Source organism: Parasedimentitalea huanghaiensis (assembly GCF_009753675.1).
GTDB classification, from domain to species: Bacteria; Pseudomonadota; Alphaproteobacteria; order Rhodobacterales; family Rhodobacteraceae; genus Parasedimentitalea; species Parasedimentitalea huanghaiensis.
The window spans coordinates 1-57,671 of sequence record NZ_WQLV01000015.1 but is presented as its reverse complement, the minus strand read 5'-3'; the positions used below and the strand labels follow the sequence as shown (position 1 = coordinate 57,671).

At 54.7% G+C, this 57,671-nt stretch carries 52 protein-coding genes and 1 pseudogene (1 of these 53 running past the window's edge); 26 read left to right on the top strand and 27 right to left on the bottom strand.

Going from position 1 to position 57,671, the window contains the following annotated elements; translation table 11 throughout:
• Positions 1-1,471, bottom strand: partial view of a xanthine dehydrogenase family protein molybdopterin-binding subunit gene (locus GO984_RS19250; RefSeq protein WP_157024209.1) — the 5' portion only. The gene continues 758 nt to the left of window position 1, outside the view; only the first 1,471 of its 2,229 coding nucleotides appear in the window; it begins with the start codon at positions 1,469-1,471; its stop codon lies beyond the left edge, outside the window.
• Positions 1,472-1,473: 2 nt separating this feature from the next.
• Positions 1,474-1,938 (bottom strand): (2Fe-2S)-binding protein, encoded by a 465-nt coding sequence (locus tag GO984_RS19245; protein ID WP_157024208.1) that lies wholly within the window; start codon positions 1,936-1,938, stop codon positions 1,474-1,476.
• 264 nt (positions 1,939-2,202) lie between these two features.
• On the opposite strand from GO984_RS19245, the gene htpG reads away from it, so the two are divergent.
• Positions 2,203-4,068 (top strand): molecular chaperone HtpG, encoded by a 1,866-nt coding sequence (htpG, locus tag GO984_RS19240; RefSeq protein ID WP_167740427.1) that lies wholly within the window; start codon positions 2,203-2,205, stop codon positions 4,066-4,068.
• Positions 4,069-4,242: 174 nt separating this feature from the next.
• Here the strand turns inward: htpG and GO984_RS19235 are convergent, their stop codons facing one another.
• The 4 genes from GO984_RS19235 to GO984_RS19220 all read right to left on the bottom strand — a co-directional run bounded on the left by GO984_RS19235 (position 4,243) and on the right by GO984_RS19220 (position 9,610).
• The gene (locus GO984_RS19235) at positions 4,243-4,980 is read right to left on the bottom strand and encodes an aspartate/glutamate racemase family protein (protein WP_167740426.1); all 738 of its coding nucleotides are present in this window, start codon (positions 4,978-4,980) and stop codon (positions 4,243-4,245) included.
• A gap of 12 nt (positions 4,981-4,992) precedes the next feature.
• The gene (locus GO984_RS19230) at positions 4,993-6,249 is read right to left on the bottom strand and encodes an NAD(P)/FAD-dependent oxidoreductase (protein ID WP_157024207.1); all 1,257 of its coding nucleotides are present in this window, start codon (positions 6,247-6,249) and stop codon (positions 4,993-4,995) included.
• Positions 6,246-8,465, bottom strand: a complete 2,220-nt coding sequence (locus tag GO984_RS19225; RefSeq protein ID WP_157024206.1) for a TRAP transporter permease — start codon at positions 8,463-8,465, stop codon at positions 6,246-6,248. The genes GO984_RS19230 and GO984_RS19225 overlap by 4 nt, the downstream gene beginning before the upstream one ends.
• Positions 8,466-8,599: 134 nt before the next feature.
• Positions 8,600-9,610: a TAXI family TRAP transporter solute-binding subunit gene (locus GO984_RS19220; protein ID WP_157024205.1), complete on the bottom strand. Its 1,011-nt coding sequence runs from the start codon at positions 9,608-9,610 to the stop codon at positions 8,600-8,602.
• Between the two features lie 152 nt (positions 9,611-9,762).
• On the opposite strand from GO984_RS19220, the gene GO984_RS19215 reads away from it, so the two are divergent.
• Entirely contained in the window at positions 9,763-10,701 is a 939-nt protein-coding gene (locus GO984_RS19215) for a LysR family transcriptional regulator (RefSeq protein ID WP_157024204.1), read from the top strand.
• Between the two features lie 180 nt (positions 10,702-10,881).
• Here the strand turns inward: GO984_RS19215 and GO984_RS19210 are convergent, their stop codons facing one another.
• From GO984_RS19210 to GO984_RS19155, 12 genes are all read right to left on the bottom strand, one after another.
• Entirely contained in the window at positions 10,882-11,652 is a 771-nt protein-coding gene (locus GO984_RS19210) for an SDR family oxidoreductase (protein WP_157024203.1), read from the bottom strand.
• Entirely contained in the window at positions 11,652-12,575 is a 924-nt protein-coding gene (locus GO984_RS19205) for a dihydrodipicolinate synthase family protein (protein WP_157024202.1), read from the bottom strand. Before GO984_RS19205 ends, GO984_RS19210 begins: the two co-directional genes overlap by 1 nt.
• A gap of 8 nt (positions 12,576-12,583) precedes the next feature.
• Positions 12,584-13,243 carry an aspartate/glutamate racemase family protein gene (locus GO984_RS19200; RefSeq protein WP_157024201.1) on the bottom strand — a complete coding sequence of 220 codons (660 nt, stop codon included), beginning with the start codon at positions 13,241-13,243 and terminating at the stop codon, positions 12,584-12,586.
• Positions 13,240-14,685, bottom strand: coding sequence for an amidohydrolase family protein (locus tag GO984_RS19195; protein ID WP_157024200.1), 1,446 nt, complete (start codon positions 14,683-14,685; stop codon positions 13,240-13,242). Before GO984_RS19195 ends, GO984_RS19200 begins: the two co-directional genes overlap by 4 nt.
• The gene (locus GO984_RS19190; protein WP_157024199.1) at positions 14,682-16,121 is read right to left on the bottom strand and encodes an ABC transporter substrate-binding protein; all 1,440 of its coding nucleotides are present in this window, start codon (positions 16,119-16,121) and stop codon (positions 14,682-14,684) included. Before GO984_RS19190 ends, GO984_RS19195 begins: the two co-directional genes overlap by 4 nt.
• Complete coding sequence (locus GO984_RS19185) at positions 16,118-17,146, bottom strand: ABC transporter ATP-binding protein (protein WP_157024198.1); 1,029 nt, start codon at positions 17,144-17,146, stop codon at positions 16,118-16,120. The genes GO984_RS19190 and GO984_RS19185 overlap by 4 nt, the downstream gene beginning before the upstream one ends.
• The gene (locus GO984_RS19180; protein ID WP_157024197.1) at positions 17,143-18,138 is read right to left on the bottom strand and encodes an ABC transporter ATP-binding protein; all 996 of its coding nucleotides are present in this window, start codon (positions 18,136-18,138) and stop codon (positions 17,143-17,145) included. The genes GO984_RS19185 and GO984_RS19180 overlap by 4 nt, the downstream gene beginning before the upstream one ends.
• Positions 18,138-19,013, bottom strand: a complete 876-nt coding sequence (locus tag GO984_RS19175) for an ABC transporter permease (RefSeq protein WP_245231179.1) — start codon at positions 19,011-19,013, stop codon at positions 18,138-18,140. The genes GO984_RS19180 and GO984_RS19175 overlap by 1 nt, the downstream gene beginning before the upstream one ends.
• A 7-nt stretch (positions 19,014-19,020) precedes the next feature.
• Entirely contained in the window at positions 19,021-19,986 is a 966-nt protein-coding gene (locus tag GO984_RS19170) for an ABC transporter permease (RefSeq protein ID WP_157024196.1), read from the bottom strand.
• A 78-nt stretch (positions 19,987-20,064) separates the two neighbouring features.
• Positions 20,065-21,618 carry an ABC transporter substrate-binding protein gene (locus GO984_RS19165; RefSeq protein WP_157024195.1) on the bottom strand — a complete coding sequence of 518 codons (1,554 nt, stop codon included), beginning with the start codon at positions 21,616-21,618 and terminating at the stop codon, positions 20,065-20,067.
• An 81-nt stretch (positions 21,619-21,699) separates the two neighbouring features.
• Entirely contained in the window at positions 21,700-22,101 is a 402-nt protein-coding gene (locus GO984_RS19160; protein WP_157024194.1) for a VOC family protein, read from the bottom strand.
• Positions 22,102-22,204: 103 nt separating this feature from the next.
• On the bottom strand, positions 22,205-22,852 hold the full coding sequence (locus GO984_RS19155; protein WP_138165281.1) for a GntR family transcriptional regulator: 648 nt from the start codon (positions 22,850-22,852) through the stop codon (positions 22,205-22,207).
• A 138-nt stretch (positions 22,853-22,990) separates the two neighbouring features.
• Here GO984_RS19155 and hydA (GO984_RS19150) point away from each other — a divergent pair, with 138 nt between their 5' ends.
• The 8 genes from hydA (GO984_RS19150) to GO984_RS19115 all read left to right on the top strand — a co-directional run bounded on the left by hydA (GO984_RS19150) (position 22,991) and on the right by GO984_RS19115 (position 32,072).
• The gene (gene hydA, locus GO984_RS19150; protein ID WP_157024193.1) at positions 22,991-24,388 is read left to right on the top strand and encodes a dihydropyrimidinase; all 1,398 of its coding nucleotides are present in this window, start codon (positions 22,991-22,993) and stop codon (positions 24,386-24,388) included.
• Positions 24,389-24,455: 67 nt separating this feature from the next.
• On the top strand, positions 24,456-25,139 hold the full coding sequence (gene yczE / locus GO984_RS19145; RefSeq protein ID WP_245231177.1) for a membrane protein YczE: 684 nt from the start codon (positions 24,456-24,458) through the stop codon (positions 25,137-25,139).
• 346 nt (positions 25,140-25,485) lie between these two features.
• Positions 25,486-27,042, top strand: coding sequence for an ABC transporter substrate-binding protein (locus tag GO984_RS19140; protein WP_157024191.1), 1,557 nt, complete (start codon positions 25,486-25,488; stop codon positions 27,040-27,042).
• A gap of 137 nt (positions 27,043-27,179) precedes the next feature.
• Positions 27,180-28,160, top strand: coding sequence for an ABC transporter permease (locus tag GO984_RS19135; protein ID WP_157024190.1), 981 nt, complete (start codon positions 27,180-27,182; stop codon positions 28,158-28,160).
• On the top strand, positions 28,157-29,101 hold the full coding sequence (locus GO984_RS19130; protein WP_138165276.1) for an ABC transporter permease: 945 nt from the start codon (positions 28,157-28,159) through the stop codon (positions 29,099-29,101). Before GO984_RS19135 ends, GO984_RS19130 begins: the two co-directional genes overlap by 4 nt.
• A gap of 5 nt (positions 29,102-29,106) precedes the next feature.
• Positions 29,107-30,099 carry an ABC transporter ATP-binding protein gene (locus tag GO984_RS19125; RefSeq protein WP_138165275.1) on the top strand — a complete coding sequence of 331 codons (993 nt, stop codon included), beginning with the start codon at positions 29,107-29,109 and terminating at the stop codon, positions 30,097-30,099.
• Positions 30,096-31,118 (top strand): ABC transporter ATP-binding protein, encoded by a 1,023-nt coding sequence (locus GO984_RS19120; RefSeq protein WP_157024189.1) that lies wholly within the window; start codon positions 30,096-30,098, stop codon positions 31,116-31,118. Before GO984_RS19125 ends, GO984_RS19120 begins: the two co-directional genes overlap by 4 nt.
• Before the next feature lie 30 nt (positions 31,119-31,148).
• Complete coding sequence (locus GO984_RS19115; RefSeq protein WP_167740425.1) at positions 31,149-32,072, top strand: LysR family transcriptional regulator; 924 nt, start codon at positions 31,149-31,151, stop codon at positions 32,070-32,072.
• 112 nt (positions 32,073-32,184) lie between these two features.
• Here the strand turns inward: GO984_RS19115 and hydA (GO984_RS19110) are convergent, their stop codons facing one another.
• The 5 genes from hydA (GO984_RS19110) to GO984_RS19090 form a co-directional block, all read right to left on the bottom strand.
• Positions 32,185-33,603 carry a dihydropyrimidinase gene (gene hydA, locus GO984_RS19110; protein WP_157024188.1) on the bottom strand — a complete coding sequence of 473 codons (1,419 nt, stop codon included), beginning with the start codon at positions 33,601-33,603 and terminating at the stop codon, positions 32,185-32,187.
• Positions 33,604-33,608: 5 nt separating this feature from the next.
• Positions 33,609-34,865: an aminotransferase class V-fold PLP-dependent enzyme gene (locus tag GO984_RS19105; RefSeq protein WP_157024187.1), complete on the bottom strand. Its 1,257-nt coding sequence runs from the start codon at positions 34,863-34,865 to the stop codon at positions 33,609-33,611.
• An 18-nt stretch (positions 34,866-34,883) separates the two neighbouring features.
• Positions 34,884-35,621 carry an amino acid ABC transporter ATP-binding protein gene (locus GO984_RS19100; protein WP_157024186.1) on the bottom strand — a complete coding sequence of 246 codons (738 nt, stop codon included), beginning with the start codon at positions 35,619-35,621 and terminating at the stop codon, positions 34,884-34,886.
• Positions 35,621-36,292, bottom strand: a complete 672-nt coding sequence (locus tag GO984_RS19095) for an amino acid ABC transporter permease (protein ID WP_157024185.1) — start codon at positions 36,290-36,292, stop codon at positions 35,621-35,623. Before GO984_RS19095 ends, GO984_RS19100 begins: the two co-directional genes overlap by 1 nt.
• Positions 36,293-36,353: 61 nt before the next feature.
• On the bottom strand, positions 36,354-37,136 hold the full coding sequence (locus GO984_RS19090) for a transporter substrate-binding domain-containing protein (protein WP_157024184.1): 783 nt from the start codon (positions 37,134-37,136) through the stop codon (positions 36,354-36,356).
• 177 nt (positions 37,137-37,313) lie between these two features.
• Between GO984_RS19090 and GO984_RS19085 the strand changes: the two genes are divergently transcribed.
• The 14 genes from GO984_RS19085 to GO984_RS19020 all read left to right on the top strand — a co-directional run bounded on the left by GO984_RS19085 (position 37,314) and on the right by GO984_RS19020 (position 51,576).
• A complete protein-coding gene (locus tag GO984_RS19085) occupies positions 37,314-38,003 on the top strand; it encodes a FadR/GntR family transcriptional regulator (RefSeq protein WP_157024183.1) in 690 nt (229 codons plus the stop codon).
• Between the two features lie 450 nt (positions 38,004-38,453).
• Positions 38,454-40,130 carry a cytochrome D1 domain-containing protein gene (locus GO984_RS19080; protein ID WP_157024182.1) on the top strand — a complete coding sequence of 559 codons (1,677 nt, stop codon included), beginning with the start codon at positions 38,454-38,456 and terminating at the stop codon, positions 40,128-40,130.
• A 198-nt stretch (positions 40,131-40,328) separates the two neighbouring features.
• On the top strand, positions 40,329-42,128 hold the full coding sequence (locus GO984_RS19075; RefSeq protein ID WP_157024181.1) for a NapC/NirT family cytochrome c: 1,800 nt from the start codon (positions 40,329-40,331) through the stop codon (positions 42,126-42,128).
• A 57-nt stretch (positions 42,129-42,185) separates the two neighbouring features.
• Entirely contained in the window at positions 42,186-42,602 is a 417-nt protein-coding gene (locus GO984_RS19070; protein ID WP_157024180.1) for a cupredoxin domain-containing protein, read from the top strand.
• Positions 42,603-42,810: 208 nt separating this feature from the next.
• Positions 42,811-43,578 (top strand): uroporphyrinogen-III C-methyltransferase, encoded by a 768-nt coding sequence (cobA, locus tag GO984_RS19065; RefSeq protein ID WP_157024179.1) that lies wholly within the window; start codon positions 42,811-42,813, stop codon positions 43,576-43,578.
• Positions 43,571-43,930 carry a c-type cytochrome gene (locus tag GO984_RS19060; RefSeq protein WP_157024178.1) on the top strand — a complete coding sequence of 120 codons (360 nt, stop codon included), beginning with the start codon at positions 43,571-43,573 and terminating at the stop codon, positions 43,928-43,930. The genes cobA and GO984_RS19060 overlap by 8 nt, the downstream gene beginning before the upstream one ends.
• Positions 43,927-45,066 carry a cytochrome D1 domain-containing protein gene (locus GO984_RS19055; protein ID WP_157024177.1) on the top strand — a complete coding sequence of 380 codons (1,140 nt, stop codon included), beginning with the start codon at positions 43,927-43,929 and terminating at the stop codon, positions 45,064-45,066. The genes GO984_RS19060 and GO984_RS19055 overlap by 4 nt, the downstream gene beginning before the upstream one ends.
• Before the next feature lie 3 nt (positions 45,067-45,069).
• Positions 45,070-46,059 (top strand): siroheme decarboxylase subunit beta, encoded by a 990-nt coding sequence (gene ahbB, locus GO984_RS19050; protein ID WP_157024176.1) that lies wholly within the window; start codon positions 45,070-45,072, stop codon positions 46,057-46,059.
• Positions 46,056-46,505: an AsnC family transcriptional regulator gene (locus GO984_RS19045; RefSeq protein ID WP_167740424.1), complete on the top strand. Its 450-nt coding sequence runs from the start codon at positions 46,056-46,058 to the stop codon at positions 46,503-46,505. Before ahbB (GO984_RS19050) ends, GO984_RS19045 begins: the two co-directional genes overlap by 4 nt.
• On the top strand, positions 46,502-46,996 hold the full coding sequence (gene ahbB / locus GO984_RS19040; protein WP_157024175.1) for a siroheme decarboxylase subunit beta: 495 nt from the start codon (positions 46,502-46,504) through the stop codon (positions 46,994-46,996). Before GO984_RS19045 ends, ahbB (GO984_RS19040) begins: the two co-directional genes overlap by 4 nt.
• 4 nt (positions 46,997-47,000) lie before the next feature.
• A complete protein-coding gene (gene nirJ / locus GO984_RS19035; protein WP_157024174.1) occupies positions 47,001-48,224 on the top strand; it encodes a heme d1 biosynthesis radical SAM protein NirJ in 1,224 nt (407 codons plus the stop codon).
• A gap of 7 nt (positions 48,225-48,231) precedes the next feature.
• A complete protein-coding gene (locus GO984_RS19030; protein WP_157024250.1) occupies positions 48,232-49,782 on the top strand; it encodes a cytochrome D1 domain-containing protein in 1,551 nt (516 codons plus the stop codon).
• The gene (locus GO984_RS19025) at positions 49,739-50,509 is read left to right on the top strand and encodes a sirohydrochlorin chelatase (RefSeq protein ID WP_157024173.1); all 771 of its coding nucleotides are present in this window, start codon (positions 49,739-49,741) and stop codon (positions 50,507-50,509) included. The genes GO984_RS19030 and GO984_RS19025 overlap by 44 nt, the downstream gene beginning before the upstream one ends.
• Positions 50,506-51,576 carry an NnrS family protein gene (locus GO984_RS19020; protein ID WP_157024172.1) on the top strand — a complete coding sequence of 357 codons (1,071 nt, stop codon included), beginning with the start codon at positions 50,506-50,508 and terminating at the stop codon, positions 51,574-51,576. The genes GO984_RS19025 and GO984_RS19020 overlap by 4 nt, the downstream gene beginning before the upstream one ends.
• Positions 51,577-51,636: 60 nt before the next feature.
• On the opposite strand, the gene hemA is transcribed toward GO984_RS19020, so the two are convergent.
• Entirely contained in the window at positions 51,637-52,860 is a 1,224-nt protein-coding gene (gene hemA / locus GO984_RS19015; RefSeq protein WP_157024171.1) for a 5-aminolevulinate synthase, read from the bottom strand.
• Between the two features lie 219 nt (positions 52,861-53,079).
• Between hemA and GO984_RS19010 the strand changes: the two genes are divergently transcribed.
• Positions 53,080-53,784 (top strand): cyclic nucleotide-binding domain-containing protein, encoded by a 705-nt coding sequence (locus GO984_RS19010; protein WP_167740423.1) that lies wholly within the window; start codon positions 53,080-53,082, stop codon positions 53,782-53,784.
• Positions 53,785-53,850: 66 nt separating this feature from the next.
• Here the strand turns inward: GO984_RS19010 and GO984_RS19005 are convergent, their stop codons facing one another.
• Together GO984_RS19005 and GO984_RS19000 are read right to left on the bottom strand one after the other, a co-directional pair.
• On the bottom strand, positions 53,851-54,660 hold the full coding sequence (locus GO984_RS19005; protein ID WP_157024169.1) for a citryl-CoA lyase: 810 nt from the start codon (positions 54,658-54,660) through the stop codon (positions 53,851-53,853).
• Positions 54,657-55,850, bottom strand: a complete 1,194-nt coding sequence (locus tag GO984_RS19000; protein ID WP_157024168.1) for a CaiB/BaiF CoA transferase family protein — start codon at positions 55,848-55,850, stop codon at positions 54,657-54,659. Before GO984_RS19000 ends, GO984_RS19005 begins: the two co-directional genes overlap by 4 nt.
• Before the next feature lie 169 nt (positions 55,851-56,019).
• On the opposite strand from GO984_RS19000, the gene GO984_RS18995 reads away from it, so the two are divergent.
• On the top strand, positions 56,020-56,703 hold the full coding sequence (locus tag GO984_RS18995) for an IclR family transcriptional regulator (RefSeq protein ID WP_167740422.1): 684 nt from the start codon (positions 56,020-56,022) through the stop codon (positions 56,701-56,703).
• A 311-nt stretch (positions 56,704-57,014) separates the two neighbouring features.
• On the opposite strand, the pseudogene GO984_RS18990 reads toward GO984_RS18995, so the two are convergent.
• Positions 57,015-57,671, bottom strand: a pseudogene (locus GO984_RS18990) (integrase core domain-containing protein); the annotation flags it as partial.

Below are 57,671 nucleotides of genomic sequence, written 5' to 3'. Positions count from 1 at the left end.
TGGCCTTGCCAATCAAACCGGGCGCCAAGCCGGTAAGTATGGAAGACGATACAACATCATGGTCCCAATGGGTTATAAAGCCGTCCTGACTGACTCCTGCATCGATGAAGTGCGAAAATCCGGGCTGAAAGTAGTTGTTCTGAAACTCGGCCGCGCGGTCCCACTGTACCCGGACCGGCAGGTTGAATTTTGCAGACAAGCGCGCCGCAGCTTCGGAGGCCTGACACATCACCCGTCCACCAAAACCGCCGCCAATACGATGGGTATGTACCACGACGTCCTCTACCTTGCGGTCAAGGATCTTCGCCACTCTTTTCTGCACAAAAAACGGATCTTGGGTTCCGCACCAGACTTCAACTTTGTCCGCTCTTACCCAGACTAGGCCGGAGCGCGGCTCCATTGCCGCATGGGCGGCAAACGGCGTATCGTAACGTCCCGAAGATCGATGGCGTGCAGATTGTTGTCCGATCTCAAGGTCGCCGGATTGATCCAACGTATGGGTGAAATTGTCGTCCGCCCGGAGCCTCTCTACATCAAGAAGGGTATCAATCTGTTCCTGACCAAAATCGGACTCGATCTGCCATTCGACATCTAAGACATCCAAAGCCTCGGAAAGGATAAACGGTGTGCTGGCGACCACCCCGACAAAGCCAGCAGCCTCGTCGATCTCCACTCCAAGGACGCCTGGTAGTTCCAGCGCTCTCGCGCTGTTAGCCGCCACTAACTGCGCCCCAAAACTCGGCGGCTGTACAACTGCACCAAATGCCATATCAGGCAGGGATATGTCCCGAGCGTAGGCCATCCGACCTGTTACAATTGCGGTCAGATCGTGGTGCAGCCAGTTTTGCCCGATCGTTTGGTGTTTTGTGGTTGGCAGGAGAGCATAGCGTTTCAAGTTATCATTTTCTATCAGCCGGTTGTCTGTAATGATAACGTCCGTTGCGGGCACCAAGGCCGCGTACCCAATCGTCGTACCGTCTGGTAACTTAAAACCCGAGCGCCCGTCCAAAATCTGTTCCGTACTCAGGCCAGTTTTCTCTGCTGCCACGGCTCGTAAGGCCTCACGCAGTTGCGCCGCAGCCCATGATACAGGATCAAAGAAATTAACGATGCTCTGGCTGCCAACAGTCATCTGAAACGGCGGTGTATGGTCCGTGTCGGGTAATATGCAGTCAATGTCAGCCTGCTTAATATTCAGCTCTTCGGCCACGACCTGTGTCAGCCCCAAAGCAGCGCCTTGTCCCATTTCCATTCGGGGGCAATAAAAACGGACACGCCCGTCTGCCAATATTTGAATCCATGTCAGGCCGTCCTTTTCGCTGGGGGCATCAAAGGTCGGTAAGGCCGGTATCTTGTCACGCACCACGGGAAAAGCGCCAAAACTGGCTACCGTTATCCCAGCGGCCACCCAGCCGGTCTTTTTCAAGAAACGACGACGGCTGATGGATTTCATTTTTGTCGTGGCCTCCATGATCAAGCCTCCTGCGCAACGCGGGTAATGGCCCGCCGAATGCGGTCATAGGTGCCACAACGGCAGAGGTTGCCGTTCATTTCTTCACGGATCTCTGCGTCTGTCGGGGCTGGATTACGGTGTAGCAGGGCAGATGCCGTCATGATCTGCCCCGCCTGGCAATAACCACATTGGGGCACACCTTCAGCGATCCAGGCCTGTTGAACCGGATGCAAACCCTCGCCAGGACTGGTTTGGTCCAGACCTTCGATCGTTGTGACCTCTACGTTGATAATATCCGAAACGTAGGTTTGGCAGGATCGCGCTGCGACACCATCAAGATGCACTGTGCAAGCGCCACATAGCCCGACCCCACATCCAAACTTGGTGCCTGTCAGCATGACAAAATCACGAAGGAAATCGAGCAATGTCACATTTTGCAAATCGTCGGGCACCGCAATCACATTGCCATTGATAACTATTTCCATGAGTGGTTCCCCTTTTGGGGGTTGTGTTAAAGGCAACACCGAGGTGCCGATATGATAATCACGCCAAAAGCAAAGAGGGCGGTACAGCGTAAATCGTCAGATATCCCCTTCCAGATTTCGGATTTTGATTTTTGTGATCTTTAGTTTGTCGGCGCCGGTGGCTGTTGACGGATGTCGAAATCCTGAGGTTGAAACACCCGTATCTCTTCCTTAAATTGCGCAGGAATTCGACCATATTCCGCAAGAAATCCAGGGGCTGCATCTGTGACTGATACCGGCGTTAAAGAGACATTTTCCTTTCAAACTGAGGTAGGCCAATTACTCGATATTGTCGCCGGATCTCTTTACTCGAACCGCGAAATTTTCCTGAGAGAACTGGTGTCAAACGCGTCTGATGCCTGTGATAAGCTGCGTTACCAGGCCCTCACGGATCCCACACTCACCGGCGGATCTGACCAGTTTTCTGTTTTGCTTGAGATCGACGCGAAGGCAAAAACCCTGTCCGTTTCGGACAATGGGATTGGGATGAACCACGATGACTTGCTTGAAACGCTTGGAACCATCGCGAAATCAGGGACTGGGGCGTTTCTCAACGCCTTGAAGGATGGCGAAAAGGGCGAAATGGGACTTATTGGCCAGTTTGGGGTTGGCTTCTATTCCGCATTCATGGTTGCCGACAAGGTCGATGTTTTGACGCGAAAAGCGGGCGAAGACACAAGCTGGCATTGGTCATCGGATGGCAAAGGCGAATTTACGATTGAGCCCGCTGACCGGGACGCATGCGGCACAACTGTGGTGTTACACCTGAAGAAGGACGCAAAAGAGTTCCTCGAAGAGGTCCGCGTTCGCCATATTATCAAAACCTATTCTGATCACATTAGTTTCCCGGTGACGCTGGGGGACGAAACGCTAAACTCGGCCTCTGCCATTTGGACCCGTGCCCCAAAGGATGTGACCGAAGAACAGCACACAGAGTTCTACCATCACACTTCGCATGCCTTTGATAAGCCATGGCTAACCTTGCATAGCCATGTCGAAGGCGCGGTCAGCCATACGAGCCTGTTGTATGTGCCCACGACGGCCCCGATGGACCTGTACGATGCAGAACGTAAAAGCCATGTGAAACTCTATGTGAACCGGGTATTTATCTCGGAAAACACCAAGGATCTTGTGCCTGCTTATCTGCGGTTCCTTCGCGGAGTTGTGGATTCACAGGATCTCTCGCTGAATGTGTCGCGCGAAATGCTGCAGTCGGACCCGACGCTTGCCAAGATCAAGACAGCGCTCAGCAAGAAGGTGATCGGGGCGCTTAAGAAGAAAGCCAACAAAGCCGCAGAAGAGTATGCCACTTTTTGGGGAAATTTTGGCGCGGTCGTAAAAGAAGGCCTGATCGAAGATCCGACCTTGCGGGACCGGCTGCTCGAGATTTGTCGTTTCTCGTCATCTCAAAACGCTGATCTGACCAGCCTTGCAGACTATGTAGGTCGCTGCAAAGAGGGACAGGACGCGATTTACTACATGGCGGGTGATGACGCGAAAAAGATTTCGCAGTCACCACATCTGGAAGGCTTCAAGGCCAAGGGCGTGGAAGTGCTGCTGTTGGCGGATCATGTCGATGAGTTCTGGCTTCAACACATCACTGAGTTTGAGGGCAAGACATTCAAGTCAGTAACTCGTGGTGCGACTGATCTGGATAAAATCGGTGGCGATGCAGATGCAACCGACGACAAGGATGATGCAGAGAGCCCAGAGCTGGACAATCTCATTGCAGCAGTCAAACTGGAGCTGGGTGATTTAGTCAAAGATGTGCGCCCGTCCAAGCGGTTAACCGATAGCCCGGTGTGCTTGATCGCAGACGATGGCGACATGGACGTCAATCTGGAGCGGCTGCTAAAGCAACATGGTCAGCTGACGGATGGCATGCCACGGGTTCTGGAACTAAACCCCGACCACAGGGTTGTGAAAAAGCTGGCCGAACGTGCAAAAGGTGACGCAGCTGCGTCTGACGCATTGCTACAAGATGCGGCTCATTTGTTGCTGGATCAGGCGCGGATTTCCGATGGCGAGGCGCCCTCTGATCCAGCGGAATTTGTTCGCCGCCTTAGCGCAGTAATGGATAGTGCTCTTTAGCATCTCGTTGGCGAGAACAAGATGAAGCCTGCTGGCGGAGGTCGTGGCTTCATTTTGGGTTCAATTTATACTCAGTTCGTGGCCAGCATAGCCGATCAGTCGCAATCTGGTGGCTTGAAATGTTACCACTGAGATGAAGCGCAACTGCATTGACGCAAAATAACATAACAAACCTTATGACTCCTTTTGCTGGAGTAGAGAATAGCTCCTGCGCAATACTACGTCGTGCATCATGGTCGCTAAGGTGGTCAGATCGAATACAGGGCGCCTTAGCTCTTGTTGAAGATCATGGGCGTAGGGTGGCAAATCGGTGCATTCAAGAACAATCGCCCCAATATCCGGAGCGCGTTCAATCAATCGACGTCCTGCTGTCAGAACTTCGTGCCTAACCTTGGCCAAATCCATACCATTTCTTTCGTTTCTCAGGATGACTGAGGCAAATTCTTCGGTATCCTCAAGCCCCTGCACGATGATCGGAATGCCCTGTGCCCCGGCGCCCTCGATATGCCTGCCGGTCAATACCGCGGCTGAAGCGGTCAGCACGCCAACGGGTGCGCGGGTCATCTGGTAAGCCAACGGGACCTGCAACAGCGAGGACACAAAGACGGGAATCGAGACTGCCTCGGCGATTTCTTTCTGGAACAATGCGAGAAAACCGCAAGAGCCGGTAATGGCCTGTACGCCTTGGGCTTCAAGCCGTCGCGCGGCCTCCAAAATGGGCACAATCATGTCAGGCGACGGGGAGTTCAGTAGTTTGGGGACGGTGATCCCATGCAGGATTTCATACGTTGTAGTAAATGGTAAGCTCGAGGGGTTCTTGATGTGACCCGGCGGTTTGGGGAAATAGCTTTCCAGCGACAGAACACCAATGGAGATGCCGCAGATGTTTTGTCCACCGGGGTCAAAGGTCACGAGTACGCTCCTTTAGAATCGGTTGGCCCGAAAGGGCGAGAGATCTGTATTGGCGGGTGTTTCAACCACGAGGTCCGCCACGATGCGTCCGGTTTTAGGCGCCATCATCAAGCCGTAGTGGCTGTGTCCAAAGGCAGCGATCAGCCCCGGAAAGCCCTCGATTTCACCTATACACGGCAGGCTATCGGGCAGGCTTGGCCGCTGACCCGACCAGGTGCGAATGTCGCTTTCGTTCAGGCCCGGCAGCATGGACCGGGTCAGTTTTATTAGCCCATCCAGCCGTTTTTGATTGGGTGGCGCATCAAGGCCGGCAAATTCGGCGGTGCCTGCGACCCGTAGCCCGTCATTCATCGACGAGGCGACAAATTTCATGTCCATATCCATTACGGAATGGTTCAGGGCGATACCCGGATCCTGAAACGATACATGATAGCCGCGCTCGGCTTGCATCGGAATGCGGATACCCAGTGGCTGCAGCAGCTTTGTCGACCAAACCCCCATTGATAGGACCAGTTTGGAGGACCAGCAGGGCCCTTCGGCGGTGTCATAAGCCCATCCACCATCTTCGGGTCGGATCGCCGCGACCTCTTGGCGCTGAATCTCTCCACCCAAGGTGCGGAATTTGTCAGCCAGTACCGTGCCAATCTCGCCCGGGGCCAGTGCCCGCGCCTGATCATGAATAAGCACCGCTGCTTGAAAGTCGGGGCTCAGTGCCGGTTCAAGATCATGCAGATCCGCCGCTCCGATCCGGTTTAATCGGGCCCCTTTTTCCCTGCGCATGACATAACCGATGTCCGACAGATTGGCCGAATCCGCGTTGCGGAAAGCATGGACATAGAGACTGTCACGGATCAGATCCTCGCGCCCGGTTCCGGCCAAATGTTGGCGGAAAAGAGTCACGCAATCGCGGTTCAACAGTTCCATAGCATCGGAAATCGCTGGGATGCGTGATTTGCGTCCTTCGCGTATGAACCGAAGTCCCCAGTGGGCAAGTCTCGGCAGATAACTCGGCTTGACCGCCACTGGCCCCAAGGGATCCAACAACATACCCGGCACCTGTTTCCACAGCCCCGGCATGGATTGCGGCACCACAGACCAAGGTGAGATGATCCCGGCGTTGCCGAAAGAGGTCGCCTGCCCCGGTGCGTCGCGGTCCACCAGCCGAACGCGCAGCCCCTTTTCGATCAGCGACAGAGCGGTACAGATACCAATGATCCCCGCACCCAGAACTGTGACGTCCGGGGCCTGATCTTTTGACCTCTGGGTCATGCGGCGGCCCTTTCCTGACGGAGGCTGGCCAACTGCTGTATGATTACCGGAGCGATAACAACCAGTGCCGTGAGGTCCGAAGCACCGCTGGGAGCCACCAACAAGATCCCACCGATCGCCATCAGTAGCCGCCAGACACTATTCAACGGGGCCATGAAATAGGCGGACACTGCTGTGGCAATGGCAAAAACACCCAACGCGCAAGTTATGCTGACCTGCAGAAAGCCGAGCAAAGTGAAATACTCGGGCAGCACAATCAGCATTGTCGGTGCATAGACAAACACCATTGGCACCATCAGTTTCCCTAATCCCAGGGTAAAGGCGCTCATGCCAGTCCGGAACGGGTTGGCGCCTGCGATACCGGCAGCGGCATAGGCTGAGGCACAAACTGGCGGGGTGATCTCAGAAATTACACCGTAATACAGAACGAACATATGGGTGGCGAGCGGCGGAACCCCCAGTTGGTTCAGAGCCGGTGTGGCGACAGCCACCAGCATGATATAGAGCGCCGTGGTCGGCAGCCCTGCCCCCATCAGGATACAGGCCATAGCAATCAGGACCAGTGACAGGAATTGCTGGATCGAGCTGTGGCTAAAGGTTTCAAGACCGGTCCAGTCCAGCAGCGGGGCCAGTGTCGCCGCCATATCTGCCGCACCACCAGTCACCATAAAGCCAAGGCGGAATCCAACTCCGGTTGTGTTGATAACGCCGACAACAATGCCAACCGCAGCCGAGGCCGCCCCCACCGCCAGCGCATATTGAACACCGACGTGAAAACTATCAAACAGGTCCCGGAAGCTTTGTCTTTTGTTGCGATGCAGGCTGCCAAGGATGGTCAGCGCCGCCAGCATTCCCGCCATCTCGGGGGAATACCCCTCGCCAGAATAGGGCGATGCTTTCCAGAAGATGAACCCCAGTAAGGCGAGCGGAATAGGCAAGGTCAGCGGACGGTCCATACCGCAGAATCCCACGACAATACACAGGTTCAGCCCGATAAAGGCGGCCATATTGGGTGAGTAACCAGAGAACAGCACCAGCAGTAGTGCGATCAGCGGAATGATCGTATACCAGCCGTCTTTCCACACGGCCAGCATATTGGGCAGTTGATCTCGTGTATAGGTGGGCAATCTCAACCGTTTAGCGGTGAAATGCACAATCGACATCACGCCGATATAATGCATCAACGCCGGGACAATGGCGGCGATCACGATGGTGGTATAGGGCACCTCAAGATACTCAGCCATCAGGAAGGACGCAGCGCCCATGATAGGTGGCGTGATTTGCCCTCCAGCCGAGGCTGCGGCCTCAACCCCGCCGGCAAAATGGCCAGGATAGCCCATCTTCTTCATATTGGGGATGGTGAGGGAGCCGGTAGACACCGTATTGGCAATCGAGCTGCCCGAGATGGTGCCAAAGAAGGCAGACGATATGACTGATACCTTGGCCGGTCCGCCGGTATAGCGCCCGGCCAGGATCATCGCATTATCGACAAAAAACTGCCCCAGCCCCATGCGCTGCGCCACCACGCCGAACAGCACAAAGTGAAACACCACCGTTGAAACCACCCAGAGGGTCACTCCAAAGATGCCCTCGGATGGGAAATACATGTTGTTGACGAATTGCTGCCAGTTGACGCCCGGATGCTTCAGGATCTGCGCCGGCATATAGGGGCCAAACAGGGCGTAGACCATAAAGACCAGGATGATCAGCGGCAGCACAAATCCGATAGTGCGGCGGGCAATTTCTAATACGGTCAGCACCAGAATGGAGCCAAAGAACACATCCGGCCCCGATGGGTTGCCTTGACGCAGCGCCTGCTCGTCGATGTCAAATCCAAAGCCGGAAAACCCGCGCCAACTGAGCCACAGGAAAAGCGCAGCCGAAATACCCAAGCCCGCAAGGACCCAATCATATAACGGTACATTTCCCGGTGCCAATGCACGCGCGCCCGGCCATTCCAAGGCCCGCGCTGACTTAATCAGTGGAAAGCCAACAAAGATGAACAGAAACAGCCCCGACAAGTGGATGCCCATGTGAATATGGTCAACCGGCGTACCAAATCCAGCAGTCCACAGGTGATAGAGCGCAAAGCAGATGCTGGCCCAATAGATCACTCTGGTCAGAACGGGGCCATTGTCACGAGTATTCAGTGCTGAATCGTACTTCTTTTCCAGCTCTTCCAACGTTTTATTGTCGAGATGCGAATTGACGGGCATAGGAGGTTCCCAAAAAATTGGATGCAGTCGCCCTGAGCGGGCGCGGACACAATAGCCACAGCCCTGCCACTATCAGGCAAACAAAGGGCGGCAGCGAAAAGAACTTTTTCGCTGCCGCAGTCGGGAGAGTTTGATTACTTAATCATGCCCATTTCACGGTAGAAACGTTCGGCGCCGGGGTGCAGGGGAACACCGATACCTTCGACACCTTCCAGTGCAGTTTCCAGAGTGATTGCACGACCTTTTGGATGGCCATTATCCAGCAGCTTGCGCGCCGTATCAGACCACATTGCCTTGGTGATTTCATAGATCAGCTCTTCGGGCTGGTTGGCATTGGTCACCAACATACCCGACACGGCAACCGTGTTGACGTCGTAGTCTATGCCTTGATAAGTGCCTGCGGGGATTTTCGAAGGAATGTAGTAAGGCACGGTAGTATTTGCCATCTTGATCTCTTCGGCAGACCAATTATGCAGTTCCATCCCTTTGGTGTTGTCCAGTTGGATCATCGCGGCCACTGGGGTCCCAGCGGCGTAGAAATAGGCATCCAGCTGACCATCAGCAATACGTTCCGCAGACTGACTGTTGTTCAGCTCGGCTTCATCGATATTGTCCCGATTGACCCCGTAGTCACCCAGGATCAGTTCAACAGCAATCTGGGTGCCAGATCCGGCCTGTGCAATACCAACACGCTGACCTTTGAGGTCACCAATGCCGCCCAGATTCTGACCCTCTGGCAGCACCAGGTGCAGGTCCTCGGGATAGAGATTGGCAATCACCCGCAGATCGGGCTTGGCGTTGCCCTCGAATTTTTCCGTACCGTGATAGGCGAAATGCAGGGTCGCTGCTCCGGACAGTCCTGCCTCCATCTGACCTGTTTGGATCGCATTCACATTATGCGCAGAGGCATTAGTGGATTGCGCCATCGCGACCAGTCCGGGCACACCACAGTTGCCGCCTTCTTCGCAGGCCCGTGAGCCAGGTGGGTTAGAAATCGCATTGGCAATAATACCACCAATGGGGAAATAGGTCCCGCCTGCCCCACCGGTGCCAATACGGAAAAAGGTCATGTCCTGTGCATGTGCAACCCCGGTGACCATGCTGCATGCCAGCGCAGTTGCTGATATTTTCTTGATAAAGCTCATTGTCAAATTCTCCCTGGTATCGTGCTGCGTCCCGTTTTGACCGGGACTGCTTGATGCAATTTCGATAGGCTAAAGGTGGTTGGCAAATTAGATAAACACAAACTCAAAATTTTATGGTATCCATAGATCTCATTTATGGATGGAGTCTTTTCTTGAACTTGCAACAACTTACAGTTTTTCGAGAAATTATGAGATCCGGGTCGATCAGCCAAGCCGCCCGCAATTTGCACCGGACCCAACCCGCCATCAGCGCCTCACTGAAAACCCTGGAAGCGGATCTTAACATGCCGCTTTTTCTGCGCGAAGGGCGACGATTGGTTCCTGTGCCCGAGGCGCATTACCTGCTGTCCGAAGCGTCGGATGTGCTGGACCGGTTGAAAACGGCAGAGCAAAACATGACCGCGCTTCGCGACCGGACAGAGGGCACCCTTCGGATTGTTGCGATGCCCGGCCCGTCTTCATATTTGCTACCGGAATTCATCAGCCGTTTCATCGCCGACACACCCGGCGTTGACGTCTCCTTGTCGACTCGCAGTTCACCACAAGTCCGCAATCTGGTCGCTGCACAGCAGTATGATATCGGATTCTGTGATTCCACAGGCGCGACCGACAAGGAAAGCCTGTTTCTGAACGAGGAAATATTCTGCAACTGTGTCTGTGCACTATCCGCATCACATCCGCTGGCTGCTCGGAATGTCATAACAACCACAGACTTGGACGGCGCCCCCATGGGGGCGTTGCAATCGAGCCATTCAACCTATCAAAAAACCCAAAAGGCCTTTGACAGCACAGGAGCCAACTTCAAGGTTCGCGTGGATGCGCAGTATTTCCTGCCGTTGTATAACTTCGTAGAAGCCGGCCAAATCTGCGCCATCGTCGATGTTCTCAGCGCTGTCAGCTACTTACACAGCAACAGCCCTGCAAGCGGGATCAAATTCCTACCCTTCAAACCGGATATTCCATTTGGCTATTCTATCCTGACCCCTCGTCAAAGACCGATGTCCTACCTTGCTGAAGAGTTTGTGAACCAATGGAGATACTGGGTAAAAGTTCAGTTGAAAGGCTGGGAACGGCCAAAGGGCGATACCTAAGATACTGTGTCAAAAGGTATTTTCCAGCTTAGTAGGAACAGGCCGGGTTGGCTCTGGCGGGCAGGCAGACCCTCAGAGTTGCGATGCTCGCATTGCCATCGCTGATCTGCGACTGATCGAACCAAGATATGCGAGATTTCCGAAAATGATGAAGGCCAGCGTCTAACTGGCCCCCAAATGTTATATCGACTTAATTGATCCACCGTCGATCCGTATCTTTGAGCCAGTCACATAGCCTGCCCTTTCTGAGGCGAGGAAAGTGACGACATCCGCGAATTCTTCGGGTTTGCCATAGCGGCCCGCTGGGATCGTGCCGCGAGACTTGGCTGCAACCTCTTTGACATCCGTATCTGTCCGCTTTGCCGCCGCTGCATCCAGTTCGTCGACCCTTTGTGTATGGATGCGCCCAGGCATGACGACGTTCACGGTTATGCCATCTGCTGCAACTTCATTTGCAAGTGACTTGGACCAACCCACCACAGCTGACCGTATGCCGTTGGACAACGCAAGATTTGGGATTGGTTGTTCAACTCCTGAGGATGTGATCGAAATGATCCGCCCCCAACTGCGCTCTTTCATCTTTGGCAAAAGGCGTGTGTTCATGTGGAACAGGTTTGCGCCCATCGACTCAAAAAATGTCAACCATGCCGACCGCTCAGCTGTTTGGGCCGTGCCCGGAGGCGGGCCGCCGCCATTGTTTACGATGATGTCCACGCCACCGTCTTTCAGCAGGCTGTCGACTACCGCGTCAACCTCTTCGATCTCGCTAAGGTCCAGTTGCAGGGGGTGCACATTATCCATGCCCTCGGCCCAAGCGGCAATCTTATCACGGCTGCGGGCGGCTGCGAAAACGGTCACGCCTTCGGACGCCAGTGACTGTGCAATCGCCATTCCAAGGCCCCGGCTGGCCCCCAATACAATTGCGCGTTTTCCGCTAATTTCAAGATCCATCAGTTAAGCTCCATCAATCGTTTTTCTTGTCGTAAGATAAGGGCGTCCACCTCGTCACGGCATAATGCCGAAAGGGGCGCGCCGGGCCGCCGCAGTGTGTCATGTGCAATAATTCCGCGTTTCGCGAGGGTGTATTTGCGGATCGCCAAGCCCATACCGGGTTGCTGTTCAAACCGGGCAAGTGGCAGGTAGGCGTTAAAGATATCCTGCCCGCGTTCAATCTCACCCTTGTTGTAATACTCAACCACGCTTGCCATCATTTCGGGATAGGCAAAGCCGGTCATCGCCCCATCGGCACCACGTGCCATTTCTTCAGGCAGGAACACTCCGCCGTTGCCACACAGGATTGAGATGCGTTTGTTCAGCACACCATCGCGGCGCAAATAGGTAATTTTTTCCAACCCCGGCCAATCCTCGTGTTTGAGGCAAACACATGTGGGCAGGTCGTTGACAATTTTTGCAATGACTTTGGGGGCGATCTGAACGCCAGTCGCCAACGGAAAGTCTTGCAAAACAAATGGCACATCGCCGATCAATTCAGCCACTTGATTGTAATAATTCACAATTTGGTCGTCGGTGCGCAGATTGCCCGGTGGGGCAACCATGACGCCTGCCGCCCCCATATCCATCACCATTTTTGTCATCACATCAATTTGCGCAAAGCCCGGCGCGGAAACGCCAACCACAACCGGCACCCTGCCCTTCACCCTGTCTAAGATGCGCGCCACAACATCGCGAGATTCCTCAACCGTCAGCTTGGGGGCTTCACCCATCATGCCCAACACGGTCAGGCCTGTGGCTCCTGCGTCGAGATAAAAGTCAACCATCCGGTCGCAACTTTCCATGTCGATCCGACCATCTGGATGAAAGGGCGTGACTGCGATCACAAATACGCCGGAGGCCTCGGTTGTCAGTCGTGTCATTCGTTTTCCTATCGTGTCTTTTGAAGGGCTACGCGGCCAATCGCCATTGCAGCAGCTGCTTGGCAGGGTTCGACCACGGGGATGCCAAGGTAGGCCTCAAGATCCGCGCGAAATGCTGTCATCCCTGCGCACCCCAGAATGAGCACATCCGCCATCACGCCATCGCGCAGGCTGGAGCCAACGGTCTTGAGCCGTTCAAATGTGCGCGTTTTGTCTGACAGTTCCAGGACGCTCAGTTCAAGAGGCTGATCGCCTGCAAGTCGGTCCATCACGCCCATCGCCCCCACATAACGCATGTGGCGTGGTACGCTTTTGGACAGGATAGACACGATGCCAAATCTCTGTCCCAGCGTCATCGCTGTCAGGATCGATGCCTCGGCTATCCCCAGCACCGGATGGTTTGATTGTTCGCGCAACGCGGCGAGTCCGGGATCGGAATAACATGCAACAACAAAGGCGCTGGCCTGGTTTTCCAGTTTGGCGCAATGCGCCAGTATGGGCGCAACCACGCCGTCCACATGCGCCTGCGTCTCAATCCCCGGCGGTCCTTCGATCAGGGTGCGCGCCTCGATCGGTACAGGGCTGGCCGCACGCATGGGATCAACGGCGTGGTCAATGCCCTCTGTCACATGCTGGCTGCTGTTGGGGTTTACTATATAGATTGTCATGTATCGGTTCCTTTAGCTCCCCAAAAACCAAGCGGTAGCATCAGATCATCCGCGCAATTGATGCGCTCAATCATCAGGGCCGCCTGCTCTGCTGCATCATCCAAGATTGCCTCTTCGTCCACTCGGGTGGCGCGGCCTTGATCCAAAACCAGTTCCCCTCCGATCATCACATTACTCACGTCATTGCCATTGGCAAAACAGACTAAGCGATGCAGCGCCATGTTTGGCGGAAACAGATGCGGACGGCGTAGATCGACCGTGACAATATCTGCCTGTTTGCCGACTTCGATCGAGCCTATGCGATCCGCCATACCCAATGCTCTTGCAGCACCAATCGTACACATTTCCAACACTTGACCGATGGGTAAAACATTGGCGTTCTTAAAAAATGTACGGTGATAATGCATCGCCTGCTGCATGTGACGGAACATATCTGCAGAGCGGTCAGGTGCGGTGGCATCAGAGCCAAGCGCGACTGTAACCCCCTCGGCCATCATTTCTATTGCAGGGCAGCGACCCTGAATAGAGGCATTGGCAGAGGGGTTATGTGCAATTTTACTGCCACTGGCGGCAAGAAGCGAAATCTCGTCGCGGTGCAAATCAATGCAGTGAGAAAGTAATGTTTGCGATCCCAGCAATCCCAGTTTTTCAGCTCGCCGGACAGAACCGCGCCAGTGCCCATCCTGGGTAAAAATCAGTCCTTTATCGCGTGCGTATTGCCGTACAAGCTGGGCCTGTTCACAGGCTGTCGCATAGTCCTTTGCAGTCATGTCCCGTTCGTGTTCATCGCGCAAAACCGGGTAGAGCATTGCAATGTTGATCCGCCCACCCTGCGTATCATGCAGGTCGTCAACGATCTGTTGGCAGGTCTGAAACTGCTGTTCAAACGTGACCGGGTATTCGCTTTTCCGGCCGTTGTTCCAGCTGGCATAGTTGTGCGGATGTGGCGCGCGCGTGGGTCCCACTGCAACGACGCTTCGGGTGCCAACCTCTGTCACACCGCGACAATGGGCAGCCGCGTATTCAGGGTGATCTGTGCGCATGATTGTATCACCACCGCCCAACAAGGACACACCTGTGGTCACGCCAAACCGCAAACGTTCAAGAGCCGCAAGGCGGGCTTCGGCGTACCAAAAGTCGGGAGGCGACGCTTGGGTATAGACTTGGCCGCAGATGTCTTCCCAGCGGTCACCGCTATGCATGCCAATAGATTTGATAATGCCATGCCCCGCGTGGGCGTGAACATCAATCAGACCCGGAAAAATGATGTGACTGCTGCAATCAATGACCCGGTCTGCCTGCACTTGTTCTCGCAGATCATTAGCCGCGCCAATTGCAATTATCTGACCACCTGCAACGGCCAGCGCGCCATTTTCAATCACTTGGCGTTCAGGATTCATGGTGGCAATTGTGCCGCCAACAATCAGCGTATCTGCTTTCATACTGCGGCCTCGTCCAATTGAGGTAAGCGGGCAACGTCAATCACCCCGTCTGCGGGCATCGCAAAGTCAGGATGCTCGCCCGCCATTCCGATCACGCGGATAGGGTTGTACAGCGTCAGCCAAGCCGGATCATTCTGCAATATCCCATAGGCCTGCTGCCAAATCTCTTCCCGAGATAACCGGTCTATTGTCAGGCGGCCCTGATCGATCAGCGCCTCTACGACGGGGTTCGCATAGCCTTGCCACCAAGACCCCGCAACGCGCGAGTCGATCTTTTCATACAGCACGCGGTAGGTGCTCATTGGGCTGGAATCAAACACACATAAATCACGGATTTCCTTGCGACGTACCATATGCGCATAATTTTCTCGTTCTGAATGGACATGAACGTTCAGTGTGATCCCGACCTGCGCCAATTGAGCCGCTAACGCAGCCGTCAGCCGCTCCGCTTCATCCGGCAGCCGTGTGGGGCAATCGACCTCTAAAGTCAGACCATCACCAAAGCCTGCTTGGCCCAGCAAACGCCGGGCAAGGACGCGATCCGTCGGCAGGTCACCCACCTGTTTCTGCGCGCCGAAATGGTTGGGGCTGACAAAACCGGGCAAAGGGCGCGCCGCATCTGCCATCACCGTGTCGACAATTGCGTTTCGATCCACCGCAAGACTTAATGCGCGCCGCACGCGCGCATCAGCAAGCGGGCCCCTTGCGGCGTTCAACAAATAGATAATCGCCACGGGTGAAAGGTATTCATGACGCTTTGATCCAAGGCTGCGCGAGGCTTCAAAATCAAGCGAATTAGCGACCTGCACCTCACCGCGCTCAAGCAGCGCCAACCGGTTTGCTGGATCGGTAACAAGGCGCCATGTGATGACTTCGTTTTCTGGCTGGCCAGCAAAGTGGTCATCAACCCGCTGGGCTGTGATCCGGTCGTTGCTTACCGATGTCAGCCGGTAAGGCCCGGACCCTACCTGGGTGTTATACTCTTTTGCATCGAGGGCCGAAAAGGAAGCGGGTGCTACAATGAACCCCTGTTCAAGGACATCCAGCAGATCGGCCATCGGTTCTGCCAGCGTGATTTTTAGCGTCAGCGCATCAATGACATCCAGCTTAGCACCGCCAAGAAACTGCCGCCAAACAGCGGGTGCCCCGAGTGTATAGCCTTTGTCCTCACGGGCCATCCGCTCAAGGTTTAGCGCAACGGCGGCTGCATCGCAGGTGCTGCCGTCATGAAACCGAACACTATCTTGCAAATGAAACGTCCAATTGCGGCCCTCTTCTGTTACCAGCCAATGCTTCGCAAGATGTGGGACAAATTCCTTCCCTACGCGTCGCACCAATGTGTCATAGATCGCGTGTAGGATTGGTAATTCGTCACTGGCATCAGTGCAGTCATGCGGGTCGTGAATAGCCAATCTAGCCTGAGCAATCACGGTCATATGCTGTCCCTTTCAGGTTCATCGATAAGATGGCAGGCCACGGTCTGGCCGTCCCCCACATCCTGCATGTGCGGGCGTTGTTGGGCGCATCGATCCCATGCAAAAGGGCAGCGAGTGCGGAATGGGCATCCCGATGGAAGATCAAGCGCGGACGGTACTTCGCCGCTCAACACGATTTCCTCAATGTCGCGCTTGGTCTTGATGCTGGGGGCCGCGGACAACAGCGCACGGGTATAGGGGTGGCGCGGGCGTGCAAACAGCACATCACGCGGCGCGTTTTCGACCATGAACCCCAGATACATCACCCCAACCCAATCGGCGATGTGATGCACAACAGACAGGTCATGGCTGATGAACAGATAGGCCAGACCAAACTCATCTCGCAGGTCTTTCATCAGGTTGAGTATTTGCGCTTGAATGGAAACATCCAGTGCCGAAACAGGTTCATCCGCAATGATCAGGCCCGGTGTGACTGACAACGCACGCGCGATCCCGATCCGCTGGCGTTGCCCGCCTGAGAACTGATGAGGATAGCGGCCAGCGTGTTCCGTGTTTAGACCAACACGGGTCAGCAATTGCTCAATTCGCGCAGGCACTTCTGCGCGCTCGTTTGCAGTTTTGGTTTGCTCAAGCAGCGGTTCGGCGACAATGTCGCGCACGCGCTGACGGGGGTTAAGCGATGCATAGGGATCTTGGAAAATCATTTGCATCTTGGCACGTACAGGAAGCAAATCTGAAAAGCCAAAGCTCGCGACATCCTGCCCTTCGATTCGTACCTCACCCGCAGTGGGTTGGTAGATCCGTGCGATAGTCTTGGCGACGGTTGACTTACCGCATCCACTTTCACCAACCAACGCCATGATCTCAGCCCGGTTGATCTTGAAACTGACGCCGTTGACGGCGTGGACAACCGGGGTTTCCAACCGCAGGCCACTCCGGTCCAACTTAAGCCGATCAAGAATACCGCCGCCAACGGAAAAGTGCATTTCAAGATCACGAACATCGAGTACGGGGGTGTCGGTCATGCCGCCTCTCCCGGTTTGAGTGGGAAATGGCACGCGGCCATAAGGCTCTTATGTTGCGGTGTGAGTGAGGGTTCTTTTTGTGCACAAATTGCCTGCGCACGCGGGCAACGTTCGCGGAAATTGCAGCCCTGTGGCAAGTTTCGAATGTCTGGAACAGAGCCCGGTATCTGTGACAGTCGATCCAACCTTTGTGTGGTGTCAGGAATACTATCAATCAGGCCGCGGGTATAAGGATGTGATGGATTTTCGATCAGATCACGCGTTTGCCCCCGCTCGACCACGTTGCCGCAATAGAGCACGGTAATGTGGTCGGCCATTTCAGAAACAACCGCAAGGTCATGGGTGATCAGGATCATCGACGCACCTTTGTCAGCGATCTGCGCCCGCATGAGCTTCAGTATTTGGCTTTGTATTGTAACGTCCAAAGCGGTTGTTGGCTCATCGGCAATGATTAGCTTTGGGCGCGCCAGCATGGCAATGGCGATCACCACCCGCTGCCGCATGCCGCCAGAAAACTGGTGTGGGTAGGCCTTAAGACGTTCCGCCGCCCGGCTGATACCAACACTTTCGAGCATCTCAATACAGGTGGTTTGTCGCGCCTCAGCCCCCAGATCACTGTGTAGGCGCAGCACCTCATCCATTTGTCTGCCAACCGTGTGCAGCGGGTTAAGCGAAGTCATCGGGTCCTGAAACACCATGGAAATTTCACGGCCCCGGATTTCGCGCAAACGGTCTTCGCCTGCGGTAACCAGATCTTGTCCCTCAAGCAATAACTCACCGCTTTCAATTTTCCCGGGGCTGTCAATCAGTCCAAGAATGGAAAAGCCAACCACGGATTTACCGCCACCGCTTTCGCCAACCAGCCCCATCACTTCGCCTTTGCCAATTTCAAAACTGACACCGTTTACGGCCTTTACCGTTCCCGAAAACGTGTGAAAATAGGTGTGTAGGTCTCGTACTTCTAACAGCGGAATATGTTCTGAATTTTCCATTACTTCAGCCTCGGGTTCAGTTCGTCGCGCAGGAAATCACCAAAGAGGTTGATGCCAAACACCAGGATCATGATCGCAATGCCCGGGAAAACCGAGGTCCACCACAAACCGCTGAACAGCACGTCAAATCCGTTTTTGATCAGCAAACCCAGTGAGGGCTGCGTGATCGGTACGCCCACCCCTAGAAAGCTGAGAGAGGCTTCGATCAGAACGAAAGTGCCGACCTGAATGGTTGCAATAACAATCAAGGGGGTCAGTACGTTGGGCAGTACGTGTTTGCGGATGATCTTGTGGTTTGGCAGCCCGGCAACCTTGGCCGCCTGCACATATTCCTTTTCGATTTCTGACAGGGTCGATCCGCGCACGGTCCGAGCATAAACAACCCAACCCACCGCCGTCAGCGCGATCAGAACTTTATCAACGCCAGTGCCGACGGCGGACATCAAAAATAGGGCAATCAGGATGGACGGGAACGATAGCTGAATGTCGGCAATCCGCATGATCACGGAATCCACAATGCCACCATAGAACCCTGCAACAAGCCCCAGAAACGTTCCAATCGTGCAAGACGCAATCATCGCCACCAGCCCGATAAACACCGAAATGCGCGCGCCATAAAGGATAGAGGCCCAGACATCCCGACCTTGCCCGTCTGTGCCCAAAGGAAAGCGCGGATCGCCACCCTCCAGCCAAAGGGGTGGTTTATAACTGTCCATCAGATCAAGGGACGCGATGTCATAGGGGTTTTGTGCCACGAGTAAGGGGCCGACAATCACAGCAAAGGCAAAACCCAGCATCAGAGTACTACCGATCACGGCAGAGCTACTGTGTTTGTAATTGTGAAAAAACTCGGAGTGGAGGAAACGAGTCATCATCTGCACCTCATTTCAGCGTGATACGTGGGTCGATCAACGTATAGACGATGTCGACAAGGAAATTGATCACCACAAATATCAGTGCCACCAGCATCAGGTAGACAACGATTACGGGGCGGTCGGCGCGGTAGATGGAGTCGATCAACAGCTTGCCCATACCGGGCCATGAGAAAATCGTCTCAGTGATCGTTGCGAATGCAATCAGATCACCCAGTTGCAAACCAAAGATTGTAATTACCGGGATCAGCGCATTTTTTAGCCCATGTTTATACAGAACATCTCTGCGCGTTGCGCCTTTGGCGCGGGCAAATTTCATGAAATCCTGGCGGCTGACCTCCATCATGCCCGCACGGGTCATGCGCAACAGGATAGCCATCGTGCCAAGTGACAGTGTTATTGCAGGCAATGCTATATGATGCCAGCCGTCCCTGGTCACGAGGCTGATACGCAGACCTAACACCTCAGCCGTGTCACCACGTCCCGAGGATGGGAAGATACCCCAGGTGACAGCAAACAGGTATATCAGAACCATCCCTACCCAAAACCCCGGCAGGGAAATGCCCATCAACGATCCGGCCATAATCGTGCGGCTGATACGCCCGTTGGGGTTGGCGCCGGCATATACCCCTAATGGGATCGCCACTGCAACGGCCAGCACCATTGCAACAACAACCATTTCGACCGTTGCAGGTAATCGCTCAAGGATCAGCGTCATGGCAGGCTGACGGAACACATAGGAGCGACCAAAATCGCCGTGCAACAGGCTGGTCATGAACTTCCAATATTGCACTAAAACTGATTGATCGAGGCCCAGCAGGCGACGCGCCTGCTCTATTTCAAGATCGGTCGCATCGATCGGCACAACCATGAACACCGGATCACCAGTAAAGCTCATCATTATAAAGACGATGACCGAGACGACCCACAATACAAGCGTCATCTGAATCAGTCGTTTTAACAAATATCCAAGCATGTAAGGGGTCAGACTTTCGTAATTCGTGTAAGGAGGCCCCCCGCACAAATTGGCCCGCGGGGGATCTAAAAATACGGCTTATTCGGCGTCCATGTCGTAGGCCCATAAGAACTTGTCTACGCGAGGTTCAAGTGTCACGCCTTTTCGCGCTGCGTAGATATCCTGTTCGTAGTGCACCGGGATCATCGGAATATCTGCCATCAGGATCTTGGTTGCGTCCTGAAGGTATCCGTCACGCTCATCGATGCTGGGGGTGGCGTCGGCTTTGTCGATCAGCGCATCCATTTCAGGGTTCGAATACGATCCGCGGTTCACCTGTCCATAGCCATCTTTGACGCCTCGCGTATAAAACAGCGCGCCGTACATCGACCCAGCATCACCTGCCGGAACATCCCAACCGCTCATGATAAAGCTGGAGTTTTCCGTCGGCACACGAATGTAGCCCCAGAAGTTGGACTTGGGCATGATGTTCAGCTCAAGCGTCACACCGATTTTGGCCAACATTGACGCCAGTGCCTGCGCGATCTGCGCATCGTTCACATAGCGGTTGTTGGTTGCGTCCAACGTCATGGTAAAGCCATCGGCATAACCTGCCTCAGCCATCAGCGCTTTGGCTTTTTCCACGTCCAGAGGATACATGTCGCGGAAGCTCAGGCTATCGACATAGCCATTGTGAGAGGCCGGCACAAACTGGTCACTGGGTGTGGCCAACCCATTCATAACGATCTTATTGATCGCTTGAACATCCACTGCCTGCGCGATCGCCTGGCGCACCCGCTGATCTGTCATCGGGTTCTTACCCTCAATCGTCGGAGAGTTCTCTCGCATGTCCATCGCCAGCACTACGTTCAGCAAGCTGGGCCGGGTGATAACGTTAAACATATCGTCGCGCTTAACCCGGTCTACATCTCGTACAGCAAGGTCTTGGATCACGTCCACCTCACCAGTGAGTAAAGCCGCTGTCCGGGTTGCGGGGTTGGTGATCGGACGGAACGTGACATTTTTGATCTTCGCCGCGCCGGCCCAATAGGCATCGAACGCCTTAAGTGTCAGCTTTTCCTCTTTGACCCACTCTCCCAGCATATAGGGACCGGTGCCCATCGGCTTGAGGTCCATCTGCTCATCACCAGTGGCAGAGGTGTATTCCTCATCCAAGATCAGGAGTTCAGCAAGATCATTGGGTAAAACCGCATAGGGCTTTGGTGTCTTGAACTCTACGGTCAGGTCGTCAATTGCGGTGATTTCTGCGATGTTGGCCACCAGACCAGGACGTATAGATTCACGCGCTTTGTTTACGGTGTAGACAACATCAGCGGCGGTAAAGGCGTTGCCATTATGAAATGTCACCCCTTCGCGCAGCTTGAAACGCCAGGTCACATCGTCGACGTTTTCCCAGCTTTCTGCCAATCCCGGACCGAATGACAAATCACCACTACGTTTCACCAGCGGATCATAAAGATGGTAATACATAATGTTTGAAGAAAGCTCCTCTCCCGCCAGCGGATATAGGTGGCTGGGATCAGAGGTCAGTCCGATTGTCACGGATTTATCCTGAGAGAACGCTGCGTTGGCGGCCAGGATGGCAACACCAACGGCGCCTGCGCGAAACGCGGTTTGCGATAGATATTTCATGGGGATCCCTCTGCTGTTGGTTTCGAAAAGATGTGCCGGCCGGTTTGCCAGCCTGGTCGGTTTATTCAAATTTTGATGTTTCTAATGACCGGGCTTGGCGGTCTGCACCTCGATCTGGTATCCCTCGGGATCGTTCATGACGAAGGCGCGGATACCCAATTCGTCACTGTCACGCGGCGCCGTAAGACCAGGTATTTTTTGTGAGGCAGCCCATGCATGCCATGCATCGACGTCTGGCACGCGCAGACAAACCTGTACGGTCTTGTGCTCGGCCCATTTCTGCATGCCCCGGGCCTCGTCCACGAGGCCAACATGCGCCTGCCCGCCAATCTGGTAAATTTTCGACCAACCTTGATCGATGGCCAAGGTGAACCCGAGGACCTCCTCGTAAAACGCCATCGCGCGTGGCAGGTCGCGGTAATACTGAAATGTTATTGCCAGTACGACGCCGCCCGTAGGTCGCTGCGGGTTTTGCAATGTCATGTGTTGCTTCCGATATCAGTTAATCAGTATGCAAATGGTATACACGCGGAATACAGAGTCAACACTGCTGCGGGAAAAATCGGCGTTCCCGTCGAAACTTCGTTCAGAAAGGGTGGTGAATATGCGAAATAATTGCTTCGCGAACGTTGGTCAGATGAACCTTCATCGCAGCTGCTGCTGCGTCTGGTGACCCAGCAGCAATTGCATCAATGAGTGCCAAATGTTCTTTGCAGCCAGGTTCTAACCGGTCCGGGAGAGACCCCTGATCATACATACATGTCTTGTTCTTCAAGCTTTCAATCAATTCAACAAGCAGTTTCGATCCAGCCATCCGAGCGACAAGGAAATGAAGCTTCATGTCCAATGCTGTATGGTCTTCTGAACTTGGTCGCGCCCCTTCAAGAAAGCCACAGAGCTGTGCTCTGATGGCTGCCAATTCCTCTCCTGACTTGCCGGAAAGGGCTGCTTTTCTCGCTGCTTCGCACTCCAACAAGCTTCGAACATGCAAGATTTCCATAATGTCACTGAGCGAAATACTGTTGACCACCGGTGTGCCGCCGGCGCTTCTGGTCGCAAACCCTTCGCTGATCAGCTGTCCGATTGCTTCGCGAATTGGCGTACGCGAAACGCCCATGCTGTCCGCAAACTTCTTTTCGCTCAGGCGGGTACCAGATTTCAATGTGCCATCAAGGATCATCGTTTTAAGGCGCTGAAAGGTTGAATCACCCAGAGTTTGCAAAGTTTCGGCCATGTCATTTCTCCCGATGGCGAAGAAATTTGTGGTACAAATCCACAAATTGTCCTTAAAGATGGTGCATCGGTATACACATGGAATACCGAGACTTGAGCTAATAGTATACCCATAGTCAAATTCAACGCCGAGGTCTGCATGCAAAACAAAAAATTCGACGTCATAATCCGGGGCGGCACAGCTGTCACCGCGCAGGGCATTCAAACCGCAGACATCGCTGTCACCCAAGGCAAGATCATGGCCATCGCGAATGAACTTTCAGGCTCGGCCGAAACAGAAATTGATGCACGCGGCCTCCTTGTTTTGCCAGGCGGCGTTGATACCCATTGTCACATCGAGCAGATCTCGGGCGCGGGGCTGATGAATGCCGACACGTTTAAGAGCGCAACATGCTCTGCCGCGTTTGGTGGCACCACATCAGTTATTTCGTTCGCGGCGCAACATCCGGGCCAAAAGATGCGCAACGTCGTCGCAGACTATGCGGTGCTGGCCAAAACCGGAGCGGTGATCGATTACGCATTCCACATGATCGTCGCCGACACCGGAAACGAAAACCTGACGCATGATATCCCGGAGCTGATTGCTCAAGGCCACCGCTCAATTAAGATATTCACCACTTACGACAAAGTGCGCCAGGATGACAAATCCATCCTCGATCTTCTTGATTTAGCCAAGCGGGACAACGCACTTGTCTGTTTTCACGCCGAGAATGACGGTTTGATCCGCAACATGACGGAGAAGCTGTTGGCACAGGGCAAGACAGCGCCGAAATATCATGCGGCCTCCCACCCTCGCGAGGCAGAAATTGAAGCCATAGAGCGTATGTGTCGGTTTTCCGAGTTTACCGGCGCACGGATCATGATCTTTCATGTCTCTACCCGTGAAGGGGCCGACATCATTCGGCGCGCCCGCGCCCGTGGTGTCGATGTGCAGGCAGAAACCTGTCCACATTACCTGTTCATGACGGTCGATATTCTGGAGCGTGAAGACCCTGCCCGTTTCATGTGTTCACCGCCGCAACGAACACCCGACGATCAGGAGGCTTTGTGGGAGGCAATTGCGGATGGGACCATCCAACTGGTCACTTCTGACCACGCCCCGTATCGCATGGACGACATCGGCAAGTTCGCCAATGGCGCTGACGCACCTTTCAATCGGATCGCCAACGGCATGCCGGGGCTCGAGACCCGGCTACCCCTGATGTTCAACGCGATGGTGAGCGAAGGCCGCATGGGAATTGAGGCATTTGTAGAGCTGACCGCAACCGCACCCGCACGGGCGTTCGGATTGCACAATAAGGGGCAGATCGCAGAGGGGTTTGATGCGGACATCGCAATCTGGGACCCAACCCTGGCCAAAACCTATCAGGCCAACGATTTGCATGACAATGTCGGCTATAACCCCTACGAGGGGACAACTATTGTAGGCGCGCCAATAACCGTACTGTCCAAGGGTCGGCTCATCGTGACTGATGGCACATGCGTTGCCGAACCGGGATCTGGGGAGTGGCTAAGCATGGATTCACGCTCAAACTGATCATTTGCCAGACCGTTTCTTCGATAGCCGACAGACATAACTTCAAGAGAAAACAAAAATGATTTTAATGCCCCGCTTTCTGTCCGTTAAAGAAGTGCCTGTTCTCTCTTGGAGCTCGCCGAATGCATTTACATTAACGCCTTCATTTGCGTCCATATTCTTTCTTGTGGTTGGCCTCACTCTTTTTGGCCTGGGAGAGGCCTTGCTTATCGCATCAGGTGTTGGGGTAAGCCCGTGGACGGTTTTTGCTCAAGGTATCACCCATGTTACAGGATGGAGCATTGGGCTCGCTACTTTTGTGACCAGTCTATTTGTTTTGCTGTGTTGGATTCCACTCAGACAAACACCAGGCATGGGAACCGTTCTGAATGTCATTATCATTGCTTTGGTTCTCGACTTCCTACTGCCGTATTTGCCCACTTTTGATAACCTTGTCTTGCAAATCGGGGTCGCCATTATTGGAGTTTTGGTCACCGGATTTGGTGGTGGTCTATATCTCATTGCAAATCTGGGCCCTGGCCCACGAGATGGATTGATGACAGGACTGCAAAGTATGACAAGCCTACCTATTGCATGGGTACGCAGTGGTCTTGAACTGATGGTGGTAGTCTTCGGATGGACCCTAGGAGGCAGCGTCGGCTTCGGCACAGTCTTATTCGCTTTGGGAATTGGACCATCTGTTGCAGCGAGCATGTACGGTCTAAAAATTGCATTTGGAAAACTCGAAAGTTCTGAACTGAGCACCAAGTGAAAGCTCACTTAATCCGGCGGTTTCAACGGATCGACGCAACACTTTAGTCTTCTTGAAAAGATGGCGTGTAGATCATGGCCCATCGTCGCTGGACCTTTTCCACAGCTGTACGCAGGTGTTGATTTCATCTTGGATGAGTAGCACCAATTGGTTCATCCCCACGTTCAGGCTGAAAACGCTTCAGGCCTAATACATTCAACCTAAAGACAAAATTGCGTCCTCCTGCACTGTATACTTGTTTTGCATGGGCGATTTGAAATTGGCATTGGCCGAAGACTGGCTTGGTGCCTTAGGTAACTGGCACAGATTCAGGACGCCAATATGGGCATCCGAAATGGAGGGAACAATGAACAAATTTATCCGCATAGCTGCGGCAGGCGTGATGTCACTCACATTTGGTGCAGTGGCTCAGGCTGACGTCACAGTCAAAGTTGCTTATGACGCAGATCCAGTTTCGCTGGACCCGCACGAGCAATTGTCTGGGGGAACACTCCAGTTTTCACATATGTCATTTGACCCATTAGTGCGCTGGACTCAGGACCTGCAGTTCGAACCTCGTTTGGCCGAGAGCTGGGAACAGATCGACGCAACAACCACACGGTTTCACCTGCGTAGTGGTGTTAAATTCCATTCCGGCAACGTGATGACAGCGACTGATGTCGACTGGACATTTGATCGCCTGAAAGAAAGCCCTGACTTCAAGGGTATTTTCAGCCTGTTCACCGATGTGAAGGTGATCGATGATCATACCTTTGACCTGATCACATCCGAGCCTTATCCATTGGTGTTGCATACGGTAACGTACATCTTCCCAATGGACAGCAAGTTCTATTCTGGCACCACCGATGACGGCAAGGATCGCTCGGAGCTGGTTAAGCATGGTGATAGCTTTGCGTCGCGCAATGTTTCCGGTACTGGCCCGTTCGTCGTCAGCGAGCGTGAGCAAGGTGTTAAAATGGTGTTTGACCGTTTTGACGGCTACTGGGACACCGAAACCGCTGGTAACGTCGACCAAATCATCCTGACCCCGATCAAAGAAAGCCCAACCCGTGTGGCCGCTTTGTTGTCTGGCGATGTTGATTTCATCGCGCCGGTCCCGCCCACCGATCTGGCACGTGTTGACGAAAACGAAAGCACCGACCTGATCACAATGCCCGGCACCCGGATCATTACCTTCCAGATGAACCAAGAGCGTGTAGAAGCGTTGAAAGATGTACGTGTACGTCAGGCTATCGATTATGCCGTGAACAACGCTGGTATCGTTGACCGCATCATGCGTGGATTTGGTACTGTCGGCGCCCAGGCTAGCCCAGCTGGCTATCTTGGTCACAATCCTGATTTGGCCCCACGTTTCGACGTTGAAAAAGCCAAGGCTCTAATGGCCGAAGCTGGCTATGCGGATGGGTTCGAAATCACCATGATGGCGCCAAACAACCGCTATGTGAACGATGACAAAATCGCTCAGGCTGTTGCGTCAATGCTTGCAAAAATCAACATCAAGGTTGATCTGCAAACAATGCCCAAGGCCCAGTACTGGCCTGCATTTGATGAGCGCGCAGCAGACATGATGATGATCGGCTGGCATTCGGACACCGAAGATTCGGCTAACTTCCACCAGTTCCTGAGCCACTGTGCCGACGCAGAAACCGGCAATGGCCAGTACAACTCTGGTAACTTCTGTAACGCCGAGGCGGACATGCTGATGGCTAAGGCCAACGCTGAAACAGATTCCGGTAAGCGCGCCGAAATGCTGCAGCAGATGGAAACCATCCTCTACAATGAGGCCGCTTTCATTCCGCTGCATTGGCAGAACCTCGCTTGGGGTGCCCGCAAAGGTGTTCACGCTGACAAGATCGTGAACGCGCTGAACTTCCCTTACTTCGGTGACCTCGTCGTCGACTAAGGATCTCTCTAACCGGGGCAGGCTCGATTGACCTGCTCCGGTTTTTTCCTACCAGATTTCTTTATGGCTATGCTTCCTGCTCGGTGGGGAGGAAGGCATATTGCCCAATAACAATACCCCCAGAAAGGTATGAAAGCATGTTCGCTTACCTTGTGAAACGCGTGTTTCAGGCGATTGCGGTGATGTTCGTCATCTCGTTGATCGGCTTTGCAATTCAGGACAATCTCGGCGATCCGCTACGTGAACTTGTCGGACAGTCCGTGAGCGAAGAGGTTCGCCAAGAGCTGCGCGACGAACTGGGACTAAATGACAGTTTCCTGACCCAGTATCTGCGATTTGCAGGCAATGCATTGCAAGGCGATCTGGGAACCAGCTACTTCTTCAAAGAGCCAGCGCTTGATGTGATCCTCAAAAAACTCCCGGCAACTATGGAACTTGTTCTCGGGGCAACAATCATCATCATCGGTCTGTCGATCCCTGTCGGTGTCTATACTGCAATCTACCCCAATACGATTCTAAGTCGCATTGTCATGGGCGTATCGATTATTGGCATTTCGATCCCAGTGTTTTTGACGGCAATTCTGATGATCTTTGTGTTTTCTGTCGAGTATGGCTGGTTTCCATCTTACGGACGTGGCGAAATTGTACATGTCTTTGGGCCATGGGAAACAAACTTTGCCACAGTAGATGGCTGGATGCATATTCTGCTGCCCTCCGTCGCACTTGCTTCGATCATGTTGCCACTGTTCGTGCGTTTGATCCGGGCTGAAATGATGGAAGTGCTGCAAAGCGAATACGTCAAATATGCCAAAGCTAAGGGCATCAGGCCCTGGCGCATCTACTTTGTTCATGCACTTAAAAACACGTTGCTGCCGGTAATCACCGTCGGCGGTGTGCAGATCGGAACGATGGTGGCCTACACTATCTTGACCGAAACCGTGTTTCAGTGGCCCGGCATGGGCTTCATGTTCCTTGAAGCCGTGAACCGCGTCGACACCCCCCTCATTGTGGCCTACCTCATCGTTGTTGGGTTCATCTTTGTTGTCACTAATACAATTGTTGACCTGATCTATGGGCTGGTCAATCCAACTGTCAATCTTGCGAGGATGGGCGCATGAGCAGCCTGAGCACCCCAACAGAACCGTCGCGCTGGTCGCGAGTCTGGAACTCGAACATCGGTTACAGCTTCCGGCGCAACCCAGTCGCGATTGTGTCGCTGATGATCTTCCTGTTGATCGCGATCATGTCCATTTTTGCACCGCTGATCGCACCGTTTGATCCCTATGATCTTGGACAGATCGACATTATGAATAGCGAATACCCTCCGCTTTGGGTGGATGGTTCCGATGCGCAATTCATACTTGGTACCGATGATCAGGGCCGCGATCTGTGGTCAACAATCCTCTACGGGACGCGACTTTCGCTGCTGATCGGTATTTGTGCCGTTGTATTGCAAGCGTTCCTGGGGATTTCGATTGGTCTGATTGCTGGCTATGTCGGTGGGCGGACTGACAGTCTTCTGATGCGACTAGCTGATATTCAGCTTTCCTTTTCGACGCTGATGGTGGCGATCATCTTCCTGGCTGTTACCCAGGCCATGTTTGGCTCTGAGACATTCAACCAATATGCGATCTACTTCTTGATTGCAGTTATTGGCGTTGCTGAATGGCCTCAATATGCGCGTACAGTACGGGCAACAGTGTTGGCTGAGAAAAAGAAAGAGTATGTCGATAGCGCGCGGGTGCTGGGGTTTGGTCCCGGCCGGATTATGGTTCGCCATATTCTTCCCAATTCGCTATCGCCGATCTTTGTTATCTCAACGGTTCAAGTGGCCAATGCGATCATTTCCGAGGCATCGCTGTCCTTCTTGGGTTTGGGCATGCCACCCAGTCAGCCCTCACTCGGGTCGCTGATTTCGTCTGGGTTCGATTATATCTTTTCGGGAAGTTGGTGGATCACTGCCATCCCCGGCATCGTGCTGGTCGTTCTGGTTCTTGTGATCAATCTATTGGGTGACTGGCTGCGTGATGCCTTGAACCCCAAACTTTACAAAGGATAAGCACGATGTCCTTGCTTTCTGTACGCGATCTGAGCGTAAAATTCGCCATGCGCGACAACACTGTGACCGCCCTGAACCAGATCAGTTTTGATCTGGCCAAGGGTGAACGCCTGGGCATTGTAGGAGAATCCGGCGCGGGCAAATCCATCACTGGGTTTGCACTGATGAACCTGCTTAGTCGTCCTGGATTTATAGATTCAGGCAAGATCATGTTTCTGGGTGATGACATCGTCCAGATGCCCGAAGCCAAAATGCGCAACATCCGCGGCAATAAGATGGCGATGATTTTTCAGGATCCGATGGTTACGCTTAACCCGGTTCTGACCATCGGACAGCAGATGGTGGAAACCCTGATGGCCCACCGCAAGCTGAGCAAAGCCGAGGCTGAGCAGATTGCGATCGTTAAGTTGCGCGAAGTCTACATTCCTTCGCCCGAGGATCGTCTCGAGCAGTACCCACACGAGTTATCGGGCGGGATGCGCCAACGGATTGTCATTGCCATTGCCTTGTTGCTGGATCCACAATTGATCATTGCGGATGAACCAACCACAGCCTTGGATGTGACCATTCAGGCCGACATCATGGAACTGTTGTTGGAACTGTGCCAATCCAATAAGGTCGGGTTGATCTTGATCACCCACGATCTGGGCGTGGTCAGTCAGATGACCGAGCGCACTCTGGTGATGTATGCTGGCCGAATTATCGAAGCCGGACGCACCCGCGAGATCATCAACGATCCACAACATCCTTATACTCAAGGGTTGATCAATGCTCTGCCTCAACAGACCAAGCCCGGTCAGAGACTGAAGCAAATTCCTGGCAGTATGCCATCATTGACGGCCATTCCCAAAGGGTGCCCATTCAGCCCCCGTTGTGAATTCGTAAAAGACCGTTGCCACACCGAAGCGCCCGAAACGGTGCAGTATGCCAATGTCGAGGTCGCTTGCCATGAGGTAAACCGACTACACACTGACAAAGCCGAGGAGATCAAGGCATGACGACCCCTCAGCCTTTGTTAGAAATTCGCAATCTTGAAAAACGCTTCGAACTTGATCGCGGGTTTCTCGAAACACTTAAATTCCGTGGCGGCAAGTTCGTGCGGGAAAAGCGCGCCGTTCATGCGGTCAACAATATCTCTCTGCAAGTTGCACCCGGAGAAGCCCTCTGTGTGGTTGGTGAAAGTGGATGCGGAAAATCCACTGTAGCCCGGCTGATCGCAGGATTGTTGAACCCGAGTGCTGGTGAAATTCACTATGATGGTCAACGCATTGACAACCGGTCACGCCGTACTTTGATGCCACTGCGCAAAAAGATGCAGATGATCTTTCAGAACCCCTATGCATCGTTGAATCCACGTATGACGATCCAGCAGGCACTTGAAGAGCCGGTGCGATACCACAATCCATCCCTGTCACGCGGTGAATTGCGCGACAAAGTTGCCGAGGTTATGCGCGCTGTTGGGGTAGACCCCAGTTGGTCAAGCCGCTACCCGCATGAATTCTCTGGCGGTCAGCGGCAACGAATTGCAATCGCGCGTGCGCTGACGGTGGACCCCGAATTCATCATTGCGGATGAACCAATTTCGGCGCTGGATGTTTCAATTCAGGCACAGGTCCTGAACCTGATGCTAGAGGCCAAGGATCAGCGCGGCCTTACCTATCTGTTCATCACCCACGACCTGAGTGTTGTGCAGCATTTTGGCACAAAAGTTGCGGTTCTCTATCTTGGGTCGGTCTGTGAGCTGTCCGATACTGCAACCCTGTTTGAAAACCCCAAACACCCCTACACACGTGCCTTGCTATCGGCTGTGCCACAGTTGAAAGATGATCACCCCAATCATATAAGACTACGGGGTGAAATTCCGACGCCGATCAATATGCCGAAAGGGTGTCCGTTTGAAAGCCGCTGCGCGCACGCAAATAGCCGTTGTTCGGCCGAGCAACCTCGCCCCATACAGCAGCCTGATGGGTCGCTGGTTGCCTGCCATGCGGTCGAGGAAGAGCGGCTGGACGGGTGATCGCTCGGACGCGCGGAACGGAATGACAAAGTGGACATAGCCTGGCTTAGAGATTTTGAGGCTTTGGTCGCGCAGAAAAACTTCTCGCGGGCGGCGGAAGAGCGCAATGTCAGTCAGCCTGCGTTCTCCCGGCGTATTCGCTCGCTTGAAGAGGAGTTTGGCGTCAAGTTGATAAATCGCCAAACTTTACCACTCTCCCTGACTCCAGCTGGCGAGGTTTTTCTGGCGCAGGCCCGTGTTATGTTGCGGACCTACGATGAAACGCTCGAACGTTGTCAGGTCATTGATACCGCGGGTGAAAACGTCATACGTTTCGCGACATCGCAATCGCTGTACATGACTCATTACAAAACCCATATCGCGCCAATGGTGGAAGAGGGAGGGCTAGAGATTGATCTGAATTCCACAGGTTGGACTGCCGATCAATTTGTTTCCGCGTTACAGCAGCGTTATTGCGATGTGATTTTGACCTACTGGCATCCCTCGATGGATGCACTTGCGCCCTTGGGACTTGGCAACTGCGACTTCATTACTTTGACGGAAGATGCGTTTCTGCCAGTGTCAAAGAATGGACCAGAAGGACCTCTGCACACATTGGTGCGCGGCAGTAAAAAGCCGATTTCGCTCTTGTCCTACGGCACCGTCTCGGCGCTGCGTTCCGTGGTAGAATTTGCATTACGGCAGCATATCGAGGGGCCCAAGATGCTGGTGGTGAATCAAAGCGCTCTGGCCATCTCGGTAAAAGCGATGATCATGGAGGGCTTTGGCATGGGCTGGCTGCCACAAGAGCTGTGTAAAAGCGAAATTGCAGACGGGCGAATGACGGTGGTTGGTGGAGAAGAATATTCCCACACTTTGGAGATCCGGCTCTATCGGGACAAAGAGAACACAAAGCCGACGCTGAACAGGCTGTGGCGCGACATACAGGCCCAATCAAGCGAAAGCAAAGATTGACCCCCAAAAAACGTAGCCTGAATGTGCTGTTGGCTCAGATACATTGGGCGAAGTCCAATCCATCAGAACCCGGTCATCCACACGGGCATTTTTGGAAATTGTCTCGCCCTGTTCAAGGATATCCAGTGACGCTGGTGCCGCGCTTCAGATGACGACCTGACGCAGCAGCGGCGGTCGGTTTGCCATCTTTGGCAACGGTCTGACCACGCAGGATCGTGCGCACGGGCCAACCTGTAATCTGCAGTCCTTCGAAGGGGGTGTAGTCTGAACCATGGTTTAGTCGATCCTGACGAATTGTGGCCTGTAGTTCTGGATCCCATAGGGTGATGTCAGCATCCGCTCCCACCGACAACGTCCCCTTTTGCGGATGCAAACCATAAAGCCGTGCCGGGTTCGTTGAGGTCAACGCGACAAAGCGTTCGATACTGATCCGGCCCTTGCTGACCCCTTCAGAAAAAAGGATCGGCAGGCGCGTTTCTACCCCGGGTATTCCGTTAGGCACCCATTTGAACGATGTCCGGGCGCGATCGTTGTTCTTGCCGGTATTGTCGGGGGCTTCAAAATAGAACGGGCAGTGGTCCGACGAAAACAGATCGAATGTTCCATCGCGCAACCCGTCCCAGATGGCGGCCTGACTGTCGTGGTCTCGAGGTGGGGGTGAACAGACATACTTAGCCCCCTCGAAATCCATGTTCAGTCCCTTGAGGTCATCGCGGGTCAGGGTGATGTATTGCGGGCAGGTTTCGGCAAAAACTTTCATGCCGCGTTTTCGGGCCCATTGAATTTGCTCCATCGGGTCGCGGCCAGAGACATGCACGATGACGACGGGCACATCCGTAAGCTGGGCATGACTGATTGCGCGGTGCGTGGCCTCGCGTTCGGCGATTTGGGCATGCGCCTCGGCGTGATAGTAGGGCGCGGTCTTTCCTTCGGTCTCCAGCTTATCCGTCATGTAGCGGATCGCGTCGTGGCCTTCTGCATGTACCATCACCAGCGCTTGTTCACGTCGGGCTACATCAAATACCTCAAGGAGTTCGGTATCATTCAGCATCAGATCGTCGTACGTCATGAAGACCTTGAACGAGGTGTAGCCATCACGCACGAGTGCTGGCAATTCCTGGCCCAGGACCTGTGGTGTCGGGTCCGAAATCACCAGATGGAATGACACATCTGTAAAGCAATTTCCGTCTGCTTTACGATGGTAATCCTCGACGGATTGGCGCAGCGAACTGCCCTTAACCTGCATCGCAAAAGGCAGGACCGTGGTATTCCCCCCAGCCGCAGCAGAACGGGTACCACTAGCGAAATCATCTGCCATCACGGTGCCGTCCGATGTCGGCTGATCCAGATGCACATGGGCGTCGATGCCGCCCGGCAGTACGAGAAGCCCGCTTGCGTCGATTTCCTCCGTTGCAGAGACACTCTCGGCAATCTGTACGATGCGGCCATCGCGGATGCCGATGTCTGCGGAAAACTGGTCTGTAGCCGTCACAAGAGTACCGCCGCGAATGGCAAGGTCACATGTCTCCATGAGGGTTACGCCGCAGCGCAGTTGCCGGTGATCGCGGTCATCGCCGCGCAAAACCGGTCGACTTGTTCAAGCGTGTTGTAATGCACCATCGACACCCGGATCACGCCGCCATCCTCATCTTCGTCCAGCTCTTCGATCAGACGTCGGGTGTGAAAGTCGCCAAAGCGGATAGCGATGCCATATTCATCCATCGCCTTAGTGAATTCGCCTGAATGATGCCCGTCGATCTTAAATGCGATCGTGGGCACACGGTTCGATCCGATGTTGCAGGTGGCGCCGATCACCCGAACGTCGTTGCGCCCGCGCAGATTGGCCAGCAATCTGTTGGTCAGGGCGTCCTCTTGTTTTGCAATCGCAACAAAGGCGGCCTCCAGCTTGTTGCGCTGAGATCCAGTACCTCCCTCATGTTCACCAAGGGCTGCCAGATACTCAACGATACCCACGGCACTGAAAGCCAGTTCATAGTTGGGATTTCCTGGCTCCAACTTGCCGGGAACTTTGTCTTTGCCATAGAAATAGTGATACTGCCCGTCCAGTTCCGTCAGCAGATCGTACTTGCCATACATCACCGCCACATGCGGCCCATAACATTTGTAAAGGCTGAACACATAGTAGTCGACATCCCAGGCCTGCACATCAATGGCGCGGTGAGGGGCATAGGCCACGGCATCAACACAGATTTTCGCGCCGCGGTCATGCACGAATTTTACGTAGTCGGCGATCGGGTTCACCTGCCCAAGGATGTTTGAGACGTGATGCACGCAGACAAGTTTGGTGCGCTCGGTCATCAGGGCATCCAGATCATCAAGTTGCAGCGCATAGGTTTCTTTGTCGACCGGCCAGAATTTCACGACAATGCCAAACTCGCGTAGCCTGTCCCATGGGCCGATGTTGGATTCATGGTCTGCGATAGAAATGATGATTTCGTCTCCCGGAACGAACTGGCTGCGCATCGCATTGGCGAGGATCTGCATAAGCGCCGTTGTAGAGTGACCAAACACGATTTCCTCAGGGCGAGCGGCATTTGTCATGGTCTGCATCGCCCTGCGTCCGTCCATCAATGCAGCGGCGGCGGCAAGTGACACGTCGTAGCTGCCACCAATCTGCACATCTCGGTGGGTCAGGAATTCAGTGACCTTTTCGATCGCACCCAGTACGGTTTGCGACCCTCCGGCGTTGTCGAAAAACGCCCAGTCACTTTTCAACCCGGGAAAATGCGACTGCACAAATGTCTGATCGATCTGATCTTTGGTTTCGGTCATTTTCGCCTCTTTCATGGATCAGTGGTTCAGAACCGCACTCAGGAAATTCTGCGTACGGGGTTCTTTTGGATTGGAAAAGATTTCGTCGGGTTTGCCGGTCTCTATCACCTCGCCGCCATCCATAAAAATAACCCGGTCCGCAACCTGCCGCGCGAACCCCATTTCATGGGTAACGACGATCATTGTGACGCCCGTACCAGCCAGATCCTTCATCACATCCAGCACCTCGCCAACCATCTCGGGGTCCAGCGCACTGGTAGGTTCATCGAACAACATGACGCGCGGTTCCATCGCCAAGGCACGGGCGATGGCCACTCGTTGTTGCTGACCACCTGACAGATGCTCGGGGTATTTGTCAGCCTGCTCTGATATGCCGACGCGCTCCAGGAGAAAGTTGGCCCGGTCAGTGGCCTCTGTTGTACTGAGCCCACGCACGCGCGATGGGGCCAGCATTACGTTGCGGCGGACTGTCAAATGCGGAAACAGGTTGAAGGATTGGAACACCATGCCCACCTCGGCGCGCACCTTAGCCAGCGATTTTCCCGGCATAACTGGTATGCCGTCAACAACGATTTCGCTGGTGTCTTCAAAACTTTCCAATCGGTTGATGCACCGGATCAGTGTCGACTTCCCCGAGCCAGACGGACCGACGATGCAGATGACCTCTCCCTCGGCAATGTCCAAATTTATACCTTTCAACGCACGAAACTCGCCATAGAATTTCTGTAGGTTGCGGATACTGACAAAACCGTCCATCAGCGTTCTCCCGCGCCAATCCGGCGCTCCATTCGTGAAACTGCGGCGACCAGTGGCCACAAGATCGTCACGTAGATAGCTGCGGCCAAAATCAAAGGGCTGGGATTGGCCGCCAAAGCCTGTGCCTGAGTGGCCTGTTTCAACAGGTCCGGCATGGCCACGACCGATGCCAAGGCCGTATCCTTGACCACATTTATGGAATTATTGGTAAGCGGCGGAATTACGATTTTGACTGCCTGTGGCAGGATGACGTCAACCATCATATGTCGATACCCGAGGCCTAGTGCCTGCGAGGCCTCAAACTGACCCTTGGGGATAGCCTGGATTCCGGCCCGAAAAATCTCGGCCGTGTAGGCGCCAGACACCAGGGTCAAGGCCACCATCGCAGACCAGAATGACGACATGCTGATTCCCACAAAGGGCAGCGCATAATAGACGATGATCAACAGCACGAGTAAGGGCAACGAACGGAAAACGTCGATATAAATACGGGCCAGAAGTTGGACAGGTGGTGCGGCGTAAAGACGGATCAAGGCAAGGACCAATCCAAGTGCCAAACCCGCGATGATGCTGACCACACCCAGCTTTATAGTGATCCAAAGACCCTTGAGCATAAGAGGATAGGTTCGAAGCAACACTTCGACGTTGAAGAAGGTGTCAATAATTTCCATGAAAGTCCTGCCGGTGTAAGAGCCATGCCCGAAGTTGCGACGGGCATGGCAAGGATCTGTGTTACGGCATGTCCATGACAGCGACGGTCGAGGTGGTATCCTCGGGGGTGGCCCCAAACCATTTCTCGTGCAGGCCGGCGATGACGCCTTCGTTCTTGAGCGCCGTCAGCACTTCGTTGACCTGCCCAGCCAGTTCAGCGTTTTTGTCAAACATCATCGAATAGCGTTCGCCGGTCTCGATCCGGGCAACTACTTTCAAATTGGGTTTGTCTTTGACGTAATACAGCAATGCTGGAATGTCGGAGATATAGCCCTGAATACGGCCAGCACCGAGATCTAGCATCGCAGGAGCCAGGCCTTCGTAACGTCGGATTTCAGTAAAGCCTGCTGTGTCACTCTGTTCAGTTGCCCACATGTCACCAGTTGACCCGGTATCAACGCCAACCACTTTACCCTTCATTTCAGCCACGGATGCCGGGCCGCCTTCGACCACAGTCAGCGACTGGTCGCTATCATAATAGGGCTGGGCAAAACTCACGGATTCAAGGCGTTTTTCGGTGATGGTGATCGACGAGATAGCAAGGTCAGCCCGGCCTGATTGAACCGCAGAAAATAGGCCGTTAAAGGGGATATTGACGATTTCAACGTCATGACCCAAGCGACTGGCGACTTCGTTCACCAAATCAATCTCAAATCCAACAAACGCACCAGTTTCGTCCTGAAACTCCCACGGAACATTCCCAATGTTCGCTCCGACTTGCCATGTGTCGGCCTGTGCCGTGGTGGTCAGTGCGCCCGTAGTCGCGAGTGCCGCAATGAGTATTTTGACTTTATCAACAAGCATCTTGAGTCCTCCCTGAATTTCTTCTTGCAACGTATCCGGCAAAGTGGTCTTACCGGTCAGACCAGTAAGAAGCACAGAGCTAGGACCGTTTCAAGCAAAAACACTTGCCTCTGGCCAATTCGGCTGTCGCGTGTAGATTGCGAATTGTCTGAAAACCCGAAAAGCTATGACCAACGCATGATCGAACGCACCCCAGTTTCCCAAGCCATTGCCCGGCAATTGCAAGAGATGATCCAATCCGGAAAACTGAGCAGTGCAGAACGACTGCCGTCTCAGCGCGTGTTATCTGAACAATTGGGCGTCTCGCGCCCATCGCTGCGTGAAGCACTGATGACGCTTGAAACGCTGGGGCTAATCCGCACCTATCCCGGTCGAGGGACCTTTGTCACTGACCCACAGGACATGCCGGCCGCAAACAGTACCCAGTGGCGGTATACCGATGACTATGGAATGGCCGACGTCTTCGAAGTGCGCTTGCTGTTAGAAGGTCAGTTGGCCCGGCATGCCGCCGAGACCTCAACCCTTGACGACATTTCGCTGCTCACCGCCGCAACGGACAAGATGGAAGCCGCATGGGCGCAAGGGGACCTGATCGCCAATGTCGATGAAGATCTGGAGTTTCACCAAATTATCGCTGGCAAAAGTCGTAATTCCCTATTGCTGCAGACCTATACCTCTCTGAGTGCCATGGTAATGGAGACCCAACGTCAGCCGATCCCCTTTACCGCGTTGGACCGGATGGCCAGTTCGATTGCCGAACACAGGGCTATCATCGCAGCCCTGAATGCCCGGGATGCAGATGCGGCCCAAACGGCCATGGTCGAGCATATTAGGAACACGGCCGCCTGCGCGGGCATATCGATCTGAAGAACATTTTCGGATTCTGACAGAATGGAAAATAGTAGCCAGCCGTCCGCTGACCGGAAAAGGTCAGCCTAGGCTCCGTCACGCACCAAGGGTGCATCGAGACGGCTGGCAAATTGATACCACTGCACCCCGACAGTTTTTTCGGGTTTCCATGGCTCAATACCGATCTCGCGACCACCAGCCTCACCAAAAGATGGCAATGGCTAGACCGGGGAGCCCGCGTTTGACACTGACAACCTTAGTCGTGGTCGATCTCGACGCCTTATCCAAAGTCAAGCAGCCGTAGAAAAGTCGCAAATCGTATCGACTTATTCCGCCAGCTTTCAACGCTGGCTGACCAAAATGGGCAACCTTATCACGAATTCGAGAGTGCAATTAACGAAAGTCAAGGATCGCACAAGGGAATCCGACCCATATTCACCCCGCCTCACCAGCAAACGGAGAGTGATCATGTCGCTTGGAATCACCTATACTAAAGCTCGTAGGACACTTGGAGTTGGCTTTGCATTGTTGCTCGGCTCCACTGCCGCGCCCGCACTCGCAGAAGGCCCCACTTTGAGTGAGGAAGCCTTTGACGCATCGAAACAGCTGTATTTTGAACAATGCGCTGGCTGTCACGGTGTTCTGCGCAAAGGCGCCACTGGTAAAAATCTTGAACCGGTTGTGAAGACAACCAAAGCCGACGGCACCGTTGTTGAAGGCGGCACACTGAAGCTGGGTCAGGAACGTCTTGAAAAAATTATCGCCTGGGGAACCGAAGGCGGGATGAACAACTTTTCGGACATCATGACCGAAGACCAGATCCGGGATATGGCAACCTATATCCAAATGGATCCGCCTAAACCGCCAGAAATGTCGCTGGCCCAGATGGAAGCCACTCGCAAAATCTATGTTGAAGAAGCTGACTACCCAACCGAGCCGCTGCACGGCCGCAACTGGGAAAACTTCTTTGTGGTTATCGAGCGTGACGCCGGTAAAGTGGCTGTCATTGACGGCGACACCAAAGAAGTTCTGGTTCACATCCCAACCGGCTATGCGGTTCACGTGATCAAAGCATCTGAGCACCACTCAATCTCCGAGCCTGAGAACCCCGGCCGCTTCTGGTACACTATGGGCCGTGACGGCAAGATGACCAAAATCGACCTCTGGCAGACGCCAGACAAGATGTTGGTTTCAGAAGTCAAAGTTGCCTATGACGCACGCGACGTAGCCGTATCCGGCGACGGCAAGTACATCATCGGTGGGGCATACTGGCCTCCACACTTCGTGATCTCGGACGCTGTCACCATGGAACCGCTGAAAGTTGTTTCAACACGCGGCGTGAACACCGAAGGTGACTATGTGGAAGAAGCCCGCGTGGCAGCGATCTACACCACCCCGCACGAGCCAACATGGCTGGTGGCTGTGAAGGAACTGGGCCAGATGTGGCAGGTCGACTATTCTGACCTGGACAACCTGCGGATCGACAAAATCGACACCTCGCGCTTCTTGCACGATGGGTTCTTTGATCCAACAGGTCGTTACTTCCAGATCGCCGCAAACGCGTCGAACCAGATGGTTGTTGTTGATGCCAAAGAGCGCAAGCTTGAAGCGATCATCGACACTGCCGCATTGCCACACCCTGGCCCTGGCGCCAACTGGATCGACCCGAACTGTGGTCCTGTAGCTGGCACAACTCACCTTGGTGTCGGGACTGTAACTGTCTGGGGCAACGATCCCGAAGGTCACCCTGACCAAGCTTGGAAGACCTGTTACGAAGTTGAAACTGACGGTGCTGGTCTGTTCATCCGGACACACCCGAATTCTGACTACTACTGGGCTGACCAAACCAAGCACCCAGAGCCAGAAATTCAGCAATCAGTTCAGGTTATCTCCAAGGAAACTGGTGAGATTGTGAAAACAATCCAGGTCACTGACACTCCAGGTACCGCTGCTGTGCACTTTGAGTTCAACGCAGATGGCACCGAAGTTTGGGTTTCCAAATGGAACATGTCTGACTCGCTTGAACCAAATGGTGAGATCGTAATCTACGACGCCAAAACTCTTGAAGAGATTGGCCGCGTCAAAGGTCTCTACGCACCAACCGGCAAGTTCAACGTCTACAACCGTTCGAACCACGTCACATAATGTGACCCAAAACCCAATAGGAAGGGCGGGCCAGGCGCCTGCCCTTTCTTTTTGTCAGCGGCATCGAGGCTGGGACGGGTCAGGGAGCCCAAAACCCAACCTCCAATACCGAGCTTTTTGCCCGCTACCACTACCAACACTGATTGGCAGCCCTTTGTATTGGGCCAGCCCAAACCAAAGCCAAGACGGAGCCTGGACATGACCCAGACCAGCGAAGCTGAACCGAAAAAGCCCATCTGGCGGCGCTACTTCCTTTGGGGAATGCCGTTAGCGGGGATCACGGCGGCCTTCATAGCCGGCATTGTGTTCTGGGGCGGTTTCAATACCGCTATGGAAGCGACCAACACGATGCCATTCTGTATCTCCTGCCACGAAATGAAAGATAACGTATACGCTGAATATCAGGGCACCGTCCACGACGTGAACCGCTCTGGTGTGGGCGCAGTTTGTTCTGACTGCCACGTGCCCAAGGACTGGACCCACAAGATGATCCGCAAGATCAAAGCGTCCAAAGAGCTCTGGGGCAAACTGACTGGCAGTATCAGTACGCCGGAAAAATTCGAAACCCACCGGTTGTCGCTCGCAATGAACGAATGGGAGCGGATGAAAGCGACGGATTCGATTGAATGCCGCAACTGTCACGATTTTGAATCGATGATGCCTGAATTCCAGAAGCCACGCGCCCGTCAACAACACCTGAACGCGATGGAAGTAGGCCAGACGTGCATCGATTGCCACAAGGGCATCGCCCACAAAAATGTGCGCGACCGTGCGACTGATGAATACCTCGAGGCTTTGGAAGCGCCCAATCCAGCGTTTATCCGCGAAGTTCCGCAAATCTACCTGGATAGCCTGGCCTATATCGAAGCTGTAGAAGCTGAAGAAGCCGCCGCCGCACGGGCCGCCGAAACTGCCAATCGCGAAGCCGTGCAGGCTCAGATTGCCTCTGCCGTTGATGCGGCTATTGCCGAAGAGCGGGCAGCCGTTGCAGGCGAGGTCACTGAAGCCGCTGCCGGGGATACCGTTGGTGCCGATGTCGACTGGACCACTGTGGCGAGTACCGATCTGACCATGTTCTATCCCGGTCAGGCCTCGTTTGAGTGGGTGCAGAACGGCAAACAGCATGGTGGTGCCCGTCCGCTGACCAAAGGCGGCGATCAATGTACAACCTGCCACGCAGCTGAGCTAGAAGCCATTGGCACCAAAATCGTTACAGGCAGTGGTGGCAAGAACGATGAGTTGGAGCCAACACCAATCCCGGGTAAGCGCAGCATCATCAACGCCACAGTTCAGGCCGCCCATGATGCCGACAATCTCTATGTTCGTATGCAATGGCCGGATGCACCTCACGCCCCTGCCCCCTTTGTTGAAGGTGGCAAGATGGATCCTGAAAACCAGATCAAGGTGGCCATGATGATTTCTGGCACGGGTATCGAAATGGGCGATCAGGTAGGGTGCTGGTCCAGTTGTCATGCTGACAACGCCTATATGCCGTTTGCCCCGGATGCTGACGGGATTGCCGCGAGCGGGGAGGTGGCTTCGCGTCTGGAAGCGACTGGCATGATCACCAAGTACCTGACCGAAAGCCGCACAAAGGTTGAGGTCAAGGGACGTCGTGGCAAACCTCAAGGCGGCTGGGATCAGCTGAAGTCTGCAGAAGAGATCGAACAGTATCTTGCTGATGGCACCTTTCTGGATCTGATGCGCGTCTATGCGGATGGCAGCGGCTCCAACGGCTATCTGCTGGACCGCCGCGTTGAAAATGGCGGAGAGTTTGCCTCGCAGGCGACCCTCTCGGCCGGCATGTGGACCGTAGTGTTCTCGCGGCCGCTGAACTCGGACACACCGGGGGATGTACCGCTTGAACCCGGCAAGTCCTATACCGTCGGCTTTGCGATCCACGATGACTATGCTGATGCGCGGTTCCACCACGTGACGCTGGATACCAGCCTGGCGTTGGATGATCCTGACGCGACGGTCAACGTGGTTGGTCAGTAAACCTAAAACGGCGGCCGGGTGTTCCGGCCGCCGTTCATCCTTCATCGGGGTTTTAATATGCGAACGCCTTCAACTCTGGCTATTACCCTGCTGTCGCTTGCGGCAGCATCTTCCGCTCATGCCGCAGGTAAAGACCCGGCTGCCATCTGTGCCGAGGCCGAGGAACGTTATGTCTCGCTCACTGGCCAGCCCTCGTCCGAAGCAGACGGTGTGGTTGTGGTGACAATGTACAAATACAATTTCTGCCCCGCCCAGATTACCGTTCCGGTGGGGACCACGGTACGCTGGGTCAATGTCGACAAACGCACCAGTCACAGCGTTCTTTCGCCTACCGCTGGCATGCCCGAATCCGATCGCGCCTTTCCAGACGAAAGCGTCGAATTCACATTTCTGACACCGGGCGACCAAGACTATCTATGTGGTCCGCATTGGGAAACCCGCGACATGATCGGCATGGTTACAGTCGAAGAATAGTCCCGCCCAGGACCCGTTATTTCGCAAAACAAATATGCCTTAGCATAAGTCAAGGAAAGCTGGGCCGCCCGGCGGCATTCTGTCCTCATGATACGCCAGGATCTCCAGCATTGCTTTCACCATCAGGTGCTGACCAGCACTGACCACGCGATTGCACCGTGCGTTTGGGGTTCTGCCAAGACAACCACTGGAGCATGCGAGAACCACCATGAACGGTAGAGTATCCCTGATAGGCGCCGGACCCGGCGATCCCGACCTGCTGACCCTGCGCGCGCTGAAAATGATCCAGTCCGCAGATGTCGTTGTCTACGACCGGCTGGTCTCGGACGACATCATGGCGCTTTGTCCAGCAGGGGTCGAACTGATCCCGGTCGGCAAATGCCCCCGCAACCACCCCGTGCCGCAAGATCGCATCAATGAGATCCTGTTTGAGCAGGCCCAGATGGGTCGCACAGTTGCACGGCTCAAGGGCGGCGATCCGATGATTTTTGGTCGCGGCTCCGAAGAGGCGCTGTACCTGCAAAACCGAGGGATCGAGGTCGTCTACGCCCCCGGGATCACCGCCGCGCAAGGCGCATCCTGTTCCACCGGCGTGCCCCTCACCCATCGCGGCATTGCGACCAGCGTACAATATGTGACTGGCCACCGTCAGGCTGACAAGGTGCTGGACCTAGATTGGAAGAGCCTAGCCGACCCTGAAACAACACTTGTGGTCTACATGGGTGTCGCCAACATCGGCCAAATTGCCGTGGGGCTGATGACCGAAGGCCTGCCCGCCAGCACCCCGGTTATGGCAATTTCCAAAGCCACCTCGGCCGACGAAGAGCGCATGACTTCGACACTTGGACTAATCGCGCAGGATGCCCGCGAAGCGGAGCTGCAGCCGCCAACATTGTTCATCATCGGTCAGGTGGTTTCGCTTTATACGGAACGTCACGATGAGAGTATCGTCGAACAGGCAAAGGCCCATGGCTAGCCTCATTCCCAATGTCGCAGCAAAACTCGGGCTGGGTCGAGGCTTGGCCCGGGTGCTGGGAACCGCACTGGTGGTGTTATCCCCAACCGTCATCTCTGCCGACCCGGTTGACCCAGCTGCCCTACAACGGTTCGTCCATCAGGACTGCGGTTCATGCCATGGCTTGACGCTAATGGGGGGGCTTGGCCCCGAAATCACCCCCGAGGCGATGCAGTTCTATGACCGTGACGTTCTGACCACGGTGATCCTTGACGGAATTCCTGACACCCCCATGCCCCCTTGGCGTCCACTGTTGAGCCCACAAGAGGCCAAGTGGATTGCCGATTACCTCCTAACCGGAGAAACGAAATGAAAAAACTCCTCGCCGCCGCCCTTCTGCTTACCTCAACCGCCAGCGCAGAAACTGTTGCCACCGGTGACATGGGCGTTGTTATCGAACGGGCTACCGGATCGGTCCTGCTGGTAGATCAATCAGAACGCGCCGCACTCGCACGGATCGAAGGTTTTGGCGACCTGAGTCATGCCAGTCTGGTCTACTCCCCAGACGAACGCTTTGCCTATATCTTTGGCCGCGATGGAGGTTTGACCAAGCTGGACATCACCACCCGCCAGATCGTCAACCGTGTGATGCAGTCGGGGAATGCCATCGGTGGCGCAATCTCGGACGACGGTAAACTGGTTGCAGTGTCGAATTACGAGCCCGGCGGCGTGCGTGTCTTTGACGCCGATACGCTAGAGCTGGTTCTGGATATCCCAACCGGCGGAAAAACCATTGGTCTGGTCGATGCTCCGGGCCGTCGGTTTGTCTTCACCGTCTGGGACACGGGCGAAACATGGATTGCCGACCTGACAGAGGCCGAACCCCAGATCACCCGCATCCCTGATATGGGCGACCGCCCCTATGATGCGCTGATCACAGCCAATGGACGCACCTATATCACCGGGTTGTTCGGCGAGGACGGTATGACCGCGCTAGACCTGTGGGACGAAAACCCCGAACCCATCCGCGTGCTGCCAAACTATGGTCGCGGACAAGAGGAAATGCCGGTCTACAAGATGCCTCACCTTGAAGGTTGGGCGCTTACGGGCACCGAATTCGTTCTCCCCGCTGTGGGCCACCACGAGGTCCTATGGGTGGATGCCGACACGCTGGAGGAAACTGCACGGACCAAAACCCACGGTCAGCCGGTCTTTGCCATGGCGCGCCCCGATGGGCGGCAGGTTTGGGTCAACTTCGCCCACCCATTGAACGATACAATTCAGGTAATCGACAGCGTTTCCAAGGAAATTATCCACCAGTTCCAACCCGGTCCAGCCGTGCTGCACATGGAGTTCACTCCGCGCGGGCACGAGGTCTGGCTGAGCGTTCGGGACGCCGGAAAGATCATGGTCTACGACACCCGCACCTTTGAAAAGCTGCGCGAGATTGATGCCGAGAGCCCATCTGGGATCTTTTTCACCGCGCGCGCCCACCGGACAGGGTTGTAAGCCATGCAAGGTATTGCCTGCCCTATTGACCGCCGCCTGCTGGATGACTGGCAACGTGATTTTCCAATCACCCCGCGCCCGTTTGAAACTCTTGCCAGTGAACTTGGAATATCCGTTGATGACGTCCTCGCACGCTTGAACGCCATGCAGGCCGCAGGTCGCATCAGCCGAGTGGGTGCCACCATCGCACCCAACGCCATCTCGGCCAGTACTTTGGCCGCTGTAGCTGCGCCGCCAGAGCGGTTGGAAGAAGTAGCTGCAATCATTGGTGAACAGCATGGAGTGAACCACAACTACCAACGCGAAGATGACTGGAACCTGTGGTTCGTGGCAACTGGGCCAGACCGCGCAGATGTGGATGCTTCGCTGAAACAAATACAAGACGCTACTGGTCTACAGGTTCTGGATCTGCGCTTGATGCGTCCCTTTAATGTAGATCTCGGGTTCCGCATGAACGGCCCCCGCCAGCTGGTTCCACCAAGGCCTGTTGACCTTTGCGCACTGCAGGATGGTGACCGAGACCTGTTGCAGGTCCTGTCCCGTGGGATGCCAATCACCGCGCGTTCCTATTGGGATCTTGCGACCAATCTTGGCCGATCTGAGTCCGAAGTGTTGGATCGGATCGAAACGCTGCATGACGCGGGCATCATCTCACGCCTTGGTGTGATTGTGCGCCACCGGGCGCTAGGATGGTCCGCCAATGCGATGGTCGTTTGGGATATTCCTGAACAGCAAGTGCCAGCCGCCGGTCAGGCGCTTGCAGCACTGGAAGGTGTGACGTTGGCCTATGAACGTCGCCCCGTGCCCGGTGTCTGGCCCTATCGCCTATACAACATGGTGCATGCGCGCACACGGTCCGCTGCGCAAGAGGTCATTGATGCAGCAACAGCCCTGCCAGAGTTGGCCGATGCCAAGCACAAGGTGCTGTTTTCCACACGTTGTTTCAAACAAACCGGCGCGCTAATTTCCCGCACCAAAGGAAGGGCCGCGTGATGTTGGACGACACCGACCGCCTGTTGATCAACCGTCTGCAAGACGACCTGCCGCTGTCCTCTCACCCCTTTGCCGAGGTTGGCAAGGAACTCGGTCTGTCCGAGGCCGATGTCATCTCTCGTATCGAGGCCATGAAGGAAACGGGCGCAATCACCCGATTTGGGCCGTTTTTTGATGTCGCAGCCATGGGCGGTGCGTTCTGTCTGTGTGCAATTGCCGTTCCTTCCGATCAATTCGAAAGAGTCATGATCGAAGTCAATGATTTCCCTGAAGTGGCGCACAATTATGAACGCGATCACACACTGAACATGTGGTTCGTGCTGGCCACCGAAACGCCCGAGGGCATCGCGGAAACTGCCGAGCGGATCGAGGAGAAGACAGGGCTGCAAGTGCTGTGTTTTCCGAAACTGCAGGAATTTTTTATAGGCTTCCGGGTAAAGGCATGAGCGTCGAAACAAAGATATCAGATCGCGAAATCATCGCTGCACTTCAGGGAGGTTTGCCAATCGTAGCGGCCCCTTATGCCGAGGTTGCTGGTAAACTTGGCATGTCCGAAGCGGATTTGGTCGCACGAATTGCGGCCATGAAAGACAGCGGTGCAATTCGCCGTATTGCGGCTGCACCTAACCACTACAAGCTGGGAATGGTCGCCAATGGGATGACCGTTTGGGACGTGGAGGACGCTCAGGTGGCCGAGCTTGGCGCACAGATCGGTGCCCTGCCCTTTGTCACCCATTGTTACGAACGGCCCCGCGCCCGAGACCAGGGCTGGCCCTATAACCTTTTTGCTATGGTCCATGGGGACACACCTGACGAGGTCGAAGCCAAGCGCGCTGAAATTGCCGCTATACTTGGCGACGCCTGTCACGGTCACGACATCCTCTATTCCAAGCGTATTCTGAAAAAAACGGGGCTGCGGCTCCGCAAACGAGGGTAATCCCATGTTTCGCATGTCCGAGTACATGACCCAGCTGATCAACCCGACACCCGTGCGCAAGCGACGTGGTGAGGGAATGGTCAAACCGGTGGTGATCTGGAACCTGACCCGTCGCTGCAATCTCAAATGCCGCCACTGCTATACCGTGTCCGCCGATGTGGATTTTCCAGGTGAGCTAAACCAGGAACAGGCGATGGAAACGCTGGAGGATCTGGGTCGTTTCAAAGTGCCCGCGCTGATCTTGTCGGGGGGCGAACCGCTGGACTGCAAATACCTGACCCCGCTGGCCAAACGCGCACGTGAGCTGGTTCGGGTTCTGGCGCTATCAACCAATGGCACCAAGATCCACGGCGATACTGCAGACCAGATTGCCGATATCGGCTATAACTACGTCGGTATCTCGATCGACGGTATCGGTAAAACCAATGACTGGTTCCGCGGTGTCGATGGTGCCTTTGACCAAGCCGTGCGCGGTGTGCGTGCGCTGAAAAAGCGTGGAGTCAAGGTTGGCTTGCGGTTCTGTCTGACCGAAGGCACCCAGCACAACCTGCCCGATCTGCTGCAACTGTGTGACGACGAAGGCGTGGACAAGTTTTATCTGTCGCATCTGGTCTATGCTGGTCGGGGTGACAAGAACCGTGGCGAAGACGCCCACCACCAGCGCACCCGTGCGGGCATGGACATGCTAATCGAACGGGCCTGGCAAGGGCTAACCGGCGCACGCACGCCACTGGATGTTGTCACCGGCAACAATGATGCTGATGCGGGTTACTTCCTTGATTGGGTTAGCCGCAATTTCAGTGCCGAACAAACGGCCCATGTCCGCGACCATCTGGTCGCCTGGGGGGGCAACTCCTCAGGCCTTGGGGTCGCCAACATCGACTTTCTGGGAAAGGTCCACCCCGATACATACTGGTCGGACTATACCGTGGGCAATGTCAAACAAACCCCGTTCACCGAGCTATGGACCGGCGAAGACGCAATGCTGAAAACCCTGCGCACCCGTCCCCGTCCGTTGGAAGGACGTTGTGGCAGTTGCAAGATCAAGGACGTCTGCGGCGGCAACACCCGCATCCGCGCCCTGCAACTGACGGGCAACCCCTGGGCCGAGGATCCGGCCTGCTACCTGAATGACACTGAAATCGGCGTCGACACCTCCGAACCTCGGCTGGAAGTCACTCCGTTCAAAGGAAAAAGCCATGACCCGGCACATCGGTTTTTTGGATAAGACTGCTATGAATTCCCTGACAAAGAAAGCAACCTGGGGCGCGGCCCTGTCCGCGCTGATACTGATTGGCGGCCCTGCTGTTGCCGGCCCCGAAGCGCTGTATCAGGAAAACTGCGCCAGCTGTCACGGTGAAAACCGGCTTGGCGGCACCGGCCCGGCGCTGATCCCTGAAACGCTGAAACGCATGCGCGGTCCTAAGGTGGCCAATGTGATCACCGAGGGTCGCGCGGCAACCCAAATGCCCGCGTTTGCCGAGGACATGACTGCCGACCAAATCACTGAACTTGCCGCTTGGCTGAAGACCCCGTTGGATGAGATCCCCGCATGGGGTGAGGAACAGATCAACGCCAGCCGCGAATTGAACCCGGACTATGTTCAGGTCAACGCGCCGGTCTGGTCGTCAGACCCAATGAACATCACGCTGGCGGTGGAAACCGGCGACCATCATGTTAGCGTGATGGATGGCGATACATTCGAGGTGCTCGACCGCTTTCCAACCCCATTTGCCGTGCATGGCGGGCCCAAGTTTGATCCCAAGGGCCGCTTTGTGTTCATCATGTCGCGCGATGGCTGGGTACAGAAATATGACATTTACGCGCTGAAAGAGGTGGGCCGGGTACGCGCCGGGCTTAACAGCCGTAACATTGCGATGAGCGCAGATGGCAAGTGGCTGGCCGTGGCCAACTATCTGCCCAACACCCTGACTATTCTATCTACTGAGGACCTGACCGTTGCCACCGTGCGTGAGGTCAAAGGCAAGGACGGCACCCCAAGCCGGGTGTCCGCCGTGTATCAGGCGCCGCCACGCGAAAGCTTTGTTCTGGCGCTGAAAGACGTGCCGGAAATCTGGGAAATCTTCTATGGCAAGAACCCACCCCAGTTTGGCTTTGCCCATGACTGGCGCACCGAAGGGCTGGCCCATACCGACATCCCATTCCCGCTGCGCAAGATCACCACGCCAGACTATCTGGACGACTTCTTCTTTGACCAGACTTATGAATACGTCATGGGGGCCTCGCGCAGTGGCGAAGGTGGTCAGGTGATTGATCTGGTGATCGGCCAGAAAGTTGCCGACCTAGACTTGCCCGGCATGCCGCACCTTGGCTCTGGTATCACCTGGAAATACGGCGACACCACCGTCATGGCAACGCCACACCTGAAAGACGGCACCATTTCGGTGATCGACATGAAGACATGGGAAACCGTGAAGCGGATCGAGACCATGGGCCCCGGCTTCTTTATGCGCAGCCATGAAAACTCGCGCTATGTCTGGGCTGATGTGTTCTTTGGTCCGAACCGCGACAAGATGCATGTGATCGACAAGGAAACTCTTGAGATCGTCAAAACTCTGGCACCTGTACCCGGTGCGACCGTCGCCCATGTCGAATTCACCAAGGACGGTAAATACGCGCTGGTTTCGGTCTGGGAAGATGACGGCGAGGTACTGGTTTACGACGCCGAGACACTGGAGATCGTAAAACGTCTGCCCATGCGGAAACCCTCGGGGAAATACAATGTCTGGAATAAAATCACCTTTTCCGAAGGCACCAGCCACTGAAAACTGTAGCAGCCTTGCCCCCCGTGAGGCACTGATCGTGGCCCATGGCCAGCCGGGTGATTCAAACCCGTCTGAGTTGGCTTTGGCACGGCTGGCGGTGCAGGTTCAGGAACGCTTGAGTGGCTGGCGAATTCAGTCTGCCACAATGGCCTGCCCCGGCGCGCTAGAGACTGCGGTCAAGGGCATCGCCCAACGGGCGCTGGTCTATCCATTCTTCATGACCGAAGGGTGGTTTGTCCGAGAGGCACTGCCAAGACGGCTTGCGTCTTTCCCACTCCAATACCTACAGCCTTTCGGAACTGACCCCGAACTACCAACTCTGGCCGCGCTGACGATCTTGCGCGAAATTACTTGGCGCTTCTGGACCCCGGAACTCACACATATCGTTGTGGCAGCACACGGATCGAAACGCAGTGCAAATGCCGCTGTCGCAGCACAGAATTTGGCCGAGGAACTCTCGGAACGACTGCCATGTGCCAGCGTTCAAGTTGGTTATTTGGATCAAGCACCGCATATTTCGCAAACCGCCGCCGACCTGAGCCAGCAAGCGCTCTGCCTGCCTTTCTTTGCCCGTGATGGTGGCCACATCACCAAGGACATCGCCGCCGCACTACAGGACGCGCAGTTTCAGGGGGTGATATTGCCTGTTCTGGGACACCAACCTTTGGTTCCGGACCTGATCGCTCGAGCCCTGGAAACCGCCCATACTTCAGGGGATTGCGCATGAGTCCCACAGCGGGCGAAGGACTCGTTTTCCAGTTTCTTCAGCCCAAATTCTGGCCCGGTTTCTGGAGAACCCCACACCGGCCGTTGATGCTCTGCTCTGTACTGGCAGCACTGGCCGGACCACTGCTGGCCGGAACTGATCCCCAGCTCCACGCCCGTTTGTTAATTTTTGGCTTTGCTGGGGCTGCCATCGGGGCTTACTTGCTCACTGTGTTGCCCGGCTGGACCAAAGAGCGCGCCACCCCTGCACGCATTGGCCTGCTCACATTGCTTTGGGTCCTTGGACGCCTCATGCCGGGGCCCGTTGAAGCACTATATTTTATTGGCCTGTCTGCCACGCTCGCCCCAGCAATATTGCGTACTGGCGTCTATAGCCGCCTCTGGGCTCCTTTGGCCCCTGCACTGCTTGCACTTGCGACATTACTGCCCGACCTTCCAACAGAGAGCATCCCGCTTATGCTTGCGGCGCTGATTGCAACAGTTGGCGCGCGCGCGTTACCTGCCTTTTTAGCTAGCGCTACGGGTCACTCTCAACCGGCGGATAATTTAGCCCTCTACCTCGCTGCGCCGCTTCTTATCCTTGGCACCGCAGTTCTACCGCACCCTGGTTGGCTCATGCTGGCGGGCCTTATCTTACTTTGCCAAATGCTCCGCTGGCCGCTCCTTGCGCCTCCTTTGGATGCGATGTTGCTGCCGCCCTGGCTTTGGCTGATCACATCACTTTTGATGATGACAACGTCTGCTGTACCGCCCTCTTTTGCGCTTCATATGCTGACCATCGGGGCAATCAGCGGGATGATCCACGCCTTTTTATCCCGCATTTTTGCCCTACGCACTGCGACTGCTCTGATCGCCCAGCCCGCCAGCCTCATCGCAGCCGCCGCGCTCCATGCGGCGACATTTGCACGTCTGATGGATTCAGTACCATTGGCACTTGTGCTCTGGATCATCTGCTGGGGTATCACCCTCATCCAGCTCATCAATCATTGCCGCCGACCGCCGCAGATCCCTGTTTTTGTCGGCTCGCGAAAGAACAAACACACACAAACAAAATCGACGCGTCCCTAACGCAGGGCGCGTCGACCTATACCTATGCTGTTGCGACCCCGGAGGGTCACAGACTTGCTTTTATTGCGCAGCAATGGGCCCGCGGGCGATTTTGCAACGTTCCCAGAGAGAGCCAAGCGCCTCGACCAAATGGTCGATATCCTCGGCTGAGTGCACTGGGCTTGGTGTGATCCGAAGACGTTCAGTTCCCTTGGGCACAGTTGGGTAGTTAATTGGCTGAATGTAGATGCCAAACTCTTCCAATAGCGTATCAGAGATAAACTTACATTTCACCGGATCGCCAACCATCACTGGTATGATGTGGCTCGGGTTCGCCAGATGCTCGATTCCAATTGCGTCTAGCCGTGCGCGCACCTCAGCCACGCGTTCCTTCTGCTGGTCCCGCTCTGCTTGCGACGATTTCAGGTGCTTCACCGAAGCCGCTGCACCTGCCGCCACCGCAGGCGGCAAGGCAGTGGTGAAAATAAACCCGCTGGCAAAACTGCGTACAAAATCACATAGCGCAATACTGGCCGCTATATAACCGCCAACCACACCAAAGGCTTTGCCCAGTGTGCCCTCAATCACCGTTAGCCGATCCATCAGGCCCTCGCGTTCGGCAATGCCGCCGCCTCGCGGACCATAAAGCCCAACCGCGTGTACCTCATCCAGATAAGTCATGGCGCCAAATTCATCGGCAATGTCGCAGATCTCCTTGATCGGTGCGATGTCACCGTCCATCGAGTAAACCGATTCAAAGGCGATCATCTTAGGCGCATTTGCCGGTGCTGCCGCAAGCTTGGCCCTCAGGTCGTCGACGTCGTTGTGTTTCCAAATCACCTTTTCCGCGCGAGAGTGGCGGACACCTTCAATCATGCTGGCGTGGTTTAGAGCATCGGAAAAGACAATCAATCCAGGGATCTTGGCTGCCAATGTCCCGATCGCAGCCCAGTTCGAAACGTAACCAGAGGTGAACAACAGAGCCGCCTCTTTGCCGTGCAGATCCGCGAGTTCCTTTTCAAGCAGCACATGCGCATGGGTGGTGCCTGAAATATTACGGGTTCCCCCAGCCCCAGCACCGGAACGATCAAGCGCGTCATGCATCGCCTCGAGTACAGCAGGATGTTGCCCCATGCCAAGGTAATCGTTGGAGCACCAGATCTTCACCTCGCGTTTGGTTTCACCATCGGTTTGACCAGCCTGAGGGAATTCACCCCGACGGCGTTCCAGGTCAATAAAAACCCGATAGTTCCCTTCGTCTTTCAAATCTTGCAGGCGATCTTCGAAATAGCGTTCGAAATCCATTTTCTGGCCTCCGGTGGCTGATTTTGGTTGTTCTATTTGACTCGGATCATGGTCCGGGGCGCCAGCCGCATCCATGACTAAGGTCAAGGTTGCAGCGATCGAGAGACATTTGGGCGCCGCATACAGAAGGAAAGGTGCTTCCTGTGGTTGCGCTTTTGGCTCTTAAATTCACGAAGGCCTGTCCGCAAACGGGGCCGGAAACCGAGGGGATCCCAAACTGTGGCTCATGAGCACTACAAGGCAATCGCGCGCAATTCACTGTTAATCCGTTCACTGCCAGAACAGCACATAGAGACCCTGCTCTCGCATGCACATTTTCGTCATTATGAACGTGGTGAAAATATCTTTTTGCAAGACGAAGAAGCCACCGCAATCCATGTTGTGATTGACGGCTGGGTTAAACTGTTCCGGGTCGCCCCGAATGGCGCCGAAGCAGTCGTAAGTATCTTTGCATGTGGCGAGAGTTTTGGTGAGGCTGTGGCACTGAGGGGCAACAATTACCCTGTATCAGCCGAAGCCGTAACCGCTGCCGAGGTGATGCACATCCCTTCCTCGCTTCTGATTTCCCTGATGAAAGAAGATCCTCAGATTGGTCTGTCCATTCTAGCCTCGACCTTTATGCATCTACATTCGCTTGTCGAACAGTTGGAGCAGTTAAAGGCCCAAACCGGGGCACAGCGCGTGGCAGAATTCCTATTGACCCTATGCCGGTCCAACAGTGGCCCATGCGAAGTCATTCTGCCCTATGACAAGGTGTTGATTGCCGGGCGTCTGGGGATGAAGCCTGAAAGCCTGAGCCGGGCATTTGCACGCCTCAAGACAGCCGGCGTACAGATCAAGAAAAACCACGCCGCAATTGCGGACGCAAAACGACTTCGCGAATATACTGAAGACGATCCAGCGGATGCATGGAACAAGGCGTAAGTACAGCGGACTGATTGAAGGGTGATAGCCCCACCGCCTCTGCCGGCCGATCCAGTGGCATCCATCTCATATAGGATTGGGCCCTTTGTAAGACCAGCGGTAGGCCGGAGGTGTTGGTCCCTTGTTTCGACCGCCCTGCTCCATCTGCTCCCAGGCATGGGCGATTACACCCACTGAACGAGATAGGCAAAACAATCCACGAGCCAAAGGTCCAGCAAAACCCAGTTCCGCATAAATGACCGCGGTTGCACCATCGATGTTCATCGGAACAGCTTTGCCTTTGCGGGAGTTGAGAGTGGTTTGAAGGCTGCGGCCAATTTCGGCAAACCGGCCACTGACAACACCATTTTTTGCCGCCTCATCAACCAAGCCTAACAGCCGGGGCGCGCGGGGATCTTCGGGCTTATGAAAACGGTGCCCAAAACCCGGTACGAATTTCGTGTGCTTGGATTGCCAGAGGTCGATCATCTCTGCGGTTGCCGCAGCCAAGTCCTGTCCGCCCTGAACGGCGTCATCAATCCAACTATATAGCTCAACCGCTTGTTCCCCTGCGCCGCCGTGCACGTCATCCAGCATGTTGACCGCCGATGCCATCGCCCCGTTCAGACCTAATCCGCAGGTCACTGCCATCCGGGCTGTTGCAATCGATGGCGCTTGAGGTCCGTGATCAACAGCCGCCACTAGAGCGCATTCCAGCAATTTGGACTGTGCGTCCGTTGGCAAGGCGCCACGGGTCATCAGCCAAATCATTTGTGGGAACGTTACATTTCCGATTAGATCCTGGATTGGGTGACCGCGGAACCGGATCTGCCCGGGCACCATGTCAATGATTTCGGTTGTCCACCAGTCGGACACATCGCTGCGCAGATTGCTCATACCGCCCCGTCCTTTTTCAAGTTATTCAATTCATCTTCTGACAACCCCAGTTCCCCCCAGATCTGCACGTTATGCTCACCTAACAGCGGTGGCGGCGCATCTGTTGTGGGGGCCTCGCCGTCGATCTTGATCCCTGTTGTTGCCACTTGGATGTCGCGGCCGACGCCCGGCACATTTTCGAACTCGCACAAGAAACCGCGGTCCGCGATTTGCGGCATCTCCAGTATCTCGGGGACCGTCAAAACCGCTCCCGCGGGAACACCAATCCGATTCAGTTCTTTGGCCCAGTCGCGTGCAGGTCTAGTTTCCAGAACGGACTCAAGCTCGGCTTTAAGCGCCAGTCGGTTTCTCTTGCGCATTTCACGGGTCGCATAGGCAGGATCCTCACAAAGATGCGAGAGCCTCAGATGTGCGGCCAACAGCACCCATTGTTCATCCTTGTTCGCCGCAATATTGATCAGCCCCTCCCCTGCTCTAAAGGCACCCGAAGGCGCAGAGGTGATGTTTTCATTGCCATTTGCAGAGGGTTCGACACCGGCGATCAGGTGATTTGATACCACCCAACCCATCGTCGCCAACACCGACTCGAGCATGGAAACATCAATAAAGCTGCCTCGGGGCGAGCTGTTCAGAGCCGCGGCAATGGCAAAGGCGGCGGTCATGCCTCCAACGGTGTCAGCAACCGGATACCCAACTCGCAAAGGTGCGGATTCACTATCGCCTGTGATCGACATGACGCCCGAAGCGCCCTGAATAATCTGATCATAGGCTGGGCGATGCACCCAGGGACCATCCTGCCCAAAGCCAGAAATTGCACAATAAACCAGGTCCGGCTTTAGATCCTTGAGCACCTCATATCCGACTTCCAAACGATCCATTACACCCGGTCTGAAATTTTCAACCACAACATCTGCTGTCTTTACCAAGCGCAAGAACAGCGCCCTGCCCCGCGCGTGCTTAAGGTTGACGGTGACCGATTTTTTACCGGCATTCTGCGCAAGAAATGACACCCCCATCCCCACTGCATTCAGCTCTGGATCAGCGCCCAGTTGGCGCGCCAGATCCCCCCGGCCTACTGCTTCTACTTTGATGACATCGGCACCAAGATGAGCAAGCTGGTGGCAGCAAAACGGCCCGGCCAGAACATTGGTTAAGTCAAGAACGCGAATGCCTTCTAGCGGTTTAGACATAAGATGCCCCTTTGCGTACCTTTTCGCCCAACATCAGGAATGGCAGGACCATAAATTCGGTTGGGCATGTCTTGGAAAATCCGTTCTATCTAGCAGAACAAAGTTGCTCACATCAGAACGGTATGATAAAAACCAGGTAAATGTCAAAGGCAAGAACTGGGGTCAAAAGATGACCGAGGCAAAGGGTGTGGAAGCCGTTGATCGCGCGTTGAAAATTTTGAACTGTTTTGACGCTGGCACAGTGGAACTCAGCTTGGCTGAGCTGTCGCGCCTTACCGGATTTTACAAAAGCACTATCCTTCGCATTGCAGTTTCATTGGAGAGATTCGAATTTCTGGTTCGTGGGGACACTGGACTGTTCCGGCTTGGAACAGCGGCTGGTCGGCTGGGCGCCTTCTACCGTCAGACCTTTGATCTCGCCGAAGTTGTACGCCCCCAGTTAAAAGCACTGTGCGACGCCACAAATGAAACTGCTTCTTTCTATATCCGAGAAGGTGAAAGCCGGATCTGTCTCTACCGGGCTGAGCCGAAGCGTGCCATTCGGCATTCAATCACTGAAGGAGCCAGCATGCCACTGGTACATGGTGCGAGCGGTAAAATCCTATTGGCCTTTTCTGGTGCTAAAACGAAGCAGGCGACCGAAATCAGAACTCAAGGCTTCTGTAGTTCTTTTGGTGAGCGAGATCCCGAAGTTGCAGCTATTTCTCTGCCTTTGCTTACAAGGTCCGGCCGCCTTGTCGGTGCACTGGCCGTTTCTGGCCTGATCACGCGGTTTAGTGACGATGCGCAAAAAACTATGCTTGAGTTGCTCAAGACAAGCCAAGCACGTCTTGCCACACAGGTTTTAGACTAACCAGGCCAAAAGGAAACACGCCCTTCTTCCATGTTTTTGACCTTAAGACAGCTTGGCCTGAGTTTGAGAAATCGTGTACGCACAAGGTGATAATCAAGCGCCTCATGGTGTCAATTTCCTCAAAATTTTGCTCAGGCATGCTCAAAAAGTTCTGTTAAATCACCGAGCATCAAGGCACCCTGCGAACTAAACCATCAAACCTATGTACAGATCAAAAGATCGAGTGCCCGCTTAAAGATTGCTCACCTTCATCTCTGTCCAATGTTCTCGAAACGTTTGAGCAGCCCCAGTTAAGTGATCCAATTTGAAAGTTAGTGTATTGTCGGCCCTTGGACCTTCTGGAGGATGACCTCTGGCGCGGGTGGACAGTATCCCAGAGCACTATGTGGTCGTTTGGTGTCGTAGTGGTTCCTCCAGCTTTCGATGATGATTTGGGCCTCACGAAGCGAGTAGAAGATTTCACCGTTCAGCAATTCATCCACTGCCCGGCAGTGCATGTTTACATGCATAAGAGGGGCGCATCGCCCATTGAAGCTCTCGCAGTATCCGTTCTCCCAGGGCGATCCAGGCTCGATGTAGGCCGTCTTAGCTCCACCGGCTTTGATCCAGTTTCTAACCGCTTCCGCAATAAACTCGGGACCGTTGTCTGATCGAATGTATGCGACCAGGCGGTCTTCATCAGCACGCCCCTGTGGTAATCACCGTTGCGTGGATCGGTGTTGACTCAAGACGCGACAAACGCGACGTTCGGAAGCGTTCATCTGGCTACGCACAAAGTCGCTGCAAGCAGGGTGACGCGAGGGGTTCAGAAGTTTCCCTTGGCGGCCTCCGACAGGATCAATTTGTCCAGAGTCAGATCCGATACTTCCCGGCGCAGGCGCTCATTCTCCCTCTGGAGCCGCTTCAGTTCCTTGAGTTGTTCTGTGCCCATTCCGCCGTACTTCTTCTTCCAGCGATAATAGGTTTGT

Excerpts from the sequence above, each read along its gene's own strand:
- GO984_RS19070 (WP_157024180.1), top strand. The coding sequence starts at position 42,186 with ATGCGAACGCCTTCAACTCTGGCTATTACCCTGCTGTCGCTTGCGGCA.
- GO984_RS19080 (WP_157024182.1), top strand. The coding sequence starts at position 38,454 with ATGTCGCTTGGAATCACCTATACTAAAGCTCGTAGGACACTTGGAGTT.
- GO984_RS19185 (WP_157024198.1), bottom strand. The coding sequence starts at position 17,146 with ATGACCGACACCCCCGTACTCGATGTTCGTGATCTTGAAATGCACTTT.
- yczE (WP_245231177.1), top strand. The coding sequence starts at position 24,456 with ATGCCCCGCTTTCTGTCCGTTAAAGAAGTGCCTGTTCTCTCTTGGAGC.
- GO984_RS19245 (WP_157024208.1), bottom strand. The coding sequence starts at position 1,938 with ATGGAAATAGTTATCAATGGCAATGTGATTGCGGTGCCCGACGATTTG.
- cobA (WP_157024179.1), top strand. The coding sequence starts at position 42,811 with ATGAACGGTAGAGTATCCCTGATAGGCGCCGGACCCGGCGATCCCGAC.
- GO984_RS19140 (WP_157024191.1), top strand. The coding sequence starts at position 25,486 with ATGAACAAATTTATCCGCATAGCTGCGGCAGGCGTGATGTCACTCACA.
- GO984_RS19180 (WP_157024197.1), bottom strand. The coding sequence starts at position 18,138 with ATGGAAAATTCAGAACATATTCCGCTGTTAGAAGTACGAGACCTACAC.
- GO984_RS19120 (WP_157024189.1), top strand. The coding sequence starts at position 30,096 with ATGACGACCCCTCAGCCTTTGTTAGAAATTCGCAATCTTGAAAAACGC.
- GO984_RS19225 (WP_157024206.1), bottom strand. The coding sequence starts at position 8,465 with ATGCCCGTCAATTCGCATCTCGACAATAAAACGTTGGAAGAGCTGGAA.
- GO984_RS19005 (WP_157024169.1), bottom strand. The coding sequence starts at position 54,660 with ATGAGCAATCTGCGCAGCGATGTGTCCGACTGGTGGACAACCGAAATC.
- GO984_RS19100 (WP_157024186.1), bottom strand. The coding sequence starts at position 35,621 with ATGGACGGTTTTGTCAGTATCCGCAACCTACAGAAATTCTATGGCGAG.
- GO984_RS19060 (WP_157024178.1), top strand. The coding sequence starts at position 43,571 with ATGGCTAGCCTCATTCCCAATGTCGCAGCAAAACTCGGGCTGGGTCGA.
- GO984_RS19205 (WP_157024202.1), bottom strand. The coding sequence starts at position 12,575 with ATGACACGACTGACAACCGAGGCCTCCGGCGTATTTGTGATCGCAGTC.
- GO984_RS19135 (WP_157024190.1), top strand. The coding sequence starts at position 27,180 with ATGTTCGCTTACCTTGTGAAACGCGTGTTTCAGGCGATTGCGGTGATG.
- GO984_RS19155 (WP_138165281.1), bottom strand. The coding sequence starts at position 22,852 with ATGGCCGAAACTTTGCAAACTCTGGGTGATTCAACCTTTCAGCGCCTT.
- GO984_RS19175 (WP_245231179.1), bottom strand. The coding sequence starts at position 19,013 with ATGATGACTCGTTTCCTCCACTCCGAGTTTTTTCACAATTACAAACAC.
- ahbB (WP_157024176.1), top strand. The coding sequence starts at position 45,070 with ATGCAAGGTATTGCCTGCCCTATTGACCGCCGCCTGCTGGATGACTGG.
- GO984_RS19030 (WP_157024250.1), top strand. The coding sequence starts at position 48,232 with ATGAATTCCCTGACAAAGAAAGCAACCTGGGGCGCGGCCCTGTCCGCG.
- GO984_RS19160 (WP_157024194.1), bottom strand. The coding sequence starts at position 22,101 with ATGACATTGCAAAACCCGCAGCGACCTACGGGCGGCGTCGTACTGGCA.
- GO984_RS19195 (WP_157024200.1), bottom strand. The coding sequence starts at position 14,685 with ATGAAAGCAGATACGCTGATTGTTGGCGGCACAATTGCCACCATGAAT.
- GO984_RS19200 (WP_157024201.1), bottom strand. The coding sequence starts at position 13,243 with ATGACAATCTATATAGTAAACCCCAACAGCAGCCAGCATGTGACAGAG.
- GO984_RS19025 (WP_157024173.1), top strand. The coding sequence starts at position 49,739 with ATGTCTGGAATAAAATCACCTTTTCCGAAGGCACCAGCCACTGAAAAC.
- GO984_RS19130 (WP_138165276.1), top strand. The coding sequence starts at position 28,157 with ATGAGCAGCCTGAGCACCCCAACAGAACCGTCGCGCTGGTCGCGAGTC.
- GO984_RS19000 (WP_157024168.1), bottom strand. The coding sequence starts at position 55,850 with ATGTCTAAACCGCTAGAAGGCATTCGCGTTCTTGACTTAACCAATGTT.
- GO984_RS19170 (WP_157024196.1), bottom strand. The coding sequence starts at position 19,986 with ATGCTTGGATATTTGTTAAAACGACTGATTCAGATGACGCTTGTATTG.
- GO984_RS19020 (WP_157024172.1), top strand. The coding sequence starts at position 50,506 with ATGAGTCCCACAGCGGGCGAAGGACTCGTTTTCCAGTTTCTTCAGCCC.
- hemA (WP_157024171.1), bottom strand. The coding sequence starts at position 52,860 with ATGGATTTCGAACGCTATTTCGAAGATCGCCTGCAAGATTTGAAAGAC.
- GO984_RS19220 (WP_157024205.1), bottom strand. The coding sequence starts at position 9,610 with ATGAGCTTTATCAAGAAAATATCAGCAACTGCGCTGGCATGCAGCATG.
- GO984_RS19055 (WP_157024177.1), top strand. The coding sequence starts at position 43,927 with ATGAAAAAACTCCTCGCCGCCGCCCTTCTGCTTACCTCAACCGCCAGC.
- GO984_RS19230 (WP_157024207.1), bottom strand. The coding sequence starts at position 6,249 with ATGACCCAGAGGTCAAAAGATCAGGCCCCGGACGTCACAGTTCTGGGT.
- GO984_RS19090 (WP_157024184.1), bottom strand. The coding sequence starts at position 37,136 with ATGCTTGTTGATAAAGTCAAAATACTCATTGCGGCACTCGCGACTACG.
- GO984_RS19125 (WP_138165275.1), top strand. The coding sequence starts at position 29,107 with ATGTCCTTGCTTTCTGTACGCGATCTGAGCGTAAAATTCGCCATGCGC.
- GO984_RS19165 (WP_157024195.1), bottom strand. The coding sequence starts at position 21,618 with ATGAAATATCTATCGCAAACCGCGTTTCGCGCAGGCGCCGTTGGTGTT.
- GO984_RS19085 (WP_157024183.1), top strand. The coding sequence starts at position 37,314 with ATGATCGAACGCACCCCAGTTTCCCAAGCCATTGCCCGGCAATTGCAA.
- GO984_RS19095 (WP_157024185.1), bottom strand. The coding sequence starts at position 36,292 with ATGGAAATTATTGACACCTTCTTCAACGTCGAAGTGTTGCTTCGAACC.
- GO984_RS19210 (WP_157024203.1), bottom strand. The coding sequence starts at position 11,652 with ATGGATCTTGAAATTAGCGGAAAACGCGCAATTGTATTGGGGGCCAGC.
- ahbB (WP_157024175.1), top strand. The coding sequence starts at position 46,502 with ATGAGCGTCGAAACAAAGATATCAGATCGCGAAATCATCGCTGCACTT.
- hydA (WP_157024188.1), bottom strand. The coding sequence starts at position 33,603 with ATGGAGACATGTGACCTTGCCATTCGCGGCGGTACTCTTGTGACGGCT.
- hydA (WP_157024193.1), top strand. The coding sequence starts at position 22,991 with ATGCAAAACAAAAAATTCGACGTCATAATCCGGGGCGGCACAGCTGTC.
- nirJ (WP_157024174.1), top strand. The coding sequence starts at position 47,001 with ATGTTTCGCATGTCCGAGTACATGACCCAGCTGATCAACCCGACACCC.
- GO984_RS18995 (WP_167740422.1), top strand. The coding sequence starts at position 56,020 with ATGACCGAGGCAAAGGGTGTGGAAGCCGTTGATCGCGCGTTGAAAATT.
- GO984_RS19190 (WP_157024199.1), bottom strand. The coding sequence starts at position 16,121 with ATGACCGTGATTGCTCAGGCTAGATTGGCTATTCACGACCCGCATGAC.
- GO984_RS19105 (WP_157024187.1), bottom strand. The coding sequence starts at position 34,865 with ATGACCGAAACCAAAGATCAGATCGATCAGACATTTGTGCAGTCGCAT.
- GO984_RS19075 (WP_157024181.1), top strand. The coding sequence starts at position 40,329 with ATGACCCAGACCAGCGAAGCTGAACCGAAAAAGCCCATCTGGCGGCGC.